At 71.8% G+C, this 57671-nt stretch carries 49 protein-coding genes and 1 pseudogene (1 of these 50 running past the window's edge); 29 read left to right on the top strand and 21 right to left on the bottom strand.

Annotation, left to right across the window (positions count from 1 at the left end; translation table 11 throughout):
* A protein-coding gene (locus ABD466_RS15125; RefSeq protein ID WP_344657667.1) for a phosphotransferase crosses the window boundary here: on the top strand, window positions 1-744 show its 3' portion. 57 nt of this gene lie to the left of the window's left edge; 744 of the gene's 801 nt are visible here — the last part of the coding sequence; its start codon lies off the left edge, out of view; the stop codon is at window positions 742-744.
* A 20-nt stretch (window positions 745-764) separates the two neighbouring features.
* Here the strand turns inward: ABD466_RS15125 and ABD466_RS15120 are convergent, their stop codons facing one another.
* Window positions 765-1217 carry a hypothetical protein gene (locus tag ABD466_RS15120; RefSeq protein ID WP_344657666.1) on the bottom strand — a complete coding sequence of 151 codons (453 nt, stop codon included), beginning with the start codon at window positions 1215-1217 and terminating at the stop codon, window positions 765-767.
* Here ABD466_RS15120 and ABD466_RS15115 point away from each other — a divergent pair.
* Window positions 1180-1641, top strand: a complete 462-nt coding sequence (locus tag ABD466_RS15115) for a hypothetical protein (RefSeq protein WP_344657665.1) — start codon at window positions 1180-1182, stop codon at window positions 1639-1641. The two genes, ABD466_RS15120 and ABD466_RS15115, sit on opposite strands and share 38 nt — an antisense overlap.
* 118 nt (window positions 1642-1759) lie before the next feature.
* Here ABD466_RS15115 and ABD466_RS15110 read toward each other — a convergent pair whose 3' ends face one another.
* Complete coding sequence (locus ABD466_RS15110) at window positions 1760-3256, bottom strand: MFS transporter (protein ID WP_344657664.1); 1497 nt, start codon at window positions 3254-3256, stop codon at window positions 1760-1762.
* 102 nt (window positions 3257-3358) lie between these two features.
* Here ABD466_RS15110 and ABD466_RS15105 point away from each other — a divergent pair, with 102 nt between their 5' ends.
* Window positions 3359-3811 (top strand): MarR family winged helix-turn-helix transcriptional regulator, encoded by a 453-nt coding sequence (locus ABD466_RS15105; protein WP_344657663.1) that lies wholly within the window; start codon window positions 3359-3361, stop codon window positions 3809-3811.
* Window positions 3812-3832: 21 nt separating this feature from the next.
* Here the strand turns inward: ABD466_RS15105 and ABD466_RS15100 are convergent, their stop codons facing one another.
* Entirely contained in the window at window positions 3833-4357 is a 525-nt protein-coding gene (locus tag ABD466_RS15100) for an NUDIX domain-containing protein (protein WP_344657662.1), read from the bottom strand.
* A 74-nt stretch (window positions 4358-4431) separates the two neighbouring features.
* The gene (locus tag ABD466_RS15095; protein ID WP_344657661.1) at window positions 4432-5130 is read right to left on the bottom strand and encodes a DUF1275 family protein; all 699 of its coding nucleotides are present in this window, start codon (window positions 5128-5130) and stop codon (window positions 4432-4434) included.
* A 98-nt stretch (window positions 5131-5228) separates the two neighbouring features.
* Between ABD466_RS15095 and ABD466_RS15090 the strand changes: the two genes are divergently transcribed.
* On the top strand, window positions 5229-8150 hold the full coding sequence (locus ABD466_RS15090) for a protein kinase domain-containing protein (protein ID WP_344657660.1): 2922 nt from the start codon (window positions 5229-5231) through the stop codon (window positions 8148-8150).
* Window positions 8151-8157: 7 nt separating this feature from the next.
* Here the strand turns inward: ABD466_RS15090 and ABD466_RS15085 are convergent, their stop codons facing one another.
* From ABD466_RS15085 to ABD466_RS15070, 4 genes are read right to left on the bottom strand one after another with little or no spacing between them, the layout of a single operon-like run.
* The gene (locus ABD466_RS15085; protein WP_344657659.1) at window positions 8158-9213 is read right to left on the bottom strand and encodes a hypothetical protein; all 1056 of its coding nucleotides are present in this window, start codon (window positions 9211-9213) and stop codon (window positions 8158-8160) included.
* A 5-nt stretch (window positions 9214-9218) separates the two neighbouring features.
* Entirely contained in the window at window positions 9219-9875 is a 657-nt protein-coding gene (locus ABD466_RS15080) for an MBL fold metallo-hydrolase (RefSeq protein ID WP_344657658.1), read from the bottom strand.
* A 22-nt stretch (window positions 9876-9897) separates the two neighbouring features.
* Window positions 9898-10512 (bottom strand): MBL fold metallo-hydrolase, encoded by a 615-nt coding sequence (locus tag ABD466_RS15075; RefSeq protein WP_344657657.1) that lies wholly within the window; start codon window positions 10510-10512, stop codon window positions 9898-9900.
* A gap of 47 nt (window positions 10513-10559) precedes the next feature.
* Window positions 10560-11333: a maleylpyruvate isomerase N-terminal domain-containing protein gene (locus ABD466_RS15070; RefSeq protein ID WP_344657656.1), complete on the bottom strand. Its 774-nt coding sequence runs from the start codon at window positions 11331-11333 to the stop codon at window positions 10560-10562.
* Window positions 11334-11502: 169 nt separating this feature from the next.
* Here ABD466_RS15070 and uvrA point away from each other — a divergent pair, with 169 nt between their 5' ends.
* The 14 genes and pseudogenes from uvrA to ABD466_RS15000 all read left to right on the top strand — a co-directional run bounded on the left by uvrA (window position 11503) and on the right by ABD466_RS15000 (window position 30641).
* A complete protein-coding gene (uvrA, locus tag ABD466_RS15065; RefSeq protein WP_344657655.1) occupies window positions 11503-14571 on the top strand; it encodes an excinuclease ABC subunit UvrA in 3069 nt (1022 codons plus the stop codon).
* A 70-nt stretch (window positions 14572-14641) separates the two neighbouring features.
* A complete protein-coding gene (locus ABD466_RS15060; protein ID WP_344657654.1) occupies window positions 14642-15094 on the top strand; it encodes a Rieske (2Fe-2S) protein in 453 nt (150 codons plus the stop codon).
* A 152-nt stretch (window positions 15095-15246) separates the two neighbouring features.
* Entirely contained in the window at window positions 15247-18822 is a 3576-nt protein-coding gene (locus tag ABD466_RS15055; RefSeq protein WP_344657653.1) for an nSTAND1 domain-containing NTPase, read from the top strand.
* A 109-nt stretch (window positions 18823-18931) separates the two neighbouring features.
* Window positions 18932-19450: a hypothetical protein gene (locus tag ABD466_RS15050; RefSeq protein ID WP_344657652.1), complete on the top strand. Its 519-nt coding sequence runs from the start codon at window positions 18932-18934 to the stop codon at window positions 19448-19450.
* 59 nt (window positions 19451-19509) lie between these two features.
* Window positions 19510-21501 carry an excinuclease ABC subunit UvrC gene (gene uvrC / locus ABD466_RS15045; RefSeq protein WP_344657651.1) on the top strand — a complete coding sequence of 664 codons (1992 nt, stop codon included), beginning with the start codon at window positions 19510-19512 and terminating at the stop codon, window positions 21499-21501.
* Between the two features lie 69 nt (window positions 21502-21570).
* Window positions 21571-22581, top strand: coding sequence for an RNase adapter RapZ (gene rapZ / locus ABD466_RS15040; protein ID WP_425558655.1), 1011 nt, complete (start codon window positions 21571-21573; stop codon window positions 22579-22581).
* Window positions 22582-22664: 83 nt separating this feature from the next.
* Window positions 22665-24005 (top strand): gluconeogenesis factor YvcK family protein, encoded by a 1341-nt coding sequence (locus tag ABD466_RS15035; RefSeq protein WP_344657650.1) that lies wholly within the window; start codon window positions 22665-22667, stop codon window positions 24003-24005.
* A 176-nt stretch (window positions 24006-24181) separates the two neighbouring features.
* Window positions 24182-25132, top strand: a pseudogene (whiA, locus tag ABD466_RS15030) (DNA-binding protein WhiA); the annotation flags it as partial.
* Between the two features lie 579 nt (window positions 25133-25711).
* The gene (gap, locus tag ABD466_RS15025; protein ID WP_344657649.1) at window positions 25712-26737 is read left to right on the top strand and encodes a type I glyceraldehyde-3-phosphate dehydrogenase; all 1026 of its coding nucleotides are present in this window, start codon (window positions 25712-25714) and stop codon (window positions 26735-26737) included.
* A 74-nt stretch (window positions 26738-26811) separates the two neighbouring features.
* Window positions 26812-28005, top strand: coding sequence for a phosphoglycerate kinase (locus tag ABD466_RS15020; protein ID WP_344657648.1), 1194 nt, complete (start codon window positions 26812-26814; stop codon window positions 28003-28005).
* 2 nt (window positions 28006-28007) lie between these two features.
* Window positions 28008-28799, top strand: coding sequence for a triose-phosphate isomerase (gene tpiA / locus ABD466_RS15015; protein WP_344657647.1), 792 nt, complete (start codon window positions 28008-28010; stop codon window positions 28797-28799).
* An 87-nt stretch (window positions 28800-28886) separates the two neighbouring features.
* On the top strand, window positions 28887-29132 hold the full coding sequence (secG, locus tag ABD466_RS15010; RefSeq protein WP_344657646.1) for a preprotein translocase subunit SecG: 246 nt from the start codon (window positions 28887-28889) through the stop codon (window positions 29130-29132).
* 131 nt (window positions 29133-29263) lie between these two features.
* Window positions 29264-29785, top strand: coding sequence for a SigE family RNA polymerase sigma factor (locus tag ABD466_RS15005; protein WP_344657645.1), 522 nt, complete (start codon window positions 29264-29266; stop codon window positions 29783-29785).
* Window positions 29786-29810: 25 nt separating this feature from the next.
* Window positions 29811-30641, top strand: coding sequence for a hypothetical protein (locus ABD466_RS15000; protein WP_344657644.1), 831 nt, complete (start codon window positions 29811-29813; stop codon window positions 30639-30641).
* A 93-nt stretch (window positions 30642-30734) separates the two neighbouring features.
* Here the strand turns inward: ABD466_RS15000 and ABD466_RS14995 are convergent, their stop codons facing one another.
* Genes ABD466_RS14995 through ABD466_RS14985 form a run of 3 tightly spaced genes read right to left on the bottom strand, consistent with a single transcriptional unit; the run spans window position 30735 to window position 33526 of the window.
* Window positions 30735-31889 carry an ABC transporter substrate-binding protein gene (locus tag ABD466_RS14995; RefSeq protein WP_344657643.1) on the bottom strand — a complete coding sequence of 385 codons (1155 nt, stop codon included), beginning with the start codon at window positions 31887-31889 and terminating at the stop codon, window positions 30735-30737.
* Between the two features lie 33 nt (window positions 31890-31922).
* Window positions 31923-32705: an ABC transporter permease gene (locus ABD466_RS14990; protein ID WP_344657642.1), complete on the bottom strand. Its 783-nt coding sequence runs from the start codon at window positions 32703-32705 to the stop codon at window positions 31923-31925.
* An 11-nt stretch (window positions 32706-32716) separates the two neighbouring features.
* A complete protein-coding gene (locus ABD466_RS14985) occupies window positions 32717-33526 on the bottom strand; it encodes an ABC transporter ATP-binding protein (protein WP_344657641.1) in 810 nt (269 codons plus the stop codon).
* A gap of 171 nt (window positions 33527-33697) precedes the next feature.
* Between ABD466_RS14985 and ABD466_RS14980 the strand changes: the two genes are divergently transcribed.
* From ABD466_RS14980 to ABD466_RS14970, 3 genes are all read left to right on the top strand, one after another.
* Window positions 33698-35308: an ATP-binding protein gene (locus tag ABD466_RS14980; protein WP_344657640.1), complete on the top strand. Its 1611-nt coding sequence runs from the start codon at window positions 33698-33700 to the stop codon at window positions 35306-35308.
* Window positions 35305-36018 (top strand): response regulator transcription factor, encoded by a 714-nt coding sequence (locus tag ABD466_RS14975; RefSeq protein WP_344657639.1) that lies wholly within the window; start codon window positions 35305-35307, stop codon window positions 36016-36018. The genes ABD466_RS14980 and ABD466_RS14975 overlap by 4 nt, the downstream gene beginning before the upstream one ends.
* Window positions 36019-36346: 328 nt before the next feature.
* The gene (locus tag ABD466_RS14970; protein WP_083795844.1) at window positions 36347-36682 is read left to right on the top strand and encodes an RNA polymerase-binding protein RbpA; all 336 of its coding nucleotides are present in this window, start codon (window positions 36347-36349) and stop codon (window positions 36680-36682) included.
* A 148-nt stretch (window positions 36683-36830) separates the two neighbouring features.
* On the opposite strand, the gene ABD466_RS14965 is transcribed toward ABD466_RS14970, so the two are convergent.
* Window positions 36831-37595, bottom strand: coding sequence for a GNAT family N-acetyltransferase (locus ABD466_RS14965; RefSeq protein ID WP_344657638.1), 765 nt, complete (start codon window positions 37593-37595; stop codon window positions 36831-36833).
* Between the two features lie 136 nt (window positions 37596-37731).
* On the opposite strand from ABD466_RS14965, the gene ABD466_RS14960 reads away from it, so the two are divergent.
* Window positions 37732-40026: an FdhF/YdeP family oxidoreductase gene (locus ABD466_RS14960; protein ID WP_344657637.1), complete on the top strand. Its 2295-nt coding sequence runs from the start codon at window positions 37732-37734 to the stop codon at window positions 40024-40026.
* Between the two features lie 25 nt (window positions 40027-40051).
* Here the strand turns inward: ABD466_RS14960 and ABD466_RS14955 are convergent, their stop codons facing one another.
* The 9 genes from ABD466_RS14955 to ABD466_RS14915 form a co-directional block, all read right to left on the bottom strand.
* Window positions 40052-40708: a pentapeptide repeat-containing protein gene (locus ABD466_RS14955; protein ID WP_344657636.1), complete on the bottom strand. Its 657-nt coding sequence runs from the start codon at window positions 40706-40708 to the stop codon at window positions 40052-40054.
* A gap of 39 nt (window positions 40709-40747) precedes the next feature.
* Window positions 40748-41278: a hypothetical protein gene (locus tag ABD466_RS14950; RefSeq protein ID WP_344657635.1), complete on the bottom strand. Its 531-nt coding sequence runs from the start codon at window positions 41276-41278 to the stop codon at window positions 40748-40750.
* Between the two features lie 181 nt (window positions 41279-41459).
* On the bottom strand, window positions 41460-43205 hold the full coding sequence (locus tag ABD466_RS14945) for an ABC transporter family substrate-binding protein (protein ID WP_344657634.1): 1746 nt from the start codon (window positions 43203-43205) through the stop codon (window positions 41460-41462).
* 113 nt (window positions 43206-43318) lie between these two features.
* Window positions 43319-45550, bottom strand: coding sequence for a dipeptide ABC transporter ATP-binding protein (locus ABD466_RS14940; RefSeq protein ID WP_344657633.1), 2232 nt, complete (start codon window positions 45548-45550; stop codon window positions 43319-43321).
* Window positions 45547-46491, bottom strand: coding sequence for an ABC transporter permease (locus ABD466_RS14935; protein ID WP_344657632.1), 945 nt, complete (start codon window positions 46489-46491; stop codon window positions 45547-45549). Before ABD466_RS14935 ends, ABD466_RS14940 begins: the two co-directional genes overlap by 4 nt.
* Window positions 46491-47471, bottom strand: coding sequence for an ABC transporter permease (locus ABD466_RS14930; protein ID WP_344657631.1), 981 nt, complete (start codon window positions 47469-47471; stop codon window positions 46491-46493). Before ABD466_RS14930 ends, ABD466_RS14935 begins: the two co-directional genes overlap by 1 nt.
* 327 nt (window positions 47472-47798) lie before the next feature.
* The gene (locus tag ABD466_RS14925; protein WP_344657630.1) at window positions 47799-48623 is read right to left on the bottom strand and encodes a class I SAM-dependent methyltransferase; all 825 of its coding nucleotides are present in this window, start codon (window positions 48621-48623) and stop codon (window positions 47799-47801) included.
* 80 nt (window positions 48624-48703) lie between these two features.
* Window positions 48704-49522, bottom strand: a complete 819-nt coding sequence (locus tag ABD466_RS14920) for an HAD family hydrolase (RefSeq protein ID WP_344657629.1) — start codon at window positions 49520-49522, stop codon at window positions 48704-48706.
* Window positions 49523-49570: 48 nt separating this feature from the next.
* On the bottom strand, window positions 49571-50575 hold the full coding sequence (locus tag ABD466_RS14915) for an RNA polymerase subunit sigma-70 (protein ID WP_344657628.1): 1005 nt from the start codon (window positions 50573-50575) through the stop codon (window positions 49571-49573).
* Between the two features lie 178 nt (window positions 50576-50753).
* On the opposite strand from ABD466_RS14915, the gene ABD466_RS14910 reads away from it, so the two are divergent.
* From ABD466_RS14910 to ABD466_RS14880, 7 genes are all read left to right on the top strand, one after another.
* Entirely contained in the window at window positions 50754-51053 is a 300-nt protein-coding gene (locus ABD466_RS14910; RefSeq protein WP_344657627.1) for a hypothetical protein, read from the top strand.
* Window positions 51050-52543 carry an MFS transporter gene (locus ABD466_RS14905; RefSeq protein WP_344657626.1) on the top strand — a complete coding sequence of 498 codons (1494 nt, stop codon included), beginning with the start codon at window positions 51050-51052 and terminating at the stop codon, window positions 52541-52543. The genes ABD466_RS14910 and ABD466_RS14905 overlap by 4 nt, the downstream gene beginning before the upstream one ends.
* Window positions 52544-52674: 131 nt before the next feature.
* Window positions 52675-53634, top strand: a complete 960-nt coding sequence (locus tag ABD466_RS14900) for an STM4015 family protein (RefSeq protein WP_344657625.1) — start codon at window positions 52675-52677, stop codon at window positions 53632-53634.
* On the top strand, window positions 53631-54614 hold the full coding sequence (locus tag ABD466_RS14895) for a hypothetical protein (RefSeq protein WP_344657624.1): 984 nt from the start codon (window positions 53631-53633) through the stop codon (window positions 54612-54614). The genes ABD466_RS14900 and ABD466_RS14895 overlap by 4 nt, the downstream gene beginning before the upstream one ends.
* A gap of 33 nt (window positions 54615-54647) precedes the next feature.
* A complete protein-coding gene (locus ABD466_RS14890) occupies window positions 54648-55541 on the top strand; it encodes a trypsin-like serine peptidase (RefSeq protein WP_344657623.1) in 894 nt (297 codons plus the stop codon).
* A gap of 1 nt (window position 55542) precedes the next feature.
* A complete protein-coding gene (locus ABD466_RS14885) occupies window positions 55543-56469 on the top strand; it encodes a helix-turn-helix transcriptional regulator (RefSeq protein ID WP_344657622.1) in 927 nt (308 codons plus the stop codon).
* A gap of 134 nt (window positions 56470-56603) precedes the next feature.
* A complete protein-coding gene (locus ABD466_RS14880) occupies window positions 56604-57512 on the top strand; it encodes a dioxygenase family protein (RefSeq protein ID WP_344657621.1) in 909 nt (302 codons plus the stop codon).
* Window positions 57513-57671: the final 159 nt, after the last annotated feature.

The following is a 57671-nucleotide window of genomic DNA, read 5'->3' as shown; positions in this document are numbered from 1 at the left end:
CGGCATGGCGAGATCGTGGACCGCCCGGCGCAGGCGCACGCACCGGCCATTCATCGCTTTCTGGACGCGCTGGCGGAGCACGGATTCACCGGCGCTCCCAAGCCCGTCGGCCTGGGTGACGGCCGTGAGCAGCTCACCTACGTGGCCGGCGACGTCGCCCTTCAGCCGTATCCCGCCTGGTCGATGACCGATGCGGCACTGGCGTCGGTCGGCGCGCTCCTTCGGCGATTCCACCAGGCGTCGTCGGCGATTCCGCTGGAGCCGGGCGTCCCGTGGGCCACGGGCCTGGCCGATCCGCACGGCGGCACGATGCTGTGCCACAGCGACACCTGCGTGGAGAACGTCGTCTTCCGCGACGGCGAGGCATACGGCCTGATCGACTTCGACCTGGCCGCACCGGGACGCCCGCTCTGGGACGTCGCGATGGCCGCACGCTACTGGGTCCCGATGCTCGACCCCGAGACGGCCGCGCGATTCCCGTCCTACGCCGGCCTCGATCCGGTGCGCCGCCTGCGGATCCTCGCCGACGGCTACGGGATGTCAGCCGAAGATCGAACCGAGTTGCTCAGCGTCGTCGACGAAGTGATCGTCGTCGAGCGCGCGGACATCGCCGCCGGGCTCGAAGGCGGCGACGCGGCATTCGTCAAAGCCTTCCACGACCACGGCGGGTGGCTCACGTGGGACCGGCTGCAGGCGTGGCTCGCGGATCAGCGCACGACGTTCCTTGCCGCGTTGACGCAGTAGATCCTTCGCTGAAGCCGGCGTCACGGAGCGACGTACCCGAACACGCTCTCCGCGAGCGCCGCGGTGTCGGCCACGCTCATGCCGACCGGGCCCTCGACCGCACCCAGGAACAGGTTGCCGTGCGTGCCGCCGGTCCAGACGCAGAGGGTGTACTTGGTCGGCAGCATGCCGCAGCTCATCACCAGTGAGTACCTCATGGCGTGGGCGCCGAACTTCTCCTGCGCGACGATCCCGGTCGCACCGAGTGCGGACAGCGTGCCGTCGACGACGTTCGGCAGGGGCGGGGTCGGGCGCAGCTGACCCAGGACCACGATGATCGAGGTGGCGTTGGACTCGGCGTCGCCGTACCCGGTGGCGCTCAGATCCGTCAGCACCGGCTTGTACTGCTTCGCGATCGCCTGGTACACGCGTGAGCCGGCGCCGAGGTCGGCGGTCTTGTGGATCGGCAGACCGGACGGGGCGACGCTGTCCATCGCCTCGACGACCTTCTGCCGGTCGCCGGTCGCGCTGGCCGGGAGGACACCGGTCGAGGACGACGAGGCCGAGGTCGGCGTGGTGGCCGGATCGGCCGCGGAATCCGGGGCCGTCGGTGAGCTCGCCGAGGGAGCTGAGGACAGGCCGCTCTTAGGAGCCGAGGACTTCCGGGCCGACGGGGTCGAGCCGCTCGCCGTGACACCGCCGCCCGGGGACTCCACCGTCGAGGTCACCGACGGCACCGACGGGACCGCCGCGCCCGGCGAAGCCTCCGGCGTCCCCTTCGAAGCGCATCCCGTCAGGCCGAGGGCCAGCGCTGTCGCCGTCGCCGTAGCCGTCGCCCACGCTGCCCCGATGCGCCCGGCTCGTGTCCCGTCCATCTCCGCCCCCTGGGGTGTGGTGCTGCTGTGCTGTCAGGAGTGACGGTAGGCGCGGGACGACGAGCCTGAGATCCGGTATTCGCCTAGTGCAGCGTCGCGTCGGTCTTACGGGGGCGGTTCGCTGCGGCGCTGGCGCTGCACTACAACTAGCGAAGGCGAAATCAAGCCTCTGCCGGTGTGGGTACTGGCCCCGGCCCCGGCCCCGGCGCCGGCTCCGGCTCCGGGCAGGTCTCGCGGAGCACCTGCCGCCGGGTCGGGATCGTCGCCGCGATCGAGGCCGCGGCAGCCGCCACCCCGCAGCCGATCAGCAGTCCGGTCGTGAATCCGGTCTTCGACGGCAGCCGGCGGCCGCCGAAGTCGGTGGTCAGGTGGGCCAGCACGATGCCCATCACCGCCGCCGAGGTCGAGGTGCCGACCGAGCGCATCAGGGTGTTGAAGCTGTTGGCGGAGGCGGTCTCGGACATCGGGACCGCGGCCATGATCAGGGCCGGCATGGCGCCGTAGGCGAGGGCCACGCCGGTGTTGATGACGCAGCTGACCAGGAGCAGGGTCCAGGTCGAGCCGATCAGGCCGGCTGAGATCCCGTATCCCAGGGCGATGACCAGCGAGCCGGCGGTCAGGGTGAACTTCGCGCCGCGCCGGGCGGAGAGCTTCGCGCCCAGCGGTGACACCAGCATCATCATCAGGCCGGCCGGCGCCATCCACAGGCCCGCGGCCTGCATCGACTGGCCCAGGCCGTAGCCCGTGGCCTTCGGCAGCTGGAGCAGCTGGGGCATGATCAGCGACTGCGCGTACATCGAGAAGCCGACCACCACCGACGCCGCGTTCGTCAGCAGCACCTGCTTGCGCGCGGTGACGCGGAGGTCCACCAGCGGTGCGTCCGAGCGCAGTTCCCACCAGCCCCAGAGCACGAACACCACCGGGGCGGCGACCAGCAGGCCGAGCGTCGTGGGCGCGCCCCAGCCCCAGTCCGCGCCCTTCGACACGCCGAGCAGCAGGCAGATCAGCCCGGCGCCGAGGCCCACCGCGCCGACGGCGTCGAAGCCGCCGGTCGCGCGGGGCGGGACCGCGGGGATGATCCGCCAGATCAGCACGCCGACCGCGGCCGACAGCACCGCCGAGACCCAGAACAGCACGTGCCAGCTGGCGTGCTCGGCGATCGCCGCGGACAGCGGCAGGCCCAGCGCGCCGCCGATGCCGAGCGAGGAGCTGATCAGCGCGATCGCCGAGCCCAGGCGCTCGGCCGGGACCAGGTCCCGCAGGGCGCTGATGCCGATCGGGACCAGGCCCATGCCCATGCCCTGCAGGCCGCGGCCGGCCACCATCGAGGCCAGCGAGCCGCCGGTGGCGCACACCACCGAGCCGGCCACCAGCGGGACGGTGCAGGCCAGCAGCATCAGACGCTTGCCGTAGAGGTCGCCGAGGCGCCCGACGGCCGGGGTGGTCACGGCGCCGGCGAGCAGCGTCGCGGTCACCGCCCAGGAGGCGTTGGACGCGGTGGTGTGCAGCAGCGTGGGCAGCTCCCCGATCAGCGGCACGATCAGGGTCTGCATCAGGGAGGCGACGATGCCGGCGGTGGCCAGGACGGCGACGACGAGGTGGGTGGCGGGAGCCGGGCGGGCGGCCGTGCCGGGGGAGCCGGTGGGGCCGCCGCTCATCGCGGGAGCCCGGGGCGACGAGAGGTTGCTTGCGGCATCCACATAATGATGTGCACGATACATACGATGTGCATGATGCACAATGGTCCGTAGGATGGCCCCATGGACAAGCGCACCGACCTCGTCGAGTTCGAGAGCATGCTGCTGGGCCGCCACGTCCACATGAGCACCCGCTCCATCGGCGACGACGGCGAGCTGGAGCGCGGCGCCTACATCCTGCTCAGCCGGCTGGAGGTGGAGGGCGCGCTGTCCATCGGGCAGCTGGCCGAGGCGTTCGACCTGGACGTGTCCACCCTCAACCGGCGGACCGCCGCCCTGACCAAGGCCGGGCTGATCGAGCGGATCCCGGATCCGGAGGGCGGCATCGCCCGCAAGTTCCGGCTGACGGAGGAGGGGGAGCGGCGGCTGCAGGAGGGGCGGGCCTGGATCATGGCGGGACTGGACACGATCCTGGAGGGATGGAGCCCGGAGGACGTCGAGGCGTTCGCCGGCTACCTCCGGCGGTTCAACACCGACATCGAGCGGGTGTCCGGGCGGCCGTGGCCACGGCCGTGAGGGATCTCGGCGCGGCCATACTCACCAGGCAGTGGAACCCGATCTCAGAAGCTTCACGTACTCTCGGACGCGCAACACGTCGTCGGGGAGGCAGCTGTCCCAGCCCTCGTCCAGCCGCATCCAGGTCGCGGGCTGTCCGGCCTCCGGGATCAGCGGCTGTTCCGGGTCGCCGATCGCGGCATAGGACAGCGAAAGCGTCGCCGGCAACCCCGGGTGGAACGACCGCACCGTCACCGCGGCGGGCCGCTCCAACAACCGTGGCCGCAACCCGGTCTCCTCGGCCAGCTCCCGGGCCGCCCCATCGCGCGGACACTCTCCAGGCTCGACTTTGCCACCCGGCGGAACCAGCCCACGCACCGGATGCCTGACCAGCACGATCTGCTCCAGGGCCGGATCCAGGACCCACACCTCCGCGCCCAACGGCTCCACGACATCCGCCAGCGCAGACCGCAACCAGGCCCTGGCCCCGTCGAACTCCAGCATCGCGGCCTCGGCGTCAGCGGCGGCGGCATCAAGCGGACGCTGCTCGAACACGCTACGCATCATTCGCGACACGCTACAGACCGCCACTGACGCCACCGTGGTGCATTTCGGGGGGTCCGGCGTGGCCGAAGGCCGGGTCAGACCCGGCGAGCTTCGCGCCAGACGGCGACCGCGGCGGCCGCGGCGGCCAGCGCCGCGAAGCCGTGCACGGTGCCGATCGACCAGGTCAGCCCGGCCGCGGCGCCGCCCCAGGCGCCGAGTGTGTACGCGACCCACACCGCGGTCAGCAGCATGATCGCCCGCCGGGCCTTGCGTCCGGGGTCGTCGGCGAACGTGGAGATCAGCGCGACCAGGGTGCCGGTGAGCGTGGTGGTCGTGACACCGCGCATCGCGACCCCGGCGGCGTACACGCTCTGCACGCCCATGGCGGCGGCCGCCAAGCCCAGGCGGATCTCGCGCGGCGTGCCGGCCAGCAGCACGACGGTGCCGAGCATGAGGGCTTCGAGGATCAGCAGGAGCCACGGCGGCTCGGTGTCGCCGGCGAGGCGGGCGCGGCGCAGGGGAATCACCGAGGCGGCGACACCGAGACAGAACCCGATGAGGGAGGCGAGCGGGCCGTAGGTGTCGGTGCCCGCCGCGACGTGGACGCGGATGTGCGACGGGCCGGGGAACGCGCGTTCTGCGACCTGCACCGCGAGGAAGACCGCGTTGCCGGTCTGGTTCGCCACGAACACCTCGCCGGAGCGCACGTACGCGACCGCGTCCACCCAGCCCGCGATGGCTGTGAGCAGCACCATCAGCCCCGCCGTGCCGTGCACCCCGCGCCCTCGCCTCACGGATATCAGGATGGCGCGACGACGGCGGCGGGCGCCGCAGGCGCGCGGGCGGCGGAACGATTCCACAGTTCCGCAGCGACCTGACAGAATGACCGGCCATGCAGGGCGATCTGACGGGTCTGGTGCTGGACGACCGCTACCTTCTTCAGGAGCGGCTCGGCGCCGGCGGCATGGGCGAGGTGTGGCGGTGTCGGGATCAGCGCATCGGGCGCGACGTGGCGGTGAAACTGCTGCTGGACTTGCGGCTGAACGCCGAGATGGAGGCGCGCTTCGAGCGTGAGGCCCGGGTGGCCGGCGGGCTGTCCAGCCCCTCGATCGTCATCCTGCACGACTACGGGCACGGCGACCTGGCCGGCCGCGACGTGCCGTACCTGGTCATGGAACTGCTCAAGGGCCGCACCCTCGGCCAGATCCGCAACGACGAACGCACCCCCCGCAGGGTCCTGACCTGGGGTGCGCAGGTGTGCGCGGCTCTGGAGGTCGCCCACCGCGCCGGTGTCGTGCACCGCGACATCAAGCCCGGCAACGTGATGATCACCGACGACGGCGCCCTGAAGGTCCTGGACTTCGGCATAGCCCGCGTCATCGAGGACGGCAAGACCCGCGGCGGCCTCACCGCCGACGGCACGGTCATCGGCACGGCGGACTACATGTCGCCGGAGCAGGCGGCCGGGCAGCCGGCGGATGCGCGGAGCGACCTGTACTCGTTCGGGTGCTTGCTGTACTTCCTGGTCACGGCACGCCCGCCGTTCACCGCCGATACGTTCTTCGGCATGCTGCAGAAGCAGCTGAACGAGACACCCGAGCCGCCGAGCAAGTACCGCCCGGGACTGCCGCCGGAGCTGGACGGGCTGATATTGGCGCTGCTGGCGAAGGACCCGGCGGCGCGGCCGCCCGGGGCGACGGTGGTGCGGGAGGCGCTGGAGCGGATGCTGCCGGCGCCGGGTCAGGGGGCGGCGGCGGCGAAGCCGCCGACCGGCGAGGAGCCGACGAAGGCGGATCAGGGGGCGAACGCGACGACGACGGCAGTGGCGGTGGCTGGTGGGCACGTCGCCGGCGCTGCCGACGCTGCCGGAGCCGCTGGGCCTGCCGGAGCTGCCGGAGCTGCCGGAGTGGCAGGTGCTGCCGGCGTAGTCGGAGCCGCGGGATCTGCCGGAGTCGGGGCAGCTGGTGGCGCTGGCACTGGAGCTGGTGGAGCTGCCGGAGCCCCTGGCACTGGCCCTGGTGGCGTCGCGGACGCTGCCGGAGCTGCCGGAGCCACCGGACCCGCCGGCGTCGGCGTCGCCGGAGCCACCGGACCCGCTGGCGTCGGCGTCGCGGGAGCCGCAGCGATCGGCGGGCAGCCGACGCAGGGCCCTGGTCCGGCACCGAGTCAGCCCTCGAAGCCGGTGGCCGGGCAGCCGCCCGCAGCGGCGAACGCCGGTGCCGTCGCGCCGGTGACGGGCCAGCCTTCGAATTCGGCTGGCTTCAGCCAGGTTCTCGCCTCGCCGCAGCCGCCGGCCGGGCCGGGTCAGCCTGCCGGCGCACCTGGTCCCGTCCCTCCGCACATCCCGATGCAGCCGCCGACCCATCCGCCCACCCAGGTCGGCGAGTGGTCCACGACGCGCGTCGTCCCCGCCGAGTTCGGCGGGCGCGGGGACGCGGCGACCGAGGAGGCGGCCAAGAAGCCTGATTCGCGCATATCCCGCCGCAAGCTGCTGCTGGGCGTGGGCGGATTGGCGGGTGCGGCGGTCGCGGGTGGCGGTGCGTACGTCGCGTTGGGCGGCAAGGACAAAGCGACCGGCACCGACGCCGCCGTCAGCCGCGGTGCGACCGGGAGCGCGACCACGGCGCCGTCGAACGTCGCGGCCACCGGGGCGACGAGTGCCACGTCGGCTTCGAGCGCGGATTCCGCGCCGTCCTCCTCGGCCTCCTCCTCGGAGCCGGCTTCGGAGTCGCCGACGTCGGCGGCCGGGTCGCAGCCGCCGCTGGCGGTCGGGAGCACGCCGGCGGGGTCGTTCGAGATCCCCGGGCAGCCGTTCATCGACTGCCGGTTCATCAACGGGGGCAAGGCGCTGGTCGTCACCGACGACGCGAACGGTGTGCAGGTCGTCGACGTCACCAACCTGGCGGGGACGCACACGGTCGCGAGCATCCCGATCCCGCTGGCGGACGGGAAGCTGGTGCCGATGCTCAGCCTGGACCACAGCCCCGAGCGGGGCACGCTGGTGCTCGGCGGAGCCGGCGGGCTGGCGCTGTGGGACGTGAAGGACCCGACGAAGCCGGTGGCGCTCTCCAGCCGCGGCGACGTCAACGGCGACAAGGTCAACCACGTCGCGTTCAACCACGACGGCAGCAAGGTCGTCGTCGCGACCGCCGACTCCGACTCCGACCACGCCAACGGCAGCTGCGTGATGGACGTCAGCGACCCGAAGAACCCGGTGCAGTGGAGCACGCTGACCCCCGCCACCCGCGACACGCTGGGCCAGGCGATGTTCTCCAGCAACGACAAGTACATCGTCTCCACCGGCGACGGCGGCTACAGCGCCGGCACGGTGTTCCAGCTCTGGGACTCCTCCGACCTGCACAACGTGCGCCCGGTCGACTCCGCCGTCTGGTGGAACCGCGACGGCGACAAGACCAACATCAGCGCCGCGCTCTACGTCGTCTTCGGCGGCCCGTGGAACACCCTGGTGGTGGGCATGGTGAGCGCTGACTCCAAGAGCCAGGACCTGCAGTTCCTGGACTTCAGCAAACCGCAGTCCCCGGCGAAGCAGTGGTACGTCCAGAGCACCTCCGGCGCGGCCGCATTCCACCCGACCCGCCCGATCGTCGCCATCGGCGACGCCCGCTCCGGCGCCACCACCCTCTACGACATGACGGACCCACACCACCCCAGCCAGATCGCCCGCCTCGTCGCCGACGCGGGCAACGTCGTGCAACTCGCCTTCAGCCCGGACGGCAGCGTGCTGGCCGCAGCGGTCCAGCGCGACGGGAGCGGGAGCAACAACAACGCGGTGATCTACTTCTGGAAGATGTAGGTGCGTCTCACCCCGCCCTCCGCGCGATGTCGACCATGTGACGCATGACCGGCACGGGGAGGGCGGGGTTCCTCGCGGCGGCATAAGCGCTCGTCTCATCAAGCAACGCCGCTACGTGTGCCGCGGGGGACAGGCGCGGATGTAGGAGTGCCTCGGCCCGGACGAACGGATCCGGATCGCCGGCGAGCCGGTCGACCAGATCGGCGTCCGCGGCCTCGTCGCTGAGTGCCAGGATCCGCAGGTGGGGGTCGGGGTCGTCGGCGTGGTGGAGGAGGCCGGTCTTCGGGAAGTTCGGGTGGCTCCGTGGCGGGTCGGCTGGTGGCAGACCCCGCGGCCACCGGTTCCAGACGTCGAGCAGGACGTCGGGCGGGGTGTCGTCGCAGGACCCGGCCAGGATGACCGGTATGGCGGGGTCATGGTCGCGCAGAAGCATCTCCAGAACGTCCGGGGGCAGGTATCTGGCGTGCGCCACGCTGCGGCGGACCGCCGGGTTGGGGGACGTGGCGAGTTGGCGCATGGCGTCGGCGTTGTCATGCAGCGCGGCGATCCACCATGGGCACTGTGTGGCGAGCCCGGGGTGGGGTTCGGGGACCTGCGCCGCCCACTCCGCGATCTCGGCGGGGGTCGAGGGCGGTACGGCGTCATCGAAACACGTGTGCTCGGCTCGCCGACGTTCCGCGAACGCGCGTCCCGCCTCGTCGTCGAAGGAGGCGATCAGCCGGTCCCACTGGTCCGGGGTGAGATGGCCATGTTCGGCCGCGGCGAGCCGCACCTTGAGGTTCGGATGGGTGAGTGCGGCGTCCCGCGCTGCGGCGGGGAGGTCGTGGCGGGCCAGGGGAGTGAACCGGTAGTGCCCTTCGACCCCGTCGAACAGCTCGATGATGAGCTCGGCCGGAGCGTTTCGGTTGTAGCTCAGCGCGCTCACCCACTGTGCTGATGCCTTCGGAGTGGCATCCTCCAGCGCGGCCCAGTCGGACCAGCCGGTCCAATCGGCCCAGTCGGACCAGCCGGTCCAGTCGGCCAAGTCGGACCAGCCGGCCCAGACTCCGTCCCCCCGCTCCATTCCCCCTACCAGCCCCGCTCCCGCCACTCCACCAGGTGGGGCCGCTCCGCTCCGAGCGTCGTGTCCTTCCCGTGGCCCGGGTACACCCATGTCTCGTCCGGCAGCCGGTCGAAGATCTTCACCACCACGCCGTCGTACAACGAGGTGAACTTCTCCGGGTCCTTCCAGGTGTTACCCACACCGCCCGGGAACAGGCAGTCGCCGGTGAACAGGTGCGGGATGCCCGTGGGGTCCCGGTACAGCAGTGCGATCGACCCCGGCGTGTGGCCGACCAGGTGGATCGCCTCCAGCTCGATGTCCCCGACGCGGACCCTGTCCCCGTCGTCGACCGCGTTCGCCGTCGGGACCGGGATGCCGTCGGCGTCCTCGCGGCCCGCGTACGTCGTCGCGCCGGTGGCCGCGACGACGTCGCCCAGGGCCTGCCAGTGGTCACCGTGCTGGTGGGTGGTGATCACCGCGTCCAGGCGGTCGCCGGTCAGGGTGAGCAGGGTGGCCGGGTCGGCGGCGGCGTCGATCAGGACGCGGGTGCCGGTGGCCTTGCTCTCCAGCAGATACGCGTTGTTGTCGAAGGGGCCGACCGAGACCTTCGTGACCGTGAGCGCGGGCAAGTCGCGGACGGCCGCGGGGCCGCCGGAGGTGACGTCGCCGGTGTAGTCAGACATCTTCTTTTCCCTCCCAGAAGTACTACGCCTGTAGTCCAAGGGCTTTGCGCTCGGCGCCGAGGGTGCTGTCGTCGCCGTGTGCGGGGTACACCCACGTCTCGTCCGGCAGGTCTGCCAGCGGGCCCGTCATCAGGTCCAGCGGCGCCGGTCCGTGCGGTTCCTTGCCGGACAGGCAGTCTCCGGTGAACAGGTGCGGGTGCCCCTTCGGGTCGTCGTACAGCAGTGCCACCGCGCCCGGGGCGTCGCCGGCCAGGTGGAGTGCGGTCACCAGGGAGCGGCCGATCCGGATCTCGTCGCCGTCGAGTAGCGGCACCGCGGTGGGCACCTCGATCGCGCCGGCGTCGTACGCGCCCGCCATCGTCACCGCGCCGGTGGCCGCCGCCACCTCGGCCAGGGCCCGCCAGTGGTCGCGGTGCCGGTGCGTGGTGACGACGGCCGCCAGGGAGCCGTTGACCAGCTGGACCAGCTTCGGGGCGTCGTCGGCGGCGTCCACCAGCACCTGGTCGCCGGTGAGCCGGTCGCGCAGCAGGTAGCAGTTGGTGGCCGCGGGGCCGACGGCGATCTTGGTGATGATCAGCGAGGCGAGTTCGTGGACGGCCGGCGGGCCGCCGACGTGGACGGAGCCGTGGTAGGTCATGTCCGGGTGCTCCTTGCGAGGTGGCGCTTACTAGGGACGGTAAGGGCTCAGCCCCAGGACGGCAGCTTCGGCAGCGGTCCCCGGCCGCCCTCGGGCAGTTCCGCCACCAGTCCGTCGCCCGAGGCCCGGCCGAGCAGCCACGCCAGCAGCGCCCGCTTCGGCCCGCGCACCGTCAGCACCGACGCGTCGTCCGCGTCCGCCTTGACCCCGTAGACCTCGTCCTCCTCCTCGGCGTCCAGCCGCAGCGGCGGGAAGTCCTCGTCCTCGGCGGCGCCGGCCACGGTCTTGGCGAACCAGTCGTCGGTGAACGCGTCCGACCAGTGCGCCGGTGTGAAGTCCGCGTCCAGGTCCACGTGGTGGATGACGACCTCGCCCAGCCGCTTGCCGGGTACCAGGTACGCCGGGTACGGCTCGGCGCCCGGCGTCCGGTGCACCGGCGTGCCCCAGCCCTCGGCCGACGCCGCCGCCGCGTACGCTTTGGCGAACCGTGCCGCCGACTCCCGCAGGTCGGCGAGCTGTTCGGCGGCACCGCGGGAAGAACCGGCCTCGATGTCGGCGTTGCGCTTGTCATCGGACGGGTACATCGGCGTGACCTCGCCGGTGGCCGCGGTGTTGAGCAGGTTGGCCAGACCGTCGGCGTTGCGGGCGATGTGGGTCAGCACGTGTCCCCGCGTCCAGCCCGGGCACAGGGACGGCCCGCGCAGATCCTCGTCGGTGAGGTCGGCGGCGGTCAGCAGCAGGTGCGCGGTGGCGTCGGAGATCTGCGCGAGCTCGGCGGCGGCGTCGAAGGAGGCGGGCACGGGGGTGGAGGATTCGGTCACGGCGGTAACTCTTCCGCACTGGACTCGCATCTGCCACACCAATCGCTTCCAGACACCGGCGGCGGGGACGGAGACGAGGGCTTGGACCTGCGAACACAGTGAAAACCAGAACTTGTCGGAGCCCCCGTCTAGCATCAGTGCGAGTCATGTCTTCAGGAAGGTTTCACTAGTGGATCGGCTGATCGTCCGCGGCGCGCGGGAGCACAACCTCAAGGACGTCTCCGTGGACCTCCCTCGGGACGCCCTGATCGTGTTCACCGGCTTGTCCGGCTCGGGCAAGTCCTCGCTGGCGTTCGACACGATCTTCGCCGAGGGCCAGCGGCGCTACGTCGAGTCGCTATCGGCCTACGCCCGCCAGTTCCTCGGGCAGATGGACAAGCCCGACGTCGACTTCATCGAGGGCCTGTCCCCGGCGGTGTCGATCGACCAGAAGTCGACCTCGAAGAACCCGCGCTCCACGGTCGGCACCATCACCGAGGTCTACGACTACCTGCGTCTGCTCTACGCCCGCGCCGGCCGCCCGCACTGCCCGGTCTGCGGCCGCCCGATCGCCCGGCAGAGCCCGCAGCAGATCGTGGACCGGGTGCTCGAGCTGGACGAGGGCACCCGGTTCCAGGTGCTGGCGCCGGTGGTGCGCGAGCGCAAGGGCGAGTACGTCGACCTGTTCAACGAGCTCCAGGCCAAGGGCTACAGCCGGGCCCGGGTCGACGGCGTCGTGGTGCAGCTCACCGAGCCGCCGACGCTGAAGAAGCAGGAGAAGCACTCCATCGAGGTGGTCGTGGACCGCCTGGCGGTGAAGGCCTCGGCCAAGCGCCGGCTCACCGACTCGGTGGAGACCGCGCTGCAGCTCGGCGGCGGCATGATCACCCTGGAGTTCGTCGACCTGCCGGACGACGACCCGAACCGCGAGCGCATGTACTCCGAGCACCTGTACTGCGTCTACGACGACCTGTCCTTCGAGGAGCTGGAGCCGCGCTCGTTCTCCTTCAACTCGCCCTTCGGCGCCTGCCCGACCTGCTCGGGCCTGGGCGTGAAGATGGAGGTCGACCCGGAGCTGATCATCCCGGACCCGTCGAAGACCCTGCATGAGGGCGCGATCGTGGCCTGGGGTGCGGCGGCGATGGGCGCGGAGTACTTCGCCCACATCTTGGAGGGCCTCGGCGAAGTCCTCGGCTTCGACATGCACACGCCGTGGGAGCAGCTGCCGGCGAAGATCCAGAAGGTGATCCTGGGGGGCTACTCGAAGAAGTACACGGTGCGCCGTGTCAACAAGTACGGCCGCGAGCGTAGCTGGGAGGCCCGGTACGAGGGCGTGGTCCCGTGGGTCACCCGTCGCTACGCCGAGGCCGAGACCGACTCCGCCCGCGACCGGCACGCCGGCTTCATGCGCGAGGTGCCCTGCGAGGCCTGCGACGGCACCCGCCTCAAGCCGGTGATCCGCGCCGTCACCCTCGGCGGCGAGCGCAGCGAGGGCGGCCTGTCCATCGACCAGGTCGCCGCGCTGCCGGTCGGGGAGTGCGCGCAGTACCTGCGCGACCTGAAGCTCACCGACCGCGAGGCGCAGATCGCCGCCCGGGTGCTCAAGGAGGTCAACGAGCGCCTGCAGTTCCTGGTCGACGTGGGCCTGGACTACCTGTCGCTGGACCGCGCCAGCGCCACCCTGGCCGGCGGCGAGGCCCAGCGCATCCGGCTGGCCACCCAGATCGGCTCGGGCCTGACCGGTGTGCTCTACGTGCTCGACGAGCCGTCCATCGGCCTGCACCAGCGCGACAACCACCGGCTGATCGAGACCCTGATCCGGCTGCGCGACCTCGGCAACACGCTGATCGTGGTGGAGCACGACGAGGACACCATCGCCATCGCCGACTGGGTGGTCGACATCGGCCCCGGCGCCGGCGAGCACGGCGGCCAGGTCGTGGTCTCCGGCACCGTCGAGGAGCTGCTGGCCTCCGAGGACTCGCTGACCGGCATGTACGTCTCCGGCCGCCGCCGGATCGAGATCCCGGCGCTGCGCCGGCCGATCGACAAGAAGCGGCAGCTGGTGGTGCGCGGCGCCCGCGAGAACAACCTGCGGGACATCGACGTGGCGTTCCCGCTCGGCGTGTTCGTCGCGGTCACCGGCGTCTCCGGCTCCGGCAAGTCGACGCTGGTCAACGACATCCTCTACACGACCCTGGCCCGCGAGCTGAACGGCGCCCGCGCGGTGCCCGGCCGGCACGTCCGGGTGGACGGCGTGGACCTGCTGGACAAGGTCGTGCACGTCGACCAGTCGCCGATCGGCCGCACCCCGCGTTCCAACCCGGCCACCTACACCGGCGTGTTCGACCACATCCGCAAGCTGTTCGCCAACACCACCGAGGCCAAGGTGCGCGGCTACCAGCCCGGCCGGTTCTCGTTCAACGTCAAGGGCGGCCGCTGCGAGAACTGCCAGGGCGACGGCACGATCAAGATCGAGATGAACTTCCTGCCGGACGTCTACGTCCCCTGCGAGGTGTGCCACGGCGCGCGCTACAACCGGGAGACGCTGGAGGTCCACTTCAAGGGCAAGAACATCGGCGAGGTCCTGGACATGCCGATCGAGGAGGCCGCGGAGTTCTTCGAGGCGGTGCCGGCGATCGCCCGGCACATGCAGACGCTGGTCGACGTGGGGCTGGGCTACGTGCGCCTGGGCCAGTCGGCGACCACGCTGTCCGGCGGCGAGGCGCAGCGCGTGAAGCTGGCCGCCGAGCTGAAGCGGCGGGCCACCGGCCGCACGGTCTACGTGCTCGACGAGCCGACCACCGGTCTGCACTTCGAGGACATCAACAAGCTGCTCGGCGTGCTGCAGCGGCTGGTGGACCAGGGCAACTCGGTGATCGTGATCGAGCACAACCTGGACGTCATCAAGACCGCGGACTGGATCGTCGACATGGGCCCGGAGGGCGGGCGCGGCGGCGGCACGGTGGTCGCCGAGGGCACGCCGGAGGACGTGGCGAAGGTGGAGGGCAGCCACACCGGCCGGTTCCTCGGGCCGATCCTGAGCGGGGAGGCGAACGCCGCCACCGCCGCGCTGACCGCCGCCCAGGAGCGCAAGCCGAAGGTCGCCAAGGCGATCGCGGCGGCCAAGAAGAGCAACGCGCCGAAGACGACGGCGACGGCGATGGCGACGACGGCGACGACGACCGCGAAGGCCGGGACCGCGGCCAAGAAGGCCCCGGCGAAGAAGGCCCCGGCGAAGAAGGCCGTGGCCAAGAAGTAACACGTTGTGAACGGCGGTTCGGGTCGACCCTCAGCGCGACGTCTTAGGCGGACATGATGGACTACTCCCCATGTCTGAAGAAGTCGAGGTCGAGGAGTCCGGTCCGGACCGCCGCTCCATCATGAAGGCGGCCGCTCTGGTCGCCGTCCCGGTCGCCGGCGTCGGCACCGTCGCGGCGTGTTCGTCCGGCGGGTCGGGCAAGTCCGCCGGGGGGAGCAGCGGCACGGTGTCCGTTCCGGCCTCCTCGGTGCCGGTGGGCGGCGGGTTCGTGGACGCCTCGAAGCTCGTCGTGGTGACGCAGCCCGCCGCCGGGACGTACAAGGCGTTCACCGCTGTGTGCACGCACCAGGGCTGCACCGTCAAGGAAGTGGTGGGCAACCAGATCCACTGCCCCTGCCACGGCTCGATCTTCAGCGCGCAGGACGGTTCCGTGCTGATGGGGCCCGCCACCGCGCCCCTGGCCGCGATGACCGCCACGGTCAACGGCGCGAACGTGGACGTCACCGGCACCGCCAAGGGTTGATGGCGGAATTGCTGAAGTATCACCCCTAAGGGCGAAGTTGTTGGACTAGACGGCGCTGGCGACCGCGTGTCGCGCCCCCGGGCGCGGCCGCGGATCCCCAGGGTGGGCTGGCGTGGGCAGGCCGCGCATCCCTACCTGCCGGGGGGTTCCCATTGCGCGACACCGGATCCACCGTCGACCCGCGCCCGGGGCGCCGGCTGCGCGCGCTGCGCGACGACCGGGGCTGGTCGCTGAGCCGCCTGGAACGCGAGACGCACTACTCGCGCGGATACCTCAGCCGGGTCGAGAACGGCCTGCAGCGCATGACCGAAGACCTGGCGCAGTCCTGCGACCGGGCCCTTGCTACCGACGGAGAGCTGCTCGCGGCGGTCCGCAGCGGGCTGGGGCAGGAGTGCCCGTATCCGGGGATGACGTCGTACTCCGAGGAGACGGCGCGGTGGTTCTTCGGGCGGGACGAGGCGGCGGCGCGGCTGCTGGCCGAGGTGCGGCGACAGCTGCGGCGGGGGCACGGGCTCTACGCCGTGGTCGCGCCCTCGGGCGCCGGGAAGACCTCGCTGTTGTGCGCCGGGCTCGTGCCCGCGTTGCGGGCGTCCGACGGAGCCCCGACGGTGCGCGTCACCAATCCCGGACCGGAGCCGGAGCTGCCCGGCGACGGGACCGATGTGCTGGTGGTGGACCAGTTCGAAGAAGTCTTCACGCAGTGCGACGACCCGAAGCGGCGGGAGGCGTTCGTCGAAGGGCTGTGCCGGCGGGCTCAGGACACTACCTGTGTCGTGCTCGGGATCCGGGTCGACTATCTGGGGCACTGTTTAGAGAATCCCCACCTGTTGCCTCTCCTGCAGGGGCATACATATCTACTTCCGCCGATGACCGACGCACAGGTACGGCAGGCGATCACCGGCCCCGCGGACAGCGTCGGCCTGGCTGTGGACCCCGATCTGCCGGAGCTGATCCTCAGGGATCTGCACGGCCGCAAGGGCGCGGTGAGCCTGCCGTTGCTGGCGGAGTGCCTGCACGGGATGTGGCACGACAAGCGAGGGCAACGCTTAGGGCTCGCGGAGTACAACGCGTCCGGCGGAGTCGGTGGAGCGTTGGCGAGGTCGGCGGACAAGGCTCTGGCAGATCTTGGCGCCGACGGATCGGCCATCGCGCGCCAGGTACTGCTCCAGCTGGTTCGTCTCGGAGATCGGCAGGACGACACACGTAGGCGGATCCCTTTAGCGATGCTGCTCGTCCGGACTGTCGGAGAGCCGGAGGCTGTGGACCGTGTCGTGGAGCACCTGATCGCCTCGCGGCTGGTGGTCGTGGACGACGAGCGGCGCGTCAGTCTCACGCACGAGGCGCTGCTGTGGGAGTGGCCGACGCTGCTCGCCTGGATCCGAGACGGCAAGGACGAGCTGCGGGACCGTCAGGAATTCGCGGACGCCGCCGCGCGATGGCTCCAGGGGGAGCGGGATCCGGGGCTGCTGGCGCGGGGCCGGTTGTGGGAACGGTCCGAAGGACGGTCGGCGCATCTGAGCCCTCTGGAACAGGACTTCTATGCGGCGTCGCGAGCGGCGCACCGGGCCGAGCAACGGGTACGGACCCGGCAACGGCGGCTGCGGGCGTCGCTGGCGGCGGCCTCGGCGGCGGCGCTGGTGGCCGTGGTGGTCGTGATCGGACAGCTGGGGCGGAACCAGGCGCTGGAGGACCAGGAGAACGCCGACCTGCTGGCCGCGCAGTCGGTGCGGGCCCTGCACACCCGGCCGGAGGCGGCGACGCGGATGGCGATCAGCGCGCTGCGGACGGCGGACAACCCGGCGACCCGGAGTGCGGTGCTCAGCGATCAGGCCACGGGGTTCCTGGGGCTGTTCCCATGCCACGGATACGCGGTGAACGCTTTGGCGTTCCGCGCGGACGGTGCGGAGGCGGCGTCCGCAGATGAGCACGGAGAAGTCTGGCGGTGGAACCCTGATACGCGGCGCGCGATCGGTGGGCCCCTAGAGTTCGGCGCGGCCGTGCACGCTGTCGCGTACAACCCTGTGTCAGGGGCGCTGGCTGTCGCGGCGGGGGATCAGGTCGCGGTCCTGTCGGCGCGCGGGGAGCGCCTCACCCTGCGCGGCCATACACGGGTGGTGCGCGCGGTCGCCTACAGCGCCGACGGCCGGTGGATCGCCACGGGAGGCGACGACGGAACCGCGCGGCTGTGGGACGCGGCATCGGGGGCCGAGGCCGGGGCGCCGATCGCGGTCGGGGACGGGAACGTCTACGCGGTCGCGTTCAGCCCGGACGGCAAGCTGCTGGCGACCGGAGGCGAGGACGGGAAGGCGGCCACGTGGAGGGCCGACGACCACAGCCGCGCAGCCGGGTTCGAAGGACACCACAACGACGCGATCCGCGCGGTGGCGTTCAGCCCCGACGGCGCCACCCTGGTCACCGGCGGCTGGGACGGGCTGACCGGCGTGTGGTCGGCGGCTACCGGGCGGTTCGTGACCGGACTGAGCGGCCACACCGACTCGGTGACCGCGGTCGCGTTCGACACTGACGGCCGGCTGCTCGCGACCGCGTCGCAGGACGACAAGGTCGACGTCTGGAACACGGCGACGTGGCGGCGGATCGCCTCGCTCGCCGGACACGCCGCCCCGATCAACAGCGTCGCGTTCCGGCCGAAGACCACAGGGACCACAGGGACCACAGGGACCACAAGGCCGGCGATCGGGTCGGCGGCCGGCCCGTCCGCCGCGCTCACCGCCGGCCCGCCCACCGAGACCTCCATCAGCCTGGCGACCGGCAGCGAAGACCACACCGTCGCCCTCTGGGACCTCACCGCCGGCGGCGCCGTCCACCGCGCGCCCGGCCAGCCCGCGTTCCACGGACTCGCCGCCGCCCGGGGCATGCTCGCCACCGCGGACGACGACGGCCGCGCCACACTGTGGAACGGGACCACGCTCAGCCGCCGGATCGGGGACGGCGCGGTCCCGGTCACCGCCGTCGCCCTCACCGCCGACGGCACCCGGCTGGCGACCGGCGGCCTCGACGGCTCCGTCGATCTCTGGGATCCGCGGACGGCCCAGCGCGTCGCGCGCATCGCCCCCGCCTCGGGGACCGAACGCACCAAGGTCACCGCACTCGCCTTCAGCCCCGACGGCGCACGGCTCGCCGCCGCCGGATACGACGGCACCCTGCGAAGCTGGGACGTGCGCGGAACCGCCCACCAGTTCCCCCTGATCTCCATCCCGCACCGCATCTTCTTCGCCGTGGCCTTCGAGCCCGACTCGCGAACGCTCGTCACCGGCAGCCAGGACGACACCGTCTCGTTCTGGGACGGCGACACCGGCGCGCGCCGGCAGACGCTCGGATCGTCGTTCGCCGACTCGGTCCTGTCGGTGGCGCTGAGCGGGCGGCGGCTCGTCGCCGGCGGACGGGACGGGACCGTGCGGCTCTGGGACGACCCGCAGGGCGCCGGTCTGCTGCTCGGGTACGCGGGGCAGGTCAGCGCCGCCGTGATCGCGCCCGACGGCGCGTCGGCCGCGACCGGCGACCGGGACGGCACCATCCGGTTGTGGGACCTGCGGGGGCGGCGGCTGCTGGCGACGCTGACCGGTCACGAGCTCGCGGTGTCCGGGCTCGCGTTCCCGGCGGCCGACCAGTTGGTCAGTGTGAGTGAGGACGGCACACTCCGGCGCTGGGACCTGCGGCCCGACCGTGTCAGCCGGCTGTTGCGGAGCCGGCTCGCGGACCGGGGGTGACCGCCGGTGAAGAAATGCCCTGCGATCAGGCCACCTTCAGGCGACTCCGGCCGGGGTCCGAGCCCGCCGATACCCCTAGTGATCGTGTCCGTCTCCTGAAGGAGCCCCCATGAACGCCCGCCGTATCCGTGCCGCCGCCCTAGCGCTGCTCGGCGCCTCGCTGCTCGGCGCCGGCCCCGCCGCGGCCGACACCGTGCAGACCACGCCGATGCAGCCCAGCTTCACCACCCGGATCGACACCTGCCGTGATTACGGCTCCTACCTCGGCACCGGCTTGCACCGGCTCGGCGGCGGCCAGAACGGCTGGGGCCAGAACCTCATCGTCATCGAGGTCTGCGGCGACGCGGCCAAGCACAGCGTCCGCAAGGTCACCGCCACCTACCTCAAGGTCGACGGGGCGCGCGCCGACGGGCTGCGCCTGCACTGGCGGTGGGCCGACGCCGGCGGCACCGTCCGGGGCGGGGGCGACGACGACCACGGCGCCTTCGGCCTGGACCCGCAGAGCCAGGCCGTCTACACCTGGACCTACAGCAAGCCGATCACCGCGCAGGACCCCGGCGCGCGGTGCCTGGTCGGCGTGCTGAGCCAGGCCATGACGCAGTACATCACCGAGCCGGTCTGCCCCTAGGTCCCGGCCGGGAGCCCACGCGGCCGGGACCTGTCCGCCCGGCCGCGTAGGCTTTCCTTGTGGCAGACCCGGCAACCTATCGCCCGAAGACCGGCGAGATCCCGACCTCGCCCGGCGTCTACAAGTTCCGCGACCCGCACGGCCGGGTGATCTACGTCGGCAAGGCCAAGAACCTGCGCTCCCGCCTGACGAGCTACTTCCAGGACTTGGCGAACCTGCACGTCCGCACACAGACCATGGTGACGACCGCGGCGAGCGTCGAGTGGACCGTGGTCGGCAACGAGGTCGAGGCGCTCCAGCTGGAGTACACCTGGATCAAGCAGTTCGAGCCGCGTTTCAACGTCAAGTACCGGGACGACAAGTCCTACCCCTCGCTGGCCGTCACGGTCGGCGAGGAGTACCCGCGCGCGCAGGTGATGCGCGGCCCCAAGCGGCCCGGCGTCCGCTACTTCGGCCCGTACTCCCACGCCTGGGCGATCCGCGAGACCCTGGACTCGCTGCTGCGCGTCTTCCCGATCCGTACCTGCTCCGGCGGCGTGTTCAAGCGCGCCGCGCAGACCGGGCGGCCGTGCCTGCTCGGCTACATCGGCAAGTGCTCCGCGCCGTGCGTGGGGCGGGTCAGCGCCGAGGAGCACCGGGAGATCGTCGACGACTTCGTGTCCTTCATGGGCGGGCGCACCGACCGGTTCATCAAGGGCCTCGAGGACGAGATGAAGGCCGCTGCGAAGGAGCTGGAGTTCGAGAAGGCGGCCCGGCTGCGGGACGACCTGCAGGCGCTCAAACAGACCTTGGAGAAGAACGCGGTCGTGCTCGGCGACGGAACCGACGCCGACGTGATCGCGCTGGCCGAGGATCCGCTGGAGGCCGCGGTCCAGGTGTTCCACGTGCGCGGCGGCCGGATCCGCGGCCAGCGCGGCTGGGTCGTGGACCGGGTCGAGGACGTCGACGCCGCCGGCCTCGTCGAGCACTTCCTGCAGCAGCTCTACGGCGCCGAGCAGGGCGAGCCGGGCGTGGACACGGAGACCGTCCCGCGCGAGATCCTGGTGCCGGAGCTGCCCGGCAACGCCGAGGCGATCACGGAGTGGCTCGCCGAGCGGCGGGGCGCGAAGGTCGAGATCCGGGTGCCCAGGCGCGGGGACAAGGCCGCGCTGATGGAGACCGTCGCGCAGAACGCGAAGCAGTCGCTGGCCCTGCACAAGACCCGCCGCGCCTCGGACCTCACCACCCGCTCGGTGGCGCTGCAGGAGCTGGCCGACGCGCTGGGCATGGACCAGGCGCCGCTGCGCATCGAGTGCTTCGACATCTCTCACCTGCAGGGCACGAACGTCGTCGCGTCCATGGTCGTGTTCGAGGACGGACTGCCGCGCAAGAGCGAGTACCGGCGCTTCACGATCAAGGGCGATCCCGAGCTCGGTGCCTCCAACGACGACGTGCGGAACATGCACGAGGTCATCAGCCGGCGGTTCAAGGCCTATCTGAAGGAGCAGGAAGAGGCGAAGCTGGTCGACGAGGAGACCGGCGAGCGCAAGAAGTTCGCCTACCCCCCGCAGCTGCTGGTGGTCGACGGCGGGCAGCCGCAGGTCGCGGCCGCCGCCGCGGCGCTGGCCGATCTGGAGATCAGCGACGTCACGCTGATCGGCCTGGCCAAGCGGCTGGAGGAGGTGTGGCTGCCGGACGACGACGACCCGATCCTGCTGCCGCGCAGCAGCGAGGGCCTGTACCTGCTGCAGCGGGTCCGGGACGAGGCGCACCGGTTCGGCATCGCCTTCCACCGCCAGAAGCGCTCCAAGTCGATGGTCGCCAGCGCCCTGGACGATGTGCCCGGTCTGGGGGAAGTGCGGCGTAAAGCCTTGTTGGCGCATTTCGGAACGTTGCGCAAACTGCGTGCGGCGTCGGTAGAGGAAATCTCCGAAGTACCTGGTATCGGGCCTGCGACGGCCCAGCAGATCCATGGAGCGCTGGCGGAGCTTCCGGCAAGTCGTGCGGTGAACGCCGCGACAGGTGAGATCCTGGAGGGGGGAGAGAGCGGGACCGGGCCGGACGAGGAGTGAGCGGGCGTGAGTGACGAGGACAGGCCGAGCGAGCGGGACGGCCGGGACGGCGGGATCCGCGGGGGCGACGTGCCCGCGGCCGAGGCGGTTCCGGAGCCCGTGGACGTCGCGGAGGTCGAGGACGTCCCGGACGCCCGGCACCGTCTGACCGTCGACGGCGGCGGCGAGGCCGGTGCCGGCGGCGCCGACCACGACGGTTCCGAGGGCACGGACGGCCCGCACGCCCCGGAGCTGGTCATCATCACCGGCATGTCCGGCGCCGGCCGCTCCACCGCCGCCAAGGTCTTCGAGGACCTGGGCTGGTACGTCGTCGACAACCTGGCGCCGACGCTGATCGCGCCCATGGTGGACCTGGTGATGCGCGAGTCCGGCGGCACCGACCGGCTGGCGTTCGTGGTCGACGTGCGCGGCCGCGCCTTCTTCGACACCCTGCGCAGCACCCTGGACGAGCTGGACTCGGCCGGCCTGAACCACCGCATCGTGTTCCTGGAGTCCGACGACGACGTGCTGGTCCGCCGCTACGAGGGCGTGCGCCGGCCGCACCCGCTGCAGGGCGAGGGCCGGGTCCTGGACGGCATCGCCCGCGAGCGCGAGCTGCTGCGCGAGCTGCGCGGCGAGGCCGACCTGGTGATCGACACCTCGGCCCGGAACGTGCACGAGCTGCGCACCGCCCTGGAGTCCGCCTTCGGCGACCCCGGCGAGGTCCCGCTGCGCGCCACCGTCATGAGCTTCGGCTTCAAGTACGGGCTGCCCGTCGACGCCGACCTGGTCGCGGATGTACGGTTCTTGCCAAACCCACACTGGGTCCCGGAGCTCCGTCCGCGCACGGGGCAGGACCCTGAGGTCAGCGGCTACGTGCTGTCCCAGCACGGCGCCAAGGAGTTCCTCGACCGCTACGCGGAGGTTCTGAACATCGTCACCGAGGGATACCGCCGCGAGGGCAAGCGTTACCTGACCCTGGCGATCGGCTGCACCGGCGGCAAGCACCGCAGCGTCGCGATGTCCGAGCAGATCGCCGCCCGGCTGTCCGCCGAGGGCGTGGACACCGTGGTGGTGCACCGCGACATGGGCCGCGAGTGACGGCGGAGGACCGGTCGGCGGGTCGCGCGCATCCCGACGGAGCGATGAGTGATGGCCTGCCTCGTCATTACTATGCTGAGCCGATGGCCGGTGGTGTGCCCGGGTCGGCAGCGCACGGGGTTCCGCGCCCGGCGGGTATGGACGTCTCCGCTCACGGCGGCCCGGCGGCCCCGTTCGCCGCGGCTCCGCCGCCCGGCGGCCACCCCTCGTATCAGCCGCACCCCTCATATCAGCCGCACCCTTCGCAGCAGCCACAGCCCTCGCACCAGCCCCATTCTTCGCAGCAGCCGCAACCCACGCAGCAGCCGGTCGGGAGCCGGCAGCCCATAGCCGGAGCCGTGGCCGCGGCCGCCGCGTGGCAGGCCCCCGCCGAGGACGCGCCGACGGTCGAGTTCAAGGCCTTCGCCGAGATCCCCGGCGGCGCGCCGGCGCCGCGGGTCGTCGCGCTCGGCGGCGGCCACGGCCTGTCCGCCACGCTGTCCGCGCTGCGGACCGTCACCGACGCGCTCACCGCGATCGTCACCGTCGCCGACAACGGCGGCTCCTCGGGGCGCATCCGCCGGGACCTCGGCGGCCTGCCGCCCGGCGACCTGCGGATGGCGCTGGCCGCGCTGTGCGGCGACGACGAGTGGGGCCGCACCTGGGCCGACGTGCTCCAGCACCGGTTCGGCGGACCGGCCGACGGCGGGCTGCACGGCCACGCGGTCGGCAACCTGCTCATCGCCGCGCTGTGGGAGCGGCTCGGCGATCCGGTCGGCGCCCTGGACTGGGTCGGGCGGCTGCTCGGCGCGCGCGGGCGGGTGCTGCCGATGTCGACGGTGCCGCTGGAGATCGAGGCGCTGGTGGCCGGCGCGGATCCGGCCGACCCCACCGGCACCGCCGTCATCCGCGGCCAGCACGAACTGGCCGTCACGCCGGGCCGGGTGCTGTCGGTGCGGCTGAGCCCGCAGCAGCCGCCGGCCGCGCCGGAGGCCGCCGCCGCGATCCGGGCCGCCGACTGGACGGTGCTGGGCCCCGGCTCCTGGTTCACCAGCGTCATCCCGCACCTGCTGGTCCCCGAGCTGGCCGCGGCGCTGGCCGAGACCCGGGCGCGCAAGGTGCTCGTCTTCAACCTCTCGCCGCAGCCCGGGGAGACCGACGGCTACTCCGCGGAGCAGCACCTGGAGGTGCTCGCCGACCACTGCCCCGGCCTGCGCCTGGATCTGGTCCTGGCCGACGAGATGTCCTGCGGGGCGCCGCGCGTCCACGGCCCGCTGGAGAAGGCCGCGGCGGCCCTCGGCGCGCACGTCGTGCTGGCCCCGCTGGCCGCGCCCTACCGCAGCGGGGACAAGAGCCCGCGGCACGATCACGCGCTGCTGGCGCAGGCGTTCCGCGGGGTGTTCGCCCGGGGCGAGGGAACCGCCCGTCCCTCCCGTCCGTCATAGTCCCCGGGGGCCCTCCCGTCCCGTTAGGCCGAACGAGCGTCATCCAACCTCGTGAATGCGGCGGGCGGAAGCACGCGGCCGTCCCCGGCGTTGGCTAGGGTGGACCGGTCACGGGACAGGTTCCAGCTCGGCCTTCTGAGCTGCGAGGACAGGCGAAAAAGGGGACGAGGCACGCGATGGCGATGACGGCCGCGGTCAAGGACGAGCTGAGCCGCCTGGCGGTGACCAAGCCCTGCTGCCGCAAGGCCGAGGTGGCGTCGGTCTTCCGCTACGGGGGCTCGCTGCACATCGTCGGCGGCCGGATCGCGATCGAGGCCGAGCTCGACACCGGGGCCGCGGCCCGGCGGCTGCGCAAGGACATCTGGGAGGTCTACTCGCACCGCGCCGACCTGGTCATCCAGTCGCCCGGCGGCCTGCGCCGCGGGCACCGCTACCAGCTGCGGGTGACCGCCGGCGGGGAGGCGATGGCCCGGCAGATCGGCATGGTCGACGGCCAGGGCCGCCCGGCCTTCGGGCTGCCGCCGTACCTGGTGAACGGCCCGCTGTGCGACTGCGAGGCGGTGTGGCGCGGCGCGTTCCTGGCGCACGGCAGCCTCACCGAGCCCGGCCGCAGCTCGGCGCTGGAGATCACGTGCCCGAACATGGAGTCGGCGATCGCCCTGGCCGGGGCCGCGCGCCGGCTCGGCATCCCCGGCGCCAAGCACCGCGAGGTGCGCGGCAGCGACCGCGTGGTGATCCGGGACGGCGACGCGATCAGCGCGCTGCTCACCCGGCTCGGCGCGCACGAGTCGGTGCTGGCCTGGGAGGAGCGCCGGATGCGGCGCGAGGTGCGGGCCACCGCCAACCGGCTGGCCAACTTCGACGACGCCAACCTGCGCCGCAGCGCCCGCGCCGCGGTGGCCGCCGGCGCCCGCGTCTCCCGGGCCCTGGAGATCCTCGGCGAGGAGGCGCCGGAGCACCTGGCCGCCGCCGGCCGGCTGCGCCTGGACCACAAGCAGGCGTCGCTGGAGGAGCTGGGCACCCTCGCCGACCCGCCGCTGACCAAGGACGCCATCGCCGGCCGGATCCGGCGGCTGCTGGCGATGGCCGACCGCCGGGCGTTCGAGCTGGGCATCGACGGGACCGACGTGCCGGTCGGCCCGGTCGGCCCGGGTGCGGCGGCGGCCGCGGCGGCCGACAAGGCGGCGCACGGCGCCTACGCCGCACCGACGAGCCAGGCGGGTCATCAGGCCGACCAGGCCGCGCCGGCCCAGCCGGCGAGCCAGGCCACTCAAGCCCTTCCAGCCACTCAGGTCACGCAAGCCACTCAGGTCACACAAGCCGCTCAGACCACACGCCCCGCCCAGCTCGGCGCGTTGCCGACGCCTTCGGCCGCCGTGTCCCACGCGGCGCCCCCGTCGGCCCCGCAGGCCCCGACCGGACCGCGGTCCGGTTCCGCCTGGCCGGCCGCCGCGGGCCCCGCGGCGACGGTCCCCGCGCAGGCCGGTGCCGGTGCGGCGGAATCCGTCGCGGCCCGCCCGGAAGCGCTACCCGCGAGTACGGATTCTGCGATCGTCTCGCAGGTCGGGCCGGGTGCGCTGAGTTCCCCGGGTTCACGATAGGCTCGTGATCGTGCGCGGTCCGGTTCTCGCATCGCGCCTGGTATGCGTCGACTCTCGACCGGGTGTGCACAAGGCGCCCGGCAACCTGAAGGGAGCCCTGCGACAGTGACCGTCCGGGTAGGCATCAACGGATTCGGCCGCATCGGCCGCAACTTCTTCCACGCGATCGTCGCCTCCGGTGCTGACGTCGAGGTCGTGGGGATCAACGACCTCGCTGCCGCCCCGATCCTGGCGCACTTCCTGAAGTACGACTCGATCCTGGGCCGCTTCGACGGCACCATCGAGGCCAAGGACGGCGAGCTCGTCGTCAACGGCAAGGCCATCAAGGTGGTCTCCGAGCGCGACCCCGCGGCCCTGCCGTGGAAGGAGCTCGGCGTGGACGTGGTCGTGGAGTCCACCGGCCTGTTCACCAACGCCGACGACGCGCGCAAGCACATCGAGGCGGGCGCGAAGAAGGTCGTCATCTCGGCGCCGGCGACCAACGAGGACGTCACCGTCGTCATGGGCGTCAACCAGGACAAGTACGACGCCGCGAACCACCACGTGATCTCGAACGCGTCCTGCACCACCAACTGCCTGGCCCCGCTGGTCAAGGTGCTGCTCGACGAGTTCGGCATCGAGCGCGGCTTCATGACCACGACGCACGCGTACACCACCGAGCAGCAGCTGCTGGACCAGATCGCGCTGACCCGCAAGGGCACCATCGACCTGCGCCGCGCCCGCTCGGCCCCGCAGTCGATCATCCCCACCTCCACCGGTGCGGCCAAGGCCATCGGCCTGGTCATCCCGGAGGTCAAGGGCAAGCTCGACGGTTTCGCGATGCGCGTGCCGGTGCCCACCGGCTCGGTCACCGACCTGACCGTGGACCTGGGTCGCGAGGCGACCAAGGAAGAGATCAACGCCGCCTTCAAGAAGGCCGCGGAGTCCGGTGCGCTCAAGGGCTTCCTGAAGTACACCGAGGACGAGATCGTCTCCCGCGACATCGTCACCGACCCGCACTCCTGCATCTTCGACAGCAAGCTGACGATGGCCAACGGCAACCAGGTCAAGGTCGTCGGCTGGTACGACAACGAGTGGGGCTACTCCAACCGCCTCGTCGACCTCGTGACGTTCGTCGGCGCCTCGCTGTAAGACGTCCCGTGCCCGCACGAGATCCCTGGTCACAGGGCTCTCGTGCGGGCTTTCTCGTGAAAAGAGAAGGATCCATGAAGACCCTCGACGACCTCGACGTCGCCGGCAAGAAGGTCCTGCTGCGCTCGGACCTGAACGTCCCGCTGGACGGGGACCGCATCACCGACGACGGCCGGATCCGGGCCTCGGTGCCCACTGTCAACGCGCTGCTGGACAAGGGTGCGAAGGTGATCGTCGCCGCGCACCTGGGCCGCCCCAAGGGCGAGCCGGACCCGAAGTACAGCCTGGCCCCGGTCGCCGAGCGCCTCGGCGAGCTGCTGGACGTGCCGGTCACGTTCGCGGCCGACACCGTCGGCGAGTCGGCGCGGGCCGCCGTCGCCGCCATGCCGGAGCGCTCGGTGGTGCTGCTGGAGAACGTCCGCTTCAACGCCGGCGAGACCAGCAAGGACGACGCCGCCCGCGGCGCCTTCGCCGACCAGCTCGCGGCCCTGGCCGACGTGTACGTCTCCGACGGCTTCGGCGCCGTGCACCGCAAGCACGCCAGTGTCTACGACATCGCCAAGCGGCTCCCGTCCGGCGCCGGCCTGCTGATCCAGGCCGAGGTCACGGTGCTGAAGAAGCTGACCGAGGACGTCGAGCGGCCGTACGCGGTGGTGCTCGGCGGCTCGAAGGTCTCCGACAAACTCGCGGTCATCGCGAACCTGCTGGAGAAGGCCGACAGCATCCTGGTCGGCGGCGGCATGGTCTTCACCTTCCTCAAGGCCCAGGGCTTCGAGGTCGGCCGGTCCCTGCTGGAGGAGGACCAGATCGAGACCGTGCGCGGCTACCTGCGGCGCGCGGCCGAGCGCGGCGTGGAGTTCGTGCTGCCGGTGGACGTGGTCGCGGCCACCGAGTTCTCGGCGAGCGCCGACCACGCGGTGGTCCCGGCCTCGCAGATCCCGGCCGACCGGCTGGGCCTGGACATCGGCCCGGAGTCCGGCAAGCTGTTCGCGAACAAGCTCGCCACCGCCAAGACCGTGTTCTGGAACGGCCCGATGGGCGTGTTCGAGATGGAGCCGTACGCCGGCGGCACCCGCGCGGTGGCGCAGGGCCTGATCGACTCCGGGGCGTTCACCGTGGTCGGCGGCGGCGACTCGGCGGCGGCGGTGCGGCTGCTGGGCTTCGACGAGGCCTCGTTCGGCCACATCTCCACCGGCGGCGGCGCCAGCCTGGAGTACCTGGAGGGCAAGACCCTGCCGGGTCTGGCCGTGCTCGAGGAAGGGAACTGAGCATGACTGAGCGCAAGCCTTTGATGGCCGGCAACTGGAAGATGAACCTCAACCACTTCGAGGCGATGAAGCACGTCCAGGAGCTGGCGTTCTCGCTGAACGACAAGGACTTCGACGCCGTCGACGTCGCGGTGCTGGTGCCGTTCACCGACCTCCGCTCGGTCCAGACCCTGGTGCAGGGTGACAAGCTGCGCATCCGGTACGGCGCGCAGGACGTCTCCGAGCACGCCTCGGGCGCCTACACCGGCGACATCTCGGCGGCGATGCTGGGCAAGCTGGACTGCGCCTACGTGGTGGTCGGCCACTCCGAGCGCCGCCAGTACCACGGCGAGACCGACGCGCTGGTGGCCGCCAAGGCCCTGGCGGCCCTCAAGCACGGCATCACGCCGATCGTCTGCGTCGGGGAGCACCTGGACGTCCGCAAGTCCGGCGAGCACGTCGCGCACTGCGTCGAGCAGACCCGCGGCTCGCTGGCCGGGCTGTCCGCGGACCAGGTCAAGGCCTCGGTCATCGCCTACGAGCCGGTCTGGGCGATCGGCACCGGCGAGGTCGCGACCCCCGAGGACGCGCAGGAGGTGTGCGCGGCCATCCGCGCCGAGCTGGCCTCGCTGTTCGACGAGAGCGTGGCGGCCGCCACGAAGATCCTCTACGGCGGGTCGGTGAAGGGCGCCAACGCCGCCGAGCTGATGGCGCAGGCCGACATCGACGGCGCGCTGGTCGGCGGGGCCTCACTGGACGCGGCGGACTTCACCCGCATCATCCGTTACCGGGATGCGGCGGTCGCGGCTAGCTGACCACGGGCTTGTTTGCGTAAGGTATGGGGCGGGGTGCTCTGGCGCCCCGTCCCTGTCGTCTCCCGATCAAGCGAGTGGACCGCCGAAGTGACTCTTTACCAGTGGATCGTCGCGGGCATCCTGGTCGTGACCAGCCTGCTCCTCATCATGTCCGTGCTTCTGCACAAGGGCAAGGGCGGCGGTTTGTCCGACATGTTCGGCGGCGGCGTCTCCGGCGGCCTGTCCGGCTCGTCGGTGGTCGAGCGGAACCTGGACCGGATCAGCATCGTGCTGTCGATCATCTGGATCTCCTGCATCGTGGCGCTGAGCCTGATGTACAAGCACTCGATCTGAGCGCCGCACGACGCACATCCCCAGCACGTCGGAGCGCCCGGCCGGAGATTCTCCGGCCGGGCGCTCCGTTTTCTCCGGGCGCTGACAACCTCCGCGCCCGGCCCGGTCCACTCACCGGTGAGGAGGGACCGATGAGACAGGCCGATGAGGCGGAGTTCCACGACTTCGTCGTCGCCCGCTGGCCCCGGCTGGTGCGCACCGCGTACCTGCTGACCGGGGACCGGCACCACGCCGAGGACCTGGCGCAGAGCGCGCTGACGCAGGTCTACCAGGGCTGGGGCCGGGTGCGGGCGGCGGAGCACCCGGACGCGTACGTCCACCGCATCCTGGTGCGCTGCAACGCCGGGCGCTTCCGGAAACGGCGGGTGAGCGAGGTGCTCACCGAGTCGCCGGCGGAGTCCGCCGACGGCGGACTCCCGGACGCCGGGGAGCAGGTGGAACAGCGGCGGGCGCTGGTGGCCGCACTGCAGGACCTGCCGCGCAAGCAGCGGGCGATCGTCGTCCTGCGCTTCTGGTCCGACTTGTCCGAACGGGACACCGCCGACGCGGTCGGCTGCTCCGTCGGAACCGTGAAGAGCCAGACGCACCGGGCGCTGGCCCGGCTCCGGGAGCATCCGGCGCTGGCCGGAGCGGAGGCCGGCCATGTCGCGTGAGAGTGGGGTACGGAGGGAGGAGATCGTGATCGATCTGGCGCCGCGGCTGGCCGAAGCCGCCGAGGACCTGGAAGTGGGTGTACCGCCGCTGCCCGCGATCGTCGCGGGCGGACGGGCCCGCAGGCGGCGCCGGGCGGCCGGCGCGACGGCGCTCGGCGCGGTGACCGCCGGGGCCGTCGTCGCGGTCGGGCTGGCGCAGCTCGGCGGCGGGGGAGCCGCGAAGCCCGCGGTGGTGCCGCCGGGGGGTGTCGTGGCGCCGACGACACCGGTTCCGGCCCCTGCCGCCGGCCCCGGCACGGCCGCCGACCCGTTCCGGGGCGCCTACGGCACCTGGGACCTGGCCAGCGGGGAGCTCGGCGGCGCCACGTGGCACTTCACGCGGATGATCAGGCCGGGCACCGACGATGCCACGGACGGCTCCTGTTCCCAGTACCCGCTGGTCGACGACACGTACGTCGAGACCGGCAAGGGGGAGACGGCCCGGACCAGCCACAGCTTCGCCTGTGCCGGGCCGGGGGGCGAGGATCCGCCGTGGAAGCACACGACGCAGTTCGCCGCCGGCCCACTGGCGGGCCTGCAGACCGTCGACCTCGGTGCCAAGGGCCTCGGCAAGCCCGGTCTCCCCGGCAGCATGGTGGTCGGCCTCATCGACGAGACCCGGATCGCGCAGGTCCGGATGGTGTTCTCCGACGGCCGTCCGGCCGCCACCGCCCAGCTGGTGAAGGCGCCGGAGCCGGAGCGCGGCACGTACTTCCTCCTGGTGTTGCCGGGGCAGGCCGCCGGCCCGATCCAGCCCGGCATGCTCGAGTTCTTCGACGCCGCCGGCGACCAGGTCCCCGTGCCCACCTACCACTGAGTCCGGGCACGAAGAAGGCCGCCGTCTCCCCATCCCGAGGGAGACGGCGGCCGGCGCCGGGCCGGGGGGAGTGGCCCGGAGCTTCACGACACGTCAGCCGTTGCTGTCGGCCGGCGTCGTCGACACCGTGTACCCCTCAGACTTGTTCGCATTCATCGCGAACTCGTTCGTGAAGGTGTCGCCGAGCTTCACCGAGTCGTCGGCCTGGCCGACCAGCTTCTCGGTGTCCAGGACGATCTTCGGGCCGCCGGCCGGCATGACGCCGTCGGGCAGGAACTGGCCCTTGTCCTGGGTCAGCGCCGCGACGTAGTCGGCCTTGGTGATGATCGCGTTGTTCGTGTACTGCGGCGGCAGCGCGTCGGCGATCTCCTGCGGGGAGTGCGTGTTGATCCAGTGCATGGTGTCCACGAGGGCGTTCACCACGCGCTGGGTCTCGTCCTTGTGGCTGTTCACCCAGTCGGTGCGGGCCAGGACGCCGGCGGCGGGCCAGGCGCCGCCCAGGGCCTTCGTGGCGCCGTCGACGGTGGCCAGGTCGACGGCGGAGTAGCCGAGGTTCTGCTTCTGGATCGCGGTGACCGTCGGCTGGGTGGTCATCACGCAGGAGATGGCGCCCTTCTTCAGCGCCGCGATCGCGGTGGAGCCCGCTCCGACGCCGGTGCGGTTGTACTTGTCCTTGGCGACGCCGGCCTTGGCGGCGATCAGCTGGGTGAGGGTGTCGGTGCCCGAGCCCAGGTCGGTGACGCCCATCGTCTTGCCGGCGTAGTCGGCCCCGGCGTGCACGTTGCTGGCGGTGGCGCACATCTCGCGCTCGCCCGGCGCGCCGGAGAGCTGGACGATCGACTCCACGGCCTTGTGCTTCATCTGGAACTCGATCGTGTGGTTGTACCAGGCGCCGGCCATGTCCACCTGGCCGGAGATCATGGCCTCCTCGGCGCCGACGCCGCCGTCCTGCTCGGTGGTCAGGGTGACGTCGACGCCGTACTTCTTGTAGAAGCCGAGCTGGTCGGCGAGCTTGTACGGCAGGTAGATCTGCTTGTCGATACCGCCGACCATCAGCGACACGTGCTTGACGTCCTTGGGAGTGCCCGAGCCGCCGGAGCTGCCTGAGCTGCCCGAGCTGCCCGCGGCGGCCGGGGCGGACCCGGAGCCGGAGCCGCCGGAGCTCTTCGACGACGAACAAGCCGTCAACGCGGTGAGGGCCAGGGCGCCGGAGACGGCCAGGACCAGGGTCTTCTTCACAACGGGCACGGCGACGCCGCCTTTCTGGGGGAGGGGGATGGTTCAGACGAGGACGGACTCGGACTGCGTCTTCGGCCGCCAGGCCAGCAGCCGGCGCTCGACGCGTTCGATGACGAACTCGACGATGAGGACCAGGGCGGCGATCACGAACATGTTCGCGAACACGCCGTCCGGGTCGAAGTTGCCCTGCGCGGACTTGATCAGCAGGCCCAGGCCGTGCTGGGCGCCGAGGACCTCGCCGACCACCGCGCCGACGATGGCGAACCCGAAGGCGCTGTGCAGCGAGGCGATGATCCAGGTCATCGCCGAGGGCAGGGTCACGTGCCGGATCACGTGCCACCGGCTGGCGCCCAGCACCTTGGCGTTGTTCAGGACGTTGCGGTCCACTTCGCGCACGCCCTGGAAGGCGTTGAAGAACACGATGAAGAACACCAGGACCGCGGCCAGCAGCACCTTCGGGGTGATGCCGACGCCGAAGGCGACGACGAAGATGGCGCCGAGCACGATGCGCGGGATGGCGTTGACCACCTTGATGAACGGGTCGAGCACCTGCGCCAGGAACCGGTTCAGGCCCAGCGCGACGCCCATCACGATCCCGACCGCGGTGCCGAGCAGGAACCCGTACAGCGCCTCCTGCATCGTGGTCGCGATCTGCTGCGGGTAGGAGCCGAACTCGGTGCCGTGCTCGAAGTAGTCCCACAGCCGGTTCCAGATCCCGGAGGGCTGCGCGTAGAAGAACTTGTCGACCCAGCCGAGCGCGGTGAACAGCTGCCAGCCGCCGACGACCAGCACCGCCAGGGCGATCCGGGCCGCCCAGACCCTCATGGTGCGAGTGTTCACGCGGCCGCTCCCGCCGTGCGGGCGTACGCGCGCTCCACCTCGGCGCGCAGCGTCGACCAGATCTCGTGGTGCAACTCCAGGAAGCGGCTGCCGAACCGGATGTCCTGCACCGAGCCGCGCGGCCGCGGGATGTCGATGTCGAAGACCTGCTTCACCGCCCCGGGGGAGGAGGTCATCACCACCACCCGGTCGGCCAGCGCGATCGCCTCCTCCAGGTCGTGGGTGATGAACAGCACCGAGGGCCGCGAGGCCTCCCACAACTGGATCAGCTCGGTCGACATGATCGCCTTGGTCTGCACGTCCAGGGCGCCGAACGGCTCGTCCATCAGCAGCACCCGGGGTTCGGTGATCCAGGCCGCGGCCATCGCCACCCGCTTGCGCATGCCGCCGGACAGCTGGTGCGGGTAGCGGTCCTCGAACCCGGCCAGGCCCACGCGCCGGATCCAGTCCCGGGCCCGCTCCAGCGCGTCCTTCTTGGGGACCCGCCGGAAGATCAGGCCCAGCGCCACGTTCTGCAGCACCGTCTTCCACGGCAGCAGCGCGTCGGCCTGGAACATGAACCCGACGCCGTCGGTGATGCCCTCGACCCGCCGGCCGTCCACCGAGACCGTGCCCTCGCTGGGCCGGTCCAGGCCGGAGACCAGGGACAGCGTCGTGGACTTGCCGCAGCCGGTCGGGCCGACGACGGCGCAGAACTGCCCCGGCTCGACCGTGAACGTCACGTCGCGGATCGCGGTGAACACGTCCCCGGAGGGGGTGAGGAACCGTTTGGTGACGTCCTCGATCTCGATGGCGGTGCCGGCCATGGCATGGACTCCCTTGGTCGCCGGTGGTGTGCAGCGAAAGTAGGACCGGCCCCGCGATGACGTCGCTGTTTCGCGCACAACCCGCGTTTGCCGCGTAACCGTGCGTTTTGTGCGTTCTGCTCTCCGGCCCGGCCCTTGTCCGAGCTGCGGAGACGACACACAATCTGACGAATGCGGCGTGGTGCGGGAGGCGGTCGGCGGAAGCTGAGCAGCCAGATCCTCGTCAGCCAGGTCTCGATCCTGCTGGCGGTGGTCCTGGTGGGCTTCGCCCTGTTCGCGCGCCAGGAGCGGCACCAGCTGGACCGCCAGTACATGGACGAGGCGTTGCAGATCGCGCAGACCGTCGCCGACACCCCGGAGGTGAAGGGCTGCATCGAGTTCCCGTCCGCGGACTGCGACGGCACCCTCCAGGACATCGCGAACCGGATCCAGGACGACACCCGGACCGACTATGTCGTCATCGTCGACGCCGACCGCGTCCGGCACACCCACCCCAACCCCGGCCTGGTCGGCCGCCGGATCGAGGAGACCGCCCTGGTCACCCGGCCCGAAGTGCGGTTCGACCACGGCAGCGTCGGCGAGTCGGTGAACGGCCGGGTGCCGCTGTACAGCCGCCTGGACCCCGGCGAGCGGATCGGCCAGGTGTCCGTGGGCCGCAAGGTCACCGACGTCGCCACCATCTTCAGCGGGCAGCTGCCGATCTACGCCGCCTGGTTCGGCGTGGCGCTCGCCGTCGGCGCGCTGGCCTCCTACGTCCTGGCCCGCCGGCTCAAGACCCGCACCTTCGGCCTGGAGCTCGACGAGATCGCCCGACTGCTGCAGGAGCGGGAGGCGGTGCTGCACGGCATCCGCGAGGGCATGATCGCCTTCGACCGGGCCGGCCGCGTCACCATGGTCAACGACGAGGCGCGGCGGCTGCTGGGCCTGCCCATGTTCGGCGGCGTCGGCGGCTTCCTGGACGCCGTGGTGCCGCCGGGGCGGCTGCGGGACGTGCTCTCCGGCGAGATCGAGGGGCAGGACCAGGTGGTGCTGACCGACGACCACTACCTGACCGTGAACCGGATGCCGGTGACGCTGGCCGGACGGCCGCACGGCGCCGTGGTGACGCTGCGGGACCGCACCGAGCTGTCCGGGCTGCTGCGCGAGCTGGACAGCGTCACCAGCCTCACCGACGCGCTGCGGGCCCAGCAGCACGAGTTCTCCAACCGCATGCACACCGTCGCCGGACTGCTGGAGCTCGGGGAGACCGAGGAGGCGCTGCGCTACCTCACCGACCTGTCCGGCGCCGAGGCCGCCTTCGCCGAGTCGGTGCGGGCCCGGATCGCGCCGCCGGTGCTGGTCGGGCTGATCCTGGCCAAGGCCGCGGTCGCCGGCGAGCGCGGCGTGGAGCTGGAGCTGACCGAGGACACGTGGCTCGGCGACACCCCCGACAAGGTGCAGGCGCTGACCACGATCCTGGGCAACCTGATCGACAACGCCTTCGACGCGGTGTCCGGGCCCGGCGTCGCCGTCGGCAAGCCGGGGCGCGTGCTGGTCGGGATCGTCGAGGACGACGACGGGATCACGGTGCGCGTCGCCGACAACGGGCCCGGGATCCCGGCCGGCGCCGCCGAGATGGTGTTCACCGACGGATACACGACGAAGCCGGACACCGGATCGATGCGGCGGGGGCTGGGACTGGCGCTGGTGCACCGGCTGGTGCAGCGGCTCGGCGGGACCATCACCGCGTCCGAGGGCCCCGGTGCGGTGTTCACAGTGCGGTTGAGAGCGAGGCCGGTATGAGCGACAGCGTGCGAGTCCTCGTGGTGGACGACGACTACCGGGTCGCCAAGATCCACGCCGCCTACGTCGAGCGGACCGCCGGATTCACGGTCTGCGGGCAGGCGCACTCGGTGGAGCAGGCCCTCGCGGCGGTCGCCGAGCTGCGGCCGGACCTGGTGTTGATGGACGTCTACCTGCCGGACGGGGACGGGCTCGGGGCGATCCGCAAGCTCCTGGAGGCGCCGGAGCCCGCCGCCGGCGCGCCGCACCCGGACTTCGTGGTCATCACCGCGGCGCGCGACGTCAACACGGTGCGCACGGCCATGCAGCTGGGCGCGGTCCACTACCTGGTGAAGCCGTTCGGCTACCCGGCGATGGCCGAGAAGCTGGCGTCGTACCGGGACCTGCGGCGGCGGATCGAGACGCTGAGCGGCGCCGACGCGGACGCCGACCAGGGCGCCGTGGACGAGCTGTTCGGGCTGCTGCGGACGCCGGCGCTGCCCGCGCAGCCGGCCAAGGGGCACTCCGCGCCGACGCTGGAACTGGTGCGCAACGCGGTGCGGGCGGCCGGCGGCGACGTCTCGGCGTCCGAGGTGGCCGAGCGGGTCGGGATCTCCCGGCCGACGGCGCAGCGCTATCTCAGCTATCTGACTCGGCACGGTGTGGTCCGGTTGCAGTTGCGTTACGGTGCCACCGGGCGTCCGGAGCACCGCTACTCGCCGCTGGGCTGACCGCGCCGTGTTCGACCGCGGAGGCGGGTGAGCGCCGAACCGTTACGGGCCAAGGGCTTGCGGCCGCCCGCGGCCGGTGCCGCGCCGCCGCTGGTCGCGGCGGGAGCCGGGTCGCCGGTTGCCGCCTCGCGGACTCGCTTCGGTAACGAAACCCTGACTTCCGCCCCCTTTTGTCCGTTTATCACGGCGCCAGTGCGGCGATTTCCGGCTGGTCCTGCTGAATCGTGCATCAGCACATGCCTACACTGTCTGCACCGCATCTCCACGGGCGCTCGGGCACCTGCAGAGGCGCGGGGCGTGTAGATCGGAACCCAAGGGAGACCAGACAGTGGCAAGTGGAAACGCGATCCGAGGCAGCCGCGTCGGGGCGGGACCGATGGGGGAGGCCGAGCGCGGCGAGAGCGCCCCTCGGGTTTTCGTCTCCTTCTGGTGCGTGAACAAGCACGAGACCAAGCCCTCCTTCGCCAGCGACGCGCAGATCCCCGACACCTGGGACTGCCCGCGCTGCGGCTTCCCGGCCGGCCCGGACAAGGACAACCCGCCGGCCCGCTCCCGGACCGAGCCCTACAAGACCCACCTCGCCTACGTCCGTGAGCGCCGCTCCGCCGAGGACGGCGACCAGATCCTCGCCGAGGCCCTCGCCAAGCTCCGGGGCCAGCTCTAGCCCCGCTCCGGATCCCCCACGGATCCGGGATCCCCACGCCGCCCGGCCGGGCCCCACTCGGCCGTCGGGCGGCGATCGGACGTCCGGCCCCGGCTTCCTACGCTCTGGAAGCCGGGGCTTCGGTGTTCGTGCCGAGCTGCCCGGCCGCTCACGCCTTCACCCGGAAGAAGAACGGCCGCAGCTCGCTGAATCCGACCCGGCCGTAGATCCGGGCCGCGCCCGCGTTCTCGTGCTCGACCTGGAGATACATCCGCCCCGCGCCGTTCACCGCGGCCCAGTCGGCCAGCGCGCCGATCACGGCGCCCGCCGCCCCCTTGCCGCGGGCGGCCGGCAGCGTGGCCATGCTGAACACGCCGGCCCAGCCGGACTCGGCGACCGCGCGGCCGACCGCGACCGTCTCGTCGCCGAGCAGCACGCTGGCGTACACGGCGCGCTCGGTGATCCGTTCCAGCAGCCGCCACTGCGCGTCCGCGTCGCCGCCGGCGACCTGGTGCAGGACGTCGAACCACGCGCGGGTCGGCTGCTCCTGCAGGCGTACCCGCAGGGAGCCTTGCGGGGCCAGGGCCAGGGCCAGGACCTCGGACGTCGTCGCGGTCTGCAACGACACAGAGGCCTTACGCTCGTAGCCCCGCGCCTCCAGCAGCGCGTCCAGCTCCGGCGGCGCGGCGCCCGGCGTCATCTGGACCAGCACCGGAATACCGCGCTCGGCGCAGTAGGCCTCCGCCGCCTCGGTCCGCTCGCTCAGCTCCGCCCGCGACGTCCCGCCGTGCGGCAGCACCGACGCCACCCACCACGCGCACCCCGGCGCGTGCCGCAGCCACCACCCGCTGGTCCGCTCGTCGGACTCGGCGGGCACCGCTCGCGCGGTCCGCTCCTGAAGACCTGTCTCCAGCCCCGCTGCCGTCTCCACCACGTGCTCTCCCCCTTTCGCGTGACGCCCACCATAGTGGCCACACCCGGCGTTCCCAGGCGGGCGTCCGCGGCGGGACAATGGCGGAGCGAAACCCCGAGGTAGACCCGAGGCAGACCGAGGCAAAGGAGCCCGCCCCATGGCCCGCAAGGCGCCGACCACCGATCCCGGCGACGAGAACCTGCGCGTCGGACATGCCAAGGACTGGGCGGCGGGGGTTCCGGCGGTGGCGGTGGCGCTGCGCGACGCGGTGGACCAGATGGGCGTCGGACGGTCGGCGCGGACGCTGCTGCGGCTGAACCAGAAGAACGGCTTCGACTGCCCCGGCTGCGCGTGGCCGGAGGAGGACAAGCGGCACATCGCCGAGTTCTGCGAGAACGGGGCGAAGGCCGTGGCCGAGGAGGCGACGTTGCGGCGGATCACGCCGGCGTTCTTCGCCGAGCACTCCGTGGCCGAGCTCGGCGAGCGCAGCGGCTACTGGCTCGGGCAGCAGGGCCGGCTCACCACGCCGATGCTGCTGGACGCGGGCGCCACCCACTACCGGCCGGTGGGCTGGGACGAGGCGTTCGCCGTGATCGCGGAGGAGCTGCGGGGCCTGGACTCGCCGGACGAGGCGGTGTTCTACACCTCGGGCCGCACCTCGAACGAGGCGGCGTTCCTGTACCAGGCCTTCGTGCGCGCCTTCGGCACCAACAACCTCCCGGACTGCTCGAACATGTGCCACGAGTCCTCCGGTTCGGCGCTGACCGAGACGCTCGGCGTCGGCAAGGGCTCGGTGTCGCTGGCCGACCTCGCCAAGGCCGACCTGATCCTGGTGGTCGGGCAGAACCCGGGCACCAATCATCCGCGGATGCTGGCGGCGCTGGAGAAGGCCAAGCGCGGCGGCGTGCGGATCACCGCGGTGAACCCGCTGCCGGAGGCCGGGCTGCTGCGGTTCAAGAACCCGCAGAACCCCTCCGGCCTGGTCGGGCGCGGCACCCCGCTGGCCGACCGGTTCCTGCAGATCAAGGTCGGCGGCGACCTGGCGCTGTTCCGCGCGTTCGGCAAGCTGCTGCTGGAGGCCGAGGACGCGGCGCCCGGCACCGTGCTGGACCGCGCCTTCATCGACGAGCACAGCCACGGCTTCGAGGAGTACGCCGAGCAGGCCCGCTCCACCGGCTGGCCGGAGATCCTGGCCGCGACCGGCCTGACCCGCGAGGAGATCCAGGCCGCGTTCGAGGAGGTCCGGGACAGCGAGCGGCTGATCGTGTGCTGGGCGATGGGCCTGACGCAGCACAAGCACTCGGTGCCGACCATCCGCGAGGTGGTCAACGTGCTGCTGCTCGGCGGGCACGTCGGCCGCCCCGGCGCCGGGGTGTGCCCGGTCCGCGGCCACTCCAACGTGCAGGGCGACCGCACGATGGGCATCTACGAGAAGCCGAAGCCGGCGTTCCTGGACGCGATGGAGGCCGAGTTCGGGCTGCCGATGCCGCGCGAGCACGGGTTCGACACCGTCGACGCGATCCGCGCGATGCGCGACGGCCGCGCCCGTGTGTTCTTCGCGATGGGCGGCAACTTCGTCGCCGCGACCCCCGACACCGACGTCACCGAGGCCGCCCTGCGCCGCACCGCCCTGACCGTGCAGGTCTCGACGAAGCTGAACCGCTCGCACGTCGTCCCCGGCCGCCGCGCCCTGATCCTGCCCACCCTCGGCCGCACCGAGGTGGACCGCCGGCCCGGCGGCGACCAGTTCGTCACCGTCGAGGACTCCATGGGCCTGGTCCACGCCTCCCGCGGCCGCCTGGCCCCGGCCAGTGAGGCGCTGCTGTCGGAGGTCGCCATCGTGGCCCGCCTGGCCCGCGCGGTCCTCGGCCCGGACCATCCGGTGCCGTGGGAGGAACTCGCCGCCGACTACGACCGCATCCGCGACCGCATCGAGCGCGTGGTCCCCGGCTTCGAAGATTTCAACACCCGTATCCGCCGCGGCTCCGGCTTCGCGCTCCCGCACGCGCCGCGGGACTCGCGCACCTTTCCCACCGCCACCGGCAAGGCCAACTTCACGGCGAACGCGTTCGAGGCGCCGCGGGTGCCCGAAGGCCGGCTGCTGCTGCAGACGGTGCGCTCGCACGACCAGTACAACACCACCATCTACGGGCTCGACGACCGCTACCGCGGCGTCCACGCCGGGCGGCGCGTGGTGTTCGTCCACCCCGACGACCTGAAGACGCTGGGGATCGAGGACGCGGCGATGGTCGACCTGGTGTCGGAGTGGACCGACGGGACCGAACGGCGCGCACCCGCGTTCCGGGTGGTGGCGTACGACACCGCACGGGGGTGCGCGGCGGCGTACTTCCCGGAGACGAACGTGCTGGTGCCGCTGGACTCGACGGCGGATGTCAGCAATACGCCGACGTCGAAGGCGATCGTGGTGCGGTTGGAGCCGGCCGGGGAGTAGGGGAACTGATGCCGCCGACGGCGCGCTAACCGATCCTGAGTCCCACGTGCGCGGCCAGCGCCGGTGCCAGCTCCACCAGTTGGCCACCGTCGATGGTGGCGCCGCGCAGGGCGTCCAGACCGGCCTTGAAGTGCAGGCGGGCGCCGCGCAGGTCGACGTCGGTGAGTCTGGCGCGGCTGAAGTCGGCGTCCTCGAAGGTGCAGCCCGGGAAACGGACGCGGGTCAGCTTCGTGCCGCCGAAGTCCGCCTCGCGGAGCAGGCAGTCGGTGAAGACCACGTCGGTCAGGGCCGCGCCGCGGAGGTTCACCGCGTCCAGCTTCACCTGGTCGAAGTGGACGCGGCGCACGTCCGCGTCATGCCACTGCACGCCCGAGGCGATGCCGCGGACCACCTCGGTGTCGCGCCAGTGGGACGCCGACAGGTCCGGGGCGAGCAGGCGGGAGTCCTCGAGGCGTACGTCGGCGAACGTGGTCTTGGACCACTCGCCGCCGGTCAGTGTCACGTCCGTCAGCAGGCACTGGCTGAACCGCGCGTGGCTGGCGAACACGTCGTCCCACTCCACGCTCTCGGCCCGTTGGCACTCGTAGTGGCCCTCGTCCCGCACCGGCTGGTCCAGCGGGGCCAGTTCGGACGCGGGCGGCAGGTCGGGACGGGGGAGGGGGTTCGGTGTGGCGCTGTGCATGCCGATCATTGTGTACCCCGCCGCCGACCACGTTCGGGATCAGGCCGGCGGATCATCGCGGTAGACCTCTGATTTCAGGCCCCTGACCAGCCACCGCGTCGCGACGAGCGCAGGCCGCGGCTCCTGCGGCGGCGGCACGAAGCAGACCTCCCGGAGTTCCGGTCCCGACCGGTCCCAATCCGCCCCCAACGCGAAGGGGTCCGGCCCGTCGTCCAGGTCCTCCCCGGCCTGCTCCCGCACCACGACATCCGGATACAGGCGCGTCTCCTGCGCGGAGTAGCAGTCGTCGAGCCGGCTCGCGACCAGCACCCCGCACTCCTCGCACTCCAGGCACGGCTGCCAGCCGTCCAGCGACCAGCACCCCGTGCGGACCAGCTCGTGGACGAACCGCACACCCCGGACGTCGCCCGGCGACAGGACGTAGGTGCCCGTCAGCCGATCACGGCCGTGCTCCGCCTCGTCGACCGAGTACGTCCCGGGCACGAGCCGCGGCGGGTTCACCCGGTGATGGTCCAACCATGACTCGTGGGGCGGCGCGGGCAGCTCCACCTCGCGCACCGGCTGACTCAAGACGTTTCCGCACCCCGCACACAGAAAACGATCCACGGCACGAGTATCGCAAGACACACCCGAACGCCGACCGTCATTTGGCATGTTCCGGCATTTGGGGAGCCGCTTGTCTTCGCCTGACGCCTGACACGGCCGAGGGCCGCCGGTCCCCTCCGGCGGCCCTCGGCGTGAGCTCCCGTTCCTAGCTCCCGGTCACGAACCCGAGGTTCTCGTACACCGTGTCCTGCACCCCCGGCGCCCCGTAGTTCGCCAGCTTCGAGTTCGTCGCCACGATCTGCGGCCGCTGGTACAGCGGCACGATCGTGTCCAGCTTCCAGATCGCGGCGTCGGCCTCGTTGGCGAACTTGATCGCCTGGTCGCGGTCCAGGGAGCTGAGCGCCTGGGTGAACAGGGCGTCGATGTCCTTGCTGCCGACGCGGCCGTAGTTCTGCTGGATGTTCAGCTTGCCGTCGGCGCCGGTGGTGGGGTTGGCGAAGACCGGTTCGGCGGTGCTGATCGGGTAGGCGTTGCCGCCGAGGGTGACGGGGGCGATGTCGAAGTCGCCGGTGTCGACGTACTTGGTGTAGAAGTCGCCGCCGGGGACCGGGACGATGTCGATCTTCACGCCGATGTCCGCGAGCTGGCTCTGCACGATCTCGGCCAGCTGCTTGGAGGCGTCGTTGGAGGAGGAGATGGTGAACCGCAGGCTCAGGGTCTTGCCGCCCTTCGTCCGGGTCTTGCCGCCGTCGGTGCTGACCCAGCCGGCCTGGTCGAGCAGCGTCTTGGCGCGCGCCGGGTCGGACTTGCCGAGGTCCCCGGAGTTGTCCTGGTAGCCCTTCTGGTTGGTCAGCAGGACGTGGTTGTTCAGCGGGTCGGTGCTCACACCCAGCGGGCCGACCAGCGCGGTGTCGATCTGCTTGCGGTTGATGCCGATGGTCAGGGCGTTGCGGACGGCGAGGTCGGACAGCGGCCCGTCGCCGGCGGCGTTGAACGTGATGTTCGCCCACACCGGGCCGGCGGCCTTGTGCACGGTGACGTCCGGCAGGTTCTTCACCCGCGCGTAGTACGACACGTGCGAGCCGATGCCGTACTGCAGGTCGATCTCCTTGTTGGCCAGGGAGTCGGTCTGCGCGTCGAGGTCGATCGCCCGGAAGATGATCTTGTCGAGCTTGGCCTTGTCGCCCCACCACTTCTCGTTCCGCACCAGCGTCAGGGTCTTGGCGGTCTGGTCGATGGAGTCCAGCCGGAACGGGCCGTCACTGGTCGGGATCGCGTTCTTGAAGTCGCTCTCGAACTTCTTCGGGTCGCTGTTGGTCGCCGCCGGGTACAGCGGCGAGAACAGCCCCTGCCACTCGCTGTACGCGGCCTTGAAGGTGATCACCACCTCCTTGGCGTCCTTGCCCGCCTTGATGTCCGCGATCTGGTCGTACCCCGCGGTGCCCGCCACCTGGAACGCCGTGTCGGTCCCGTTCAGCGCCTTCCACTGCGCCTCGAAGTCGGCCTCGCCGACCGGCGTGCCGTCCGACCACACCGCCTGCGGGTTCAGCTCCAGGGTGACGACCTGCTGGGGTGAGGACGTCACCTGGTATGAGGCGACCAGGTTCTTGTTGTTGTGCGGCACGCCCTGCCCGTCGGCGTAGAACGGCTGCTCCAGCACCGCCCCGATGATGTCGGAGACGGCGCCGTCGGTGCCGTCCACCTCATTGAAGTTCATCTGTTCCGGGATCGACGCCTCCGGCCACTTCAGCGTGCCGCCGTCGGCGATCTTGTCCCGTGGCTGCGGATTGATGTCGTTGCCGACCTGCGTGTTGATGTTCTTCGAGGAGGCTCCGGTGGAGCCGGCGCCGCTGGGGCCGCCCTTGGACGACGAGCCGCAGGCGCTCAGGCCCAGCGCCAGCGCGGTCACCGCGGCCAGCGCCGCGAACCGGGATCGGGAACTGTGCGTCACAGTGCTGATCTCCTTCGGTGAGGGTGAGGGTGATGGGTGGGAGGTGGGTCGGATCTTGATCAGGACTTGATCACGGACACGGCGGGTGCCGCCCCGGGCCGGAGATCACGCGATCACGCGAGCGCGCGGTGCGGCACCGGCTCCGGCGCCCCGACGCCCAGGTGGTGGCAGGCCGCCGTCCGCCCGGCACCGCCGACCGGCACCAGCACCGGGTCCTGGACCTCGCACAGCAGCCGGTCCCCGTCCGTCTTCAGCGCCGCGTACAGCGGACACCGGCCGCGGAACCGGCACCCGCGCAGCGCGTCCGCGTCGCCGTCCAGCACCACCGGGCTCGGCGGGTCGCCGGGCAGCACGATCCGCTCCCGCCGCCGCTCCACCGCCGGGTCCGGAACCGGCACCGCCGACAGCAGGGCCCGGGTGTACGGATGCCGCGGGTCCTCGAACACCGGGTCGGCGTCCCCGTACTCCACGACCCGTCCCAGGTTCAGCACCGCGACCCGGTCGGCCACGTGCCGCACCACCGCCAGGTCGTGGGACACGAACAGGTACGCCAGCCCCAGCTCCCGCTGCAGCTCGGCCAGCAGGTTCAGGATCCCGGCGCGCACCGACACGTCCAGCGCCGACACCGGCTCGTCCAGCACCACCAGCGCCGGCTCCAGCGCCAGCGCCCGCGCGATCGCCACCCGCTGCCGCTGCCCGCCGGAGAACTCCCGCGGGAACCGGTTCGCGTGCCCCGGCTCCAGCCCGACCATCTCCAGCAGCTCCCGCACCCGCGGCCCGGTCCGGCCCCGTCCGTGCGTCCGCAGCGGCTCGGCCAGCACGTCGCCCACCGGCAGCCGCGGGTCCAGCGACGCCAGCGGGTCCTGGAACACCGCGGCGATCCCGGCCCGCAGCGGTGCCGACCGCCGCCGCACGCCCCGGCCCCGGTTCAGCTCCGCCAGGTCCCGTCCCAGGACCCTGATGCTCCCGGCCTGCGGCGCGCGCAGCCGCAGCACCTCCATCACGGTGGTCGTCTTGCCGCAGCCGGACTCGCCGACCAGCGCCAGCGTCGTGCCCGGCGCGATGTCCAGGCTGACGCCGTCCACGGCGCGCACCGTGCCGATGCGGCGCCGGAAGACCGAGCCCTTGGTCAGCGCGTGGTGCTTCACGAGGTCTCGGACGACGAGGACCGGCTCGGCGGCGGAGTCCTCGTCGGCCTCGGCGTCGGCCCTCTCGGCGTCCGCCTCGGCGTCGGCGTCGGCGTCGGCCGTGGAGCCCGGCGTGGCGCCGGCCCGGGTATCGACGGGCTCTTCACCGCCGGTGCCGACCGCGGCTTCCGGCGCCGCCGGAACGACCACGTCGTCTCCGCCGGGCGCCCCGGCCATCAGGTCGAGCCCTTCGAGCGTCCGATGACACGCCGCCGCCCGCCCGAGCCCGATCTCCAGCAGCTCCGGCTCCGTCTCCCGGCACCGGTCGAGGACGAACTCGCAGCGCGGCGCGAACGGGCACCCCGTTCCGAGCTCCGAGAGCGAGGGCGGCGCGCCCGGGATCGACCGCAGCCGCACCCCGCGCCCGGCGTCCAGCCGCGGCAGCGAGCCCAGCAGCCCGGCCGTGTACGGCATCCGCGGCGCCGCGAACAGCTCCTCGACCCCCGCCGTCTCCACCGGCCGCCCCGCGTACATCACCGTCGCGCGGTCGGCGAAGCCCGCCACCACCCCGAGGTCGTGGGTGATCAGCACGATCGCCGCGCCGGTGGCCTGCTTCGCGGTGGCCAGCACCTCCAGGATCTGCGCCTGCACCGTCACGTCCAGGGCGGTGGTCGGCTCGTCGGCGATGATCACGTCCGGGTCGTTGGCGATCGCCATCGCGATCATCACCCGCTGCCGCATGCCGCCGGAGAACTCGTGCGGGAACGCCTGCGCCCGCCGCGCCGGATCCGGGATGCCCACCAGCTCCAGCAGCTCCACCGCGCGCCGCGAAGCAGCCTCCTGCGACACATCCCTGTGCACCCGGATCGCCGCCGCGATCGCCTCGCCGACCCGGTACACCGGCGTCAGCGCGGACAGCGGATCCTGGAACACCATCGCGATCCCCGCGCCGCGGATCCGGGACATCCGCTTGTCGTCCAGGCCCAGCAGCTCCCGGCCGCCGAACCGCACCGAACCGGACACCCGGGCGTCGCTCGGCAGCAGTCCGATCACCGCCAGCGACGACACCGACTTGCCCGACCCGGACTCGCCGACGACGGCGAGGGTCTCGCCGCGCCGCACCTGGTAACTCAGGCCCCGGACGGCCTCCAGCCGCGTGCCCTTCTCCGCCGGGAACGACACCCGCAGATCAGCGACCTCCAGCACCACGTCGCTCACGAACCCGCCCCCGCTCCCGAGCCGGACGCGGTCCCGGCCGCGTCGTCCATCGCGTCGCGCAGCCCGTCGCCGATGAAGGCCACCGCCATCACCGTCAGGATCAGCATCAGGCCGGCCGGGTAGAACAGCCACGGGAACGACATCGCCGAGTCCGTCCCGTCGGCGATGATCGTGCCCAGCGACACGTCCGGCGGCTGCACCCCGAACCCGAAGTAGCTCAGCGACGTCTCGGCGATGATGGTGCCGCCGACGTTCAGCGTCGCGTCGATGATCAGCAGCGAGGCCATGTTCGGCAGCAGGTGCCGGGTGATGATCCGCAGCGGGTGCACCCCCATGACCTCGGCCGCCGTCACGAACTCCCGCTCCCGCAGCGACCGCGCCAGCCCCCGCACCATCCGCGCCGTCACCATCCAGTTGAACGCCGCCAGCAGGATCACGAACAGCAGCCAGGTCCGGCCGTGGAACAGCGGCGAGGTGATCGCCAGGATCAGGAACGACGGCAGCACCAGCAGCAGGTCCACGCACCACATCAGGACCCGGTCCGCCCAGCCGCCGAAGTACCCGGCCGTCGCCCCCACCACCCCGGCCACGCCGGTCGACAACACCGCCGCCAGCAGCCCGATGACCAGCGACTTCTGCAGGCCGCGCAGCGTCTGCGCGTACACGTCCGACCCGATCTGCGTGGTGCCGAACCAGTGCGTGGCCGACGGCCCGGTCAGGAAGTTCTCGTAGTCCTTGTCCTTGTAGCCCCACGAGTTCAGGTGCGGCCCGATGAAGGCCAGCGCGAACATGAACAGCAGGATCACCAGCCCGGCCACGGCCAGTCTGCGCCGCCGGAACCGGCGCAGCACGATCCGGCCCCGGCTCAGCGCGACCGGCTCCGCCGGGGGTATCGCGGTGTCCTCCTCCGCGACCACGAAGTCCGTCTCCGGCGCCGCCATCAGACACGCACCCGCGGGTCGAGCAGCGCGTGCGCCAGATCCGAGGCCAGCCCGGCGATCAGCACCAGCACCGCCGTGAACAGCACCATCGCCGCCACCGCGTTCACGTCCGCGCGGTTGATCGAGTCCACGAACCACTCGCCCATCCCGTGCCAGCCGAAGATCTTCTCGGTGAAGGTCACACCGGTCAGCAACAGCCCCATCTGGTACGCGAACAGCGTCGCCATGGGGATCAGGGCCGTGCGGAGCCCGTGTTTCACCAGCGCCGGTCCGCGCCGCATGCCGGTGGCGCGCGCGGTGCGGATGTAGTCGGCGCCGAGCACGTCGAGCATCGCCGAGCGCTGATACCGGCTGAACAGGGCGGCCTGGCCCAGCATCAGCGACAGCGTCGGCACCACCAGGTGCTGCGCGCGGTCGGTGAGATGGTGGAGCCAGCCGCCGCTCAGGCCCGGCGTGGTCTCGTTGGTGTACGGGAACAGCGTGGTGCCGGCGGCCTGGTTGACCTTGACCGCGCCGATCTTCAGCAGCACGGCCAGCAGGAACACCGGCGTGGACAGCACCAGGAACGACAGGAACGTGACGGCGTGGTCCGAGGGCCGGTACTGCCGGATCGCCGAGACGAAGCCGAGCGCGACGCCGGCCAGGGCGCCGGTCGCCGTGCCGATGACCACCAGCCGCACGGTCACGCCGACCCGCCGCCCCATCTCCGCCGACACCGGGGAGTCGTCGATGGTGCGGCCCAGGTCCCCGGTCAGCACGCCGCCGGCCCAGTGCCCGAACCGCTCCGGCAGCGGCGTCTTGTCGTTGAGGTTCAGCGCGTCCAGCGTCCGGTCCACCACCGCGGCCGGCGGCGGCGGCTGGCGCTGGGCGAAGTGCTCGCGCGGGTTCAGGCTCGCCGCCGCCAGGAGGTAGCCCAGGCACGTGGCGATGGTGATCAGAACCAGGTAGTTGACGATCCTGCGCAGCAGGAATGGGCCCATGGCGTCGTGAGCTCCCGGGGTAGGGGCACGCTTGTGGCGTGTCGGAGGACAACATCGCAAGGCACTGAGCGGTTCTCGGACCGTTCGGTACCCGGGAATCCCGGCTTATATGCAAGAGCCCTGCCTAAAGCACGGCATGCTTGGATTCCCGAAGGGCCGGACCCTTGACGGGAATGTGTACACAGCGCACAAGACGAACCGCCCGGCCCTCTCAGGATGCGAGAGGATCGGGCGGTTCCGCGAGATATCAGGACACAGAATGGTTCGGGCCGCGAATAACGCCGTCCTCCGGCGTAATCGGCGTCGCGCGCACCGCGCCGCGCGATATCAGGCCACGCATATCACCTCGCCGTGCCCGACGGTAAAGATTCCGTCATGGCTCCGCGACCAAGCGCGCCAGGCGTCGGCCATCGCCTGGAGTTCCGGCTCGGTGGCGATGCCCTTCGCGACGTACTGCGAAGCGGTCGAGGACTTGGTGGTGCGGTCCGCCCACAGCTCGGCCCACCAGGCACGGTCGCCCGCGTCGGCGAAGACCCAGGAGGAGGCGGTGGCGGTGACGTTCTCGGCGGGGAACCCGGCGGACAGGGCCCAGCCGCGCAGGCGGCGCCCCGCGTCCGGGTGGCCGCCGTTGGACGTCGCCAGGCTCTGATACGCCGCCAGCCACGCGTCCAGAGCCGGCGACTCGGGGAACCAGCGGAAGGCGCCGTAGTCGCTGTCGCGGGCCGCGACGACGCCGCCGGGCCTGCAGACCCTGCGCATCTCCTTCAGCGCCCGGACCGGATCGGCGACATGCTGCAGCACCTGGTGGGCGTGGACGACGTCGAAGGTGTCGTCGGGGAAGTCCAGGGCGTGGACGTCGGCCACCGCGAAGCGGACGTTGCCGGTGCCGCGGTCCGCGATCTCGTCCTGCGCCAGTCGCAGCGCGTCGGCGGTGATCTCGACCGCGGTCACCGTGCCGGGGGCGACGCGGTCGGCCAGGTCGGCGGTGATCGTGCCGGGGCCGCAGCCGACGTCCAGCACGCTCTGACCCGGCGCCAGGAGCGGCAGGAGGTAGGCCGCCGAGTTCTCCGCCGTGCGCCACCGGTGCGAGCGGAGGACCGACTCGTGATGGCCGTGGGTGTACGTGTTCTGGGGAGTCTCCGGCTTGGTCATGCCGGAGACTCTAGTCGGGTGACCGCTATTCGAGAAGATTGGTTTCGCCATATGAGACGCTTGCCGGACGCGCACGTGCCTCAGCCGTAGAAGAGCTCTTCCACGACCATCGCCACGCCGTCCTCGTCGTTGCTCCCCGTGACCCCGGTCGCCGCCGCCTTCACGTCCTCGGCCGCGTTCGCCACCGCCCACGACCGCGCGGCCCAGGCCAGCATCGGCACGTCGTTCGGCATGTCACCGAACGCCACCACGTCCGCCGCCTCGATCCCGCGCGCCGCGCACCACAGGGCCAGCGTCGAGGCCTTGGTCACCTCCGGCGGACCGAGCTCCAGCAGGCCGCGGTTGGTGGAGTACGTGAGGTGCCCCAGCACCCCGACCGCCGGCAGGGCCTCGGCGAACATCTCGGCGCTGAGCCGCTCCCGGTCCGCCACCACGATCTTCAGCAGCGGCGCGCCCTCCAGCGCCCCGGTCAGCTCGTCGTAGCCGACCACGCGCCGCCCCGGATCGTCCTCGTCCAGGTCGAACGGCGACAGGACGTAGTCCGGCTCGCGGAACATGCCGGTCGGGGTCTCCAGGGCGAAGCGGGCGGTGGGCAGCGCCGCGCGCATGTCGGCGAGCAGCTTCGGCAGCGTGCCGACGTCGAACGCCCGGAAGTCGTAGGCGCGCGCGGCCGCCAGGTCGTAGCAGGCCGCGCCGTTGGAGGCGATGACGTGCGGCAGCCGCCCGAAGCACGGCTTGAGCCGGTCCAGCCACCGGATCGGCCGCGCCGTCACGGCTATCACCTGCGCCCCGTGGTCCATGGCCAGGTCCAGGGCCGCGCGGGTGCGGTCGGACGTGGTGCCGTCGGTGCGCAGCAGGGTGCGGTCCAGGTCGGTGGCGATGACTTTGGGTGGGTTCACACGATCAAGGGTGACACGCCGGGCGCCCGTCGCCGCACCCCGCCCGCGTCACAGCGTCCGGGGCAGCCCGAACCGCGGCATCACGCCCGCGCCGAAGCCGGTGATCGCGGTGACGCGGTCGTCGGCGGTGGTGACGACGAGCAGTCCGTAGGCCCGGAAGGCGCCGGCGTCGGCCAGATACATGCCGAACGCCGGCTGGCCGTTGGCGCGCGTCGGCACCACCCGGTAGGACCGCCCCGACCGGAGGGTGACGGCGGCGAAGAACTCCCGGGCCACCTCGATACCCCGGAACTCCAGCATCGCCGGCGGCATGGAGAGCCGGACGTCCTCGGCGAGCAACTCCACCAGAGCCTGGAGATCGGCGCGTTCGAGGGCGTCGGCCAGCCGGGCCACGAGCCGGTGGTCGGCCGCGGTGTCCGGTCGCCGTGCGGGCCTGCCGCCCCCTGAGTCCGCCAGGTGGCCGTCGACCGTGGCCCGCGCTCGTTTGAGGGCGCTCTGCACCGATTCCCGGGTGGCGTCGAGCATCTCGGCCACCTCGCCGGCGCGGTAGCCGAGCACGTCGCGCAGGACGAGGACGGCGCGCTGCCGCGGCGGCAGCAGTTGCAGGGCGGTGATGAACGCGAGCGAGATCGCCTCGGCCGTCTCGTAGCGGGCCTCCGGACCGGGCGCCGGATCGACGAGGCCGTCCATCAGCACGTCCGGATACGGTTCCAGCCACGGCGGCGCGTCGCCGACGCCGGTCGGCTCGGGCAGGCGCACGTCGGGGAGCGGGGCCGTGGTGCGCGGCCGTCTGCTGTCCGCGCGCAGCATGCTCAGGCACCGGTTGGTCGCGATCTGATACAGCCACGTCCGCAGCGAGGAGCGTTGGCCGAAGTCGCCCAGGCTACGCCAGGCGGACACGAGGGTCTCCTGGAGCGCGTCCTCGGCGTCCTGCAGCGATCCGAGGATGCGGTAGCAGTGCACCTGCAGTTCGTGGGAGTGCCCTTCGACCAGTTCGCGGAACGCCTGGTGGTCGCCGGCGCTGGCCCTGGCGATCAGGTCCGGTGTCTTCATGCATCCTCGCTTCTCTTCTTTCCGCCGGGCGCTTTCGGCTCGTCTGCAAGTACCGACGCCGCCGGCCCCGCGAATTGGGCGGTGCCCGCACGCCCGATTCGCGGCCTGGCCGTCGTCTACCCGGTTGGAGGCCGCCCCGGCCCGGGGCGCCCCGAACGACAGAACGGAACCACAGATCATGACCAAGTACGTCTTCTCCTTCCGTGTGCCGTCCGACTACGCGCCCCACGCCGGGACCGCGGCCGAGTGGAAGGCCTGGTTCGGCGCGCTGGGCCCGGCCCTGGTGGACGTCGGTCACGCGGTGACCGAGTACGCCTCGCTCGGCGAGGTCGGCGGCGCCGGCTCCCGGATGATCGCCTACTCGGTGGTGTCCGCCGAGGACCTGGACTCCGCGCTGGCGCTGGCCGAGGACTGTCCGGTCCTGCGGGTCGGCGGCGGCGTCGAGGTCGGCCCGGTGATGGAGGTCGCCGGCTCGTGAGCGACGCCTTGAACGCATCGACGGCGCCGCCGCAGGGGTCGTTCCTGGCGACCGGACGCGGCAAGGTCACCCTGGCGCTGCTGTGCGCGGTGACGTTCCTCGACGTCATGGACGGCGCGATCGTGAACGTCGCGCTGCCGACGATCCGCACCCGGCTCGGGTTCTCGGTGCAGAACCTGCAATGGGTGGTCAGCGGATACCTGATCACCTACGGCGGGTTTCTGCTGCTGGGCGGCCGGGCCGCAGACCTGCTGGGGCGACGGCGCCTGCTGATCGCCGGAACCGCGCTGTTCGCGGCCTCCTCACTGGCCTGCGGGGTGGCCGACGCCCAGGGGCTGCTGGTCGGCGCCCGGCTCGCCCAGGGCTTCGGGGCGGCGATGATGTCCCCGGCCGCGCTGTCCATCCTCACCACCACCTTCCAGGGCGCCGACCGGCACAAGGCGCTGGGCGCATGGGCCGGGATCAGCGGGCTGGCCTCGGCGGCCGGGCTGCTCTTCGGAGGCGTGCTCACCCAGGACTTCGGCTGGCGGTGGGTGTTCTTCGTGAACCTCCCGCTGTGCGCCCTGGTGCTGGTCGGGGCGTTCCGGATCCTGACGGCCGACCGCGGCCGGCCCGTGCCGGGCGGGTTCGACGCGGTCGGCGCGCTGCTGGTCACCGCCGGGATGCTGCTGCTGATCCTCACGCTGGTGAGGGCGCCGGACGAGGGCTGGGGCGCGGGCCGCACCCTCGGCGGGCTGGCCGCCTCGGCGGCGCTGATGGCCGCGTTCGCCGTCAACGAGCAGCGGCGCGCGGATCCGCTGGTCCCGTTGTCGGTCTTCCGGATCAAGGGCCTGGCCGCGGCCGACGCCACCCAGGTGATCGCCTGGGCCGGGTTCTATTCGATGTTCTTCTTCGTCACTCTGTACATGCAGAACGTCCTGGGCTACTCGCAGCTGCGGTCCGGGCTCTCGTATGTGCCGGTGAGCGTCGGCATCGGGTTCGGCTCGACGCTGGCGACGAAGATGTTCGTCCGGACCGGCACCCGTCCGGTCATCGTCTCCGGTGCGCTGCTCGCGGCCGGCGGCATCCTGTGGCTGTCCCGCATCCCGGTGGACGGCACCTATCTCGGCAACCTGCTCACGCCGCTGGTCGTCATGGGGGTAGGGCTGGGGCTGCTGTACGCCGGTGTGCAGACGGCCGCGAACGCGGGCGTGCCGGAGGACCAGGCCGGATTGGCCGCTGCCTTGATCACCACGTCGTTCCAGCTCGGATCCGCGCTCGGGCTGGCGGTGTTCAGCGGGGTCGCGACCAGCCGCACCAGCCATCTGCTGGCGGTTCACATGCCGCTCCCGGAGGCGCTCACCGCGGGGTTCCAGCGGGCCCTGCTCGTCAGTGCCCTGTGTCTCGTGGCCGCCGGAGCCATCGCGCTGCGTGCCTCCAACACCCGCGGCGAACCCGCCTCCACACCGGAACCGCACGAGAACCTGGAGCCCTCCTACGACCCCGCGTGACGCCGCATCACGCGATCGCCCGGTGTGCGGCGCCGACGGGCTGTCCCGACGGCGCCGCACGCTCTCGTCCGCACCGCCGCAATCCGCCGACTTCCCCCCACGCTGTCGGGTCGGACCGATAGCGTTCCCGCGTGATTCAGGATTTCCGGCATGATGCCCTGGCCACCTTCCACGGGCTGCCCGTATTCGTCTTCGACTTCGCCGACGCGGCGGACCTGGAGGGCGGGGGCCTGCCCGCCGACGTCGAGGCCTGGGCCTGGCGCGTCGGGGTCTCGGACTTCGAGGGGCCGAACGGCGACGAGGTCTGGGAGCTGTTCCTGGCCTCCGTCGACACCACCCGCATCAAGGCTCTGACGCTCGCCGCGTGGTATCCCGACGAGGCCGGGATCGGGTGGCCGGAGTGGCACGAGAAGGTGATCGCCGCCGCCGGCCGGTTCCCGAACCTGGAGGCGTTGTTCGTCGCGGACATCCCGAGTGAGATGTCCGAGGTCTCGTGGATCGAGCAGGCCGACCCGGGGCCGTTGCTGGCGGCCTTCCCCGGCCTGGTCGAGTTCGGGGTTCGCGGGACCGGCGACCTGTCCATGAAGCCTCTCGTCCACGAGCGGCTGCGGGAGCTGACCGTGCAGACCGGTGGCCTGCCGCCGGAGATCGTGCGGGTGCTGGGGGAGTCGAGCCTGCCGGCTCTCACCGGCTTGGACCTGTACCTCGGCACGTCGCGGTACGGGGGCGGCGCCACGGCCGACGACCTGGCGCCCATCCTGTCCGGGGCGACGTTCCCGAACCTGCGGCACCTGGGGCTGCGCAACGCCGAGGACACCGACAACCTCGCGGCCGCCGTGGCCCACGCGCCGGTCGTCGCGCAGCTGGAGTCACTGGACCTCTCGCTGGGGATGCTCGGCGACGAGGGTGCCGCCGCGCTCCTCGCCGGCCAGCCGCTGACCCATCTGCGAACCCTGATCCTGCGTCACCACTTCCTCAGCGACGAGATGATCTCCCGGCTGTGGGAGGCGTTGCCCGACACCGAGGTCGACGTCGACGAGCAGAACGCGCCCGGCACCGCCGGCGAACGCTACATCGCGGTGAGCGAATGAGCACCCTGAACTGGACGGTCGTCGCGGCCGCGACGGATCCGGCGCGGGACGGATGGGCCGACGCGGCGATCATCGCGGACGTCGCGGCGCCGCGCTTCGTGACCTGGGACGAGGTGGTCGCCGAGAAGGCGTCCTTCCAGTCCGGGGAGACGGTGCTCTTCGAGCGGATGTCGGGCTGGGACATGCCGAATCCGGTGGCCGGGCAGCGGGCCCGGTACCGGGAGTTCGCCACGGCGCTGGCGCAGCTGGGCGCCGCCGTGGACGACGGCGGTGCCACCCTGGCCGCCGCCGTGGCGCCGACCCTGCTGACCGTGGACCGCGCCGAGCGGGACGTCTTCCTGCGGGCGAACGGCGTTCCGGTGCTGGAGGGCTCCGACCTGGACGAGGCGGGACGCAACATCCTGCGACCGCGCTTCGCGGCCACTGACGACTGGATCGTCGACGGCTGGCAGAAAACGCTCTTCCTGCACCGGGCTCGCGACGGTTTCCACGTGCGCCGGTCCCCGGCCGAGGCGGTCCACGGCGTCAGGGAGCTGAAGCGGATCACCGAACTGCTGGCCGCGGACGGGATCTACGCCGTCGCCAACCTGCACCGCGCGCATCTCCACAACGACTACCACGACATCCGCTTCGCGCTGATCGACGGCGAGGTCACGCACGCCGCCGGCGTGGTGTGCGGGCGGACTGTCCATCGGCCCTGGTACGGCGGGCGGCGCCGCGAGCTCGACGCCTTCCTGACCCGGTTCGGCGCGGCGCGCTGGGAGAAGCTGGTGCTGCTGGCCGAGCGGACGGCCACGCTGTTCCCGGGTGTCCGCTCGCTCGGCGTCGACCTGTGCCTGGACAACGCCGCCGCCGAGTACGTGTTCGACGTCGATCCGTTCGGGGCGGACCTGCCGGGCGCGCTCGGCATGAAGAACACGGTCGGTGACGGTGTCCCGGTGCGCGCAGCGGTCCTGCGCGCTTTGTCGGCTGCGTCCTGACTCAGCTCGTTATCAGAGGGCATACTTTCAGCTATGAGGTATCGCCGCCTGGGCCTGATCCCGCTTGTGGCCCTCGCCCTGCTGGCAGCGGGGTGCCGTGCCGGGTCGCGGGGCAATGACGCCGGCAGCGGCGGCACGGACCCCATGACGCCGGCCGCGTCCTCGGTGGTCACCCACAGCCTGTCCGGAGCGAACGACGACCCGCACACCGTGTTCCACCCGGGCGAGGCCGGCACCGCGCCGATCCCGTCCGGGTCGGTCGTGAACGGCAAGCTGAAGGCGCAGCCGTTCGACGGCGTCCCGAAGACCGGGGCGCTGTTCCTGGGCGTCGGCGGCGTCGCCTCGGCGCACTACTGCACGGCCAGCGTCGTCCACAGCCCGTCGGGCGACCTGATCGCCACCGCGGGACACTGCGTGCGCAACAAGATCTTCGGCGGCTGGCTGGACCACATCCTGTTCGTGCCGGGCTATCACAATGACATCGCCCCATACGGCGTGTGGGTCGCGACCACGGCGTACCTGGACTCCCGCTGGGTCGACTCCGAGGACGAGAACGCCGACATAGCGTTCCTGAAGGTCCGCAAAGCGGGCGGCGGGTCGCAGACCTTGGAGAACATCACCGGTGCGTCGACCTTCACGGCCGCGCCCGGCTACACCAACGCCGTCAGCGTCGTCTCGTACCCGCTGACCGCCTCACGGCCGCTCGGCTGCGCCACCTCCACCAGCAAGTTCAGCGCCACCCAGCTGCGGCTGGACTGTTCCGGACTGCCCGAGGGCGCCAGCGGCAGCCCGTTCCTGGCCTCCGGCGACCGGCTGGTCGGCGTCCTGGGCGGCTATCAGCAGGGCGGCGCCACCGCGGACACCTCCTACAGCATCTACTTCGACGACCGCGTCGCCGCGGTGTTCAAGGCGGCGGCAGGGTCCTGAGATGGACGCCCCGGCGCCCACCGGTCCCCGCCGGCCGCGGTCCGGGCGCGGCCGGCTGGACCTGCACGACCTGGAAGTGCCCGAAGTCAGCGTCCTGCCGTTCGCGATCGGCTCGTTCCAGACCATCGGGCCGCTGGCGTTGGCGGACTTCCCGCACCGGCACACCTTCTACGAGATCGTGCTGGTCACCGGCGGGTCCGGCCACCATGTGGTCGATCTGCACCCGTGGCCGATCACCCCGCCGCACCTGGGCGTCATCGTGCCCGGGCAGATCCACCACTGGCAGCGGGCCCGGGGCGTCGAGGGGTCGGTACTGCTGTTCAACGAGGACTTCCTGCGGCGCCATCCCGAGGATGCCGCGGTGCTGCACGTCCTCGGAGCGTTGGCGTGGCTGCGGCCGGATCCGGACCAGATGGAGGGGCTGACGGAGCTGGCCGCGCAGATGCAGCGTGAACTGTGTCGCGCCGATCCCGGCTACGAGAGCGTGCTGCGCGCGTATCTCCACATCCTGATCGTCCGCGCGGCCCGGATCGCCGACGCGCTGGGGCCGGCGGCTCCCACCGCGGACGGACCGGCGACCAAGGTGAGCGGGTTGGTCGACCGGTACCTGCGGCTGATCACGGCGCCCCGGCAGGGCGGCAGGACGCTGACCTCCTACGCACGGGAGATCGGCGTGTCGCCGGGACACCTGCACGAACTGGTCCGGGAGCAGACCGGTCTGACGCCCGGGAAGCTGACGCGGCGGCACCGGATCCTGGAGGCGAAGCGGCTGCTGGCCGGAACCGACCTGACTGTGCGGCAGGTCTCGGAGCAGACCGGTTTCCACGATCCCTCGTACTTCTGCCGCTTCTTCCGGCGGGAGACCGGGCTGACGCCGGGTGAGTTCCGCAGACGCGCCACAGGAATGCACCACGATCCCCTGGTCTAGTCCATTTCCGCGCCGCGGCGCCCGTCCTACGGTGCTGTCAGGCCGCAGGACCCGGACCTCCCGGCACACGTCCGTCACAGGCATCCACACGATGTCAGATCCCTGCCGTCCCCGTCAGCCACCGAAGGAGACGCATGTCCACGCACGAGGACCCGGCCGCGCAGAGCCCGCCGTCCGCCGATCCGACCCCGCCCGGGATCACCCGCAAGTCCCTGCTCAGAGCCGCTGTCGCCACCGGATTCGCGGTGCCGCTGATCGGCACCGCGGCCGCCGCCGTCGCCATGGCCGACGACCGGTCCGCGAAGTTCACCACCGTCCCCGGCCCCGCCGGCGCCCCGCTCGCGGTGACCCCCGCCTGCCACGACGGCGACGCCCCGACCATCGACCAGACCGAGGGTCCGTACTTCGAGCCGGGCTCCCCGCAGACCACGGTGCTGACCGGCCCGGGCGGCGGCACCCCGCTCACCGTCAGCGGCGTCGTCTACGGCCTGGCGTGCCAGCCGATCGCCAACGCCCTGCTGGACTTCTGGCAGGCCGACAACGGCGGCAACTACGACATGTCGGGGTACAACTTCCGCGGGCACCAGTACACCGACAGCCAGGGCCGCTTCAGCCTGACGACAATCGTGCCCGGCCTCTATCCGGGCCGGACCAAGCACATCCACGTCAAGGTGCAGGCACCGAACCAACCGATCCTGACGACCCAGCTGTACTTCCCGGGCGTCCCGCAGAACTCCACCGACACCATCTACGACCCGCGGCTGCTGATGACGGTCACGCAGCACGGCTCGGGGGTGGCGGGGGCGTTCGACTTCGTCCTCAACGTCCAGCAGGACCCCGGCCCGCCCCCGACGTCGTCCCCGCCGAGCTCGCCGCCGCCGACCTCGCCGCCGCCCGGCGGTGGCACGTGGCAGCCGGACCACACGTACGCCGCCGGTGACGTCGTCACCTATGGCGGGGCGACGTATACGTGCCTGCAGGGCCACACCTCGATGGTCGGGTGGGAGCCGCCGAACGTACCCGCGCTCTGGCAGCGTCAGTAGCGACGTGGTCACGCCGCCGCCGGCCTCTTTGTGGGGAGAGGCCGGCGGCTTGGTGTTTGTTCTTTGTCGGTGGGGGGTGCGGTTGGTCTGTGGGTTGAAAGGCGTTATTACGACCTTCGGCCAGGGTGTTGATGGTGCGGGGTCCGGGCTGGTGGGTGG

The organism is Catenulispora subtropica, from assembly GCF_039531675.1.
In the GTDB taxonomy this organism is placed as follows: domain Bacteria; phylum Actinomycetota; class Actinomycetes; order Streptomycetales; family Catenulisporaceae; genus Catenulispora; species Catenulispora subtropica.
Note: the sequence above shows the minus strand (reverse complement) of the source record. Positions and strands in the feature narration are given on the sequence as shown.

Bases quoted from the DNA above. Each gene is read 5' to 3' on its own strand.
- ABD466_RS14935 (WP_344657632.1), bottom strand. From the start codon at position 46,491: ATGGCGGCGCCGGAGACGGACTTCGTGGTCGCGGAGGAGGACACCGCG.
- ABD466_RS14985 (WP_344657641.1), bottom strand. From the start codon at position 33,526: ATGGCCGGCACCGCCATCGAGATCGAGGACGTCACCAAACGGTTCCTC.
- ABD466_RS15105 (WP_344657663.1), top strand. From the start codon at position 3,359: ATGGACAAGCGCACCGACCTCGTCGAGTTCGAGAGCATGCTGCTGGGC.
- ABD466_RS14930 (WP_344657631.1), bottom strand. From the start codon at position 47,471: ATGGGCCCATTCCTGCTGCGCAGGATCGTCAACTACCTGGTTCTGATC.
- ABD466_RS14915 (WP_344657628.1), bottom strand. From the start codon at position 50,575: ATGAAGACACCGGACCTGATCGCCAGGGCCAGCGCCGGCGACCACCAG.
- ABD466_RS14885 (WP_344657622.1), top strand. From the start codon at position 55,543: ATGGACGCCCCGGCGCCCACCGGTCCCCGCCGGCCGCGGTCCGGGCGC.
- ABD466_RS15110 (WP_344657664.1), bottom strand. From the start codon at position 3,256: ATGAGCGGCGGCCCCACCGGCTCCCCCGGCACGGCCGCCCGCCCGGCT.
- ABD466_RS15120 (WP_344657666.1), bottom strand. From the start codon at position 1,217: ATGGACAGCGTCGCCCCGTCCGGTCTGCCGATCCACAAGACCGCCGAC.
- ABD466_RS14955 (WP_344657636.1), bottom strand. From the start codon at position 40,708: ATGCACAGCGCCACACCGAACCCCCTCCCCCGTCCCGACCTGCCGCCC.
- ABD466_RS14990 (WP_344657642.1), bottom strand. From the start codon at position 32,705: ATGAGGGTCTGGGCGGCCCGGATCGCCCTGGCGGTGCTGGTCGTCGGC.
- tpiA (WP_344657647.1), top strand. From the start codon at position 28,008: ATGACTGAGCGCAAGCCTTTGATGGCCGGCAACTGGAAGATGAACCTC.
- ABD466_RS14925 (WP_344657630.1), bottom strand. From the start codon at position 48,623: ATGACCAAGCCGGAGACTCCCCAGAACACGTACACCCACGGCCATCAC.
- ABD466_RS15080 (WP_344657658.1), bottom strand. From the start codon at position 9,875: ATGTCTGACTACACCGGCGACGTCACCTCCGGCGGCCCCGCGGCCGTC.
- ABD466_RS15085 (WP_344657659.1), bottom strand. From the start codon at position 9,213: ATGGAGCGGGGGGACGGAGTCTGGGCCGGCTGGTCCGACTTGGCCGAC.
- ABD466_RS15020 (WP_344657648.1), top strand. From the start codon at position 26,812: ATGAAGACCCTCGACGACCTCGACGTCGCCGGCAAGAAGGTCCTGCTG.
- ABD466_RS14975 (WP_344657639.1), top strand. From the start codon at position 35,305: ATGAGCGACAGCGTGCGAGTCCTCGTGGTGGACGACGACTACCGGGTC.
- ABD466_RS15050 (WP_344657652.1), top strand. From the start codon at position 18,932: ATGAACGCCCGCCGTATCCGTGCCGCCGCCCTAGCGCTGCTCGGCGCC.
- ABD466_RS14890 (WP_344657623.1), top strand. From the start codon at position 54,648: ATGAGGTATCGCCGCCTGGGCCTGATCCCGCTTGTGGCCCTCGCCCTG.
- ABD466_RS14880 (WP_344657621.1), top strand. From the start codon at position 56,604: ATGTCCACGCACGAGGACCCGGCCGCGCAGAGCCCGCCGTCCGCCGAT.
- ABD466_RS15075 (WP_344657657.1), bottom strand. From the start codon at position 10,512: ATGACCTACCACGGCTCCGTCCACGTCGGCGGCCCGCCGGCCGTCCAC.
- ABD466_RS15090 (WP_344657660.1), top strand. From the start codon at position 5,229: ATGCAGGGCGATCTGACGGGTCTGGTGCTGGACGACCGCTACCTTCTT.
- ABD466_RS14910 (WP_344657627.1), top strand. From the start codon at position 50,754: ATGACCAAGTACGTCTTCTCCTTCCGTGTGCCGTCCGACTACGCGCCC.
- ABD466_RS15035 (WP_344657650.1), top strand. From the start codon at position 22,665: ATGGCCGGTGGTGTGCCCGGGTCGGCAGCGCACGGGGTTCCGCGCCCG.
- ABD466_RS15100 (WP_344657662.1), bottom strand. From the start codon at position 4,357: ATGATGCGTAGCGTGTTCGAGCAGCGTCCGCTTGATGCCGCCGCCGCT.
- ABD466_RS14960 (WP_344657637.1), top strand. From the start codon at position 37,732: ATGGCCCGCAAGGCGCCGACCACCGATCCCGGCGACGAGAACCTGCGC.
- ABD466_RS15060 (WP_344657654.1), top strand. From the start codon at position 14,642: ATGTCTGAAGAAGTCGAGGTCGAGGAGTCCGGTCCGGACCGCCGCTCC.
- ABD466_RS14895 (WP_344657624.1), top strand. From the start codon at position 53,631: ATGAGCACCCTGAACTGGACGGTCGTCGCGGCCGCGACGGATCCGGCG.
- ABD466_RS15005 (WP_344657645.1), top strand. From the start codon at position 29,264: ATGAGACAGGCCGATGAGGCGGAGTTCCACGACTTCGTCGTCGCCCGC.
- ABD466_RS14980 (WP_344657640.1), top strand. From the start codon at position 33,698: ATGCGGCGTGGTGCGGGAGGCGGTCGGCGGAAGCTGAGCAGCCAGATC.